General features: G+C 55.5%; 47 protein-coding genes (2 of these 47 cut by a window edge). 17 read left to right on the top strand and 30 right to left on the bottom strand.

Annotated elements, in window-relative coordinates:
* Positions 1-1139 carry the 5' portion of a DNA helicase IV gene (gene helD, locus QLG21_RS21555; protein ID WP_282485196.1) on the bottom strand. It extends 916 nt beyond the left edge of the window, so 1139 of the gene's 2055 nt are visible here — the first part of the coding sequence; its start codon is at positions 1137-1139; its stop codon lies off the left edge, out of view.
* A 121-nt stretch (positions 1140-1260) separates the two neighbouring features.
* On the opposite strand from helD, the gene QLG21_RS21550 reads away from it, so the two are divergent.
* On the top strand, positions 1261-1707 hold the full coding sequence (locus tag QLG21_RS21550; protein WP_006174548.1) for a YccF domain-containing protein: 447 nt from the start codon (positions 1261-1263) through the stop codon (positions 1705-1707).
* A gap of 19 nt (positions 1708-1726) precedes the next feature.
* Entirely contained in the window at positions 1727-3889 is a 2163-nt protein-coding gene (gene yccS / locus QLG21_RS21545; RefSeq protein WP_137271899.1) for a YccS family putative transporter, read from the top strand.
* On the opposite strand, the gene QLG21_RS21540 is transcribed toward yccS, so the two are convergent.
* A complete protein-coding gene (locus tag QLG21_RS21540) occupies positions 3846-4472 on the bottom strand; it encodes a TfoX/Sxy family DNA transformation protein (RefSeq protein ID WP_006174546.1) in 627 nt (208 codons plus the stop codon). The two genes, yccS and QLG21_RS21540, sit on opposite strands and share 44 nt — an antisense overlap.
* 217 nt (positions 4473-4689) lie before the next feature.
* On the opposite strand from QLG21_RS21540, the gene sulA reads away from it, so the two are divergent.
* Entirely contained in the window at positions 4690-5199 is a 510-nt protein-coding gene (gene sulA / locus QLG21_RS21535; protein WP_042319464.1) for an SOS-induced cell division inhibitor SulA, read from the top strand.
* A 355-nt stretch (positions 5200-5554) separates the two neighbouring features.
* Positions 5555-6607, top strand: a complete 1053-nt coding sequence (gene ompA, locus QLG21_RS21530; RefSeq protein ID WP_127463528.1) for a porin OmpA — start codon at positions 5555-5557, stop codon at positions 6605-6607.
* 64 nt (positions 6608-6671) lie between these two features.
* Here ompA and matP read toward each other — a convergent pair whose 3' ends face one another.
* Positions 6672-7124, bottom strand: a complete 453-nt coding sequence (matP, locus tag QLG21_RS21525; protein WP_006174540.1) for a macrodomain Ter protein MatP — start codon at positions 7122-7124, stop codon at positions 6672-6674.
* 186 nt (positions 7125-7310) lie between these two features.
* On the opposite strand from matP, the gene QLG21_RS21520 reads away from it, so the two are divergent.
* Together QLG21_RS21520 and fabA are read left to right on the top strand one after the other, a co-directional pair.
* Entirely contained in the window at positions 7311-9071 is a 1761-nt protein-coding gene (locus tag QLG21_RS21520; RefSeq protein ID WP_282485195.1) for a Lon protease family protein, read from the top strand.
* A gap of 68 nt (positions 9072-9139) precedes the next feature.
* A complete protein-coding gene (gene fabA, locus QLG21_RS21515) occupies positions 9140-9658 on the top strand; it encodes a 3-hydroxyacyl-[acyl-carrier-protein] dehydratase FabA (protein WP_006174537.1) in 519 nt (172 codons plus the stop codon).
* A 73-nt stretch (positions 9659-9731) separates the two neighbouring features.
* Here the strand turns inward: fabA and rmf are convergent, their stop codons facing one another.
* From rmf to rlmKL, 6 genes are all read right to left on the bottom strand, one after another.
* Positions 9732-9899: a ribosome modulation factor gene (gene rmf, locus QLG21_RS21510; RefSeq protein WP_010429337.1), complete on the bottom strand. Its 168-nt coding sequence runs from the start codon at positions 9897-9899 to the stop codon at positions 9732-9734.
* Positions 9900-10153: 254 nt separating this feature from the next.
* Complete coding sequence (gene pqiC, locus QLG21_RS21505) at positions 10154-10720, bottom strand: membrane integrity-associated transporter subunit PqiC (protein WP_282485194.1); 567 nt, start codon at positions 10718-10720, stop codon at positions 10154-10156.
* On the bottom strand, positions 10717-12357 hold the full coding sequence (gene pqiB, locus QLG21_RS21500) for an intermembrane transport protein PqiB (RefSeq protein WP_006174533.1): 1641 nt from the start codon (positions 12355-12357) through the stop codon (positions 10717-10719). The genes pqiC and pqiB overlap by 4 nt, the downstream gene beginning before the upstream one ends.
* Entirely contained in the window at positions 12347-13615 is a 1269-nt protein-coding gene (pqiA, locus tag QLG21_RS21495) for a membrane integrity-associated transporter subunit PqiA (RefSeq protein ID WP_282485193.1), read from the bottom strand. The genes pqiB and pqiA overlap by 11 nt, the downstream gene beginning before the upstream one ends.
* A gap of 12 nt (positions 13616-13627) precedes the next feature.
* Positions 13628-15535, bottom strand: coding sequence for an ABC transporter ATP-binding protein (locus QLG21_RS21490; protein ID WP_137848932.1), 1908 nt, complete (start codon positions 15533-15535; stop codon positions 13628-13630).
* A gap of 12 nt (positions 15536-15547) precedes the next feature.
* On the bottom strand, positions 15548-17656 hold the full coding sequence (rlmKL, locus tag QLG21_RS21485) for a bifunctional 23S rRNA (guanine(2069)-N(7))-methyltransferase RlmK/23S rRNA (guanine(2445)-N(2))-methyltransferase RlmL (RefSeq protein ID WP_006174528.1): 2109 nt from the start codon (positions 17654-17656) through the stop codon (positions 15548-15550).
* 98 nt (positions 17657-17754) lie between these two features.
* On the opposite strand from rlmKL, the gene QLG21_RS21480 reads away from it, so the two are divergent.
* Positions 17755-18864 carry a YcbX family protein gene (locus QLG21_RS21480; protein WP_282485192.1) on the top strand — a complete coding sequence of 370 codons (1110 nt, stop codon included), beginning with the start codon at positions 17755-17757 and terminating at the stop codon, positions 18862-18864.
* Here QLG21_RS21480 and zapC read toward each other — a convergent pair.
* Both zapC and pyrD read right to left on the bottom strand, forming a co-directional pair.
* Positions 18861-19403 (bottom strand): cell division protein ZapC, encoded by a 543-nt coding sequence (gene zapC / locus QLG21_RS21475; RefSeq protein WP_137848934.1) that lies wholly within the window; start codon positions 19401-19403, stop codon positions 18861-18863. The genes QLG21_RS21480 and zapC overlap by 4 nt on opposite strands.
* 166 nt (positions 19404-19569) lie before the next feature.
* A complete protein-coding gene (gene pyrD / locus QLG21_RS21470; RefSeq protein ID WP_282485191.1) occupies positions 19570-20580 on the bottom strand; it encodes a quinone-dependent dihydroorotate dehydrogenase in 1011 nt (336 codons plus the stop codon).
* 249 nt (positions 20581-20829) lie between these two features.
* Here pyrD and ssuE point away from each other — a divergent pair, with 249 nt between their 5' ends.
* The 5 genes from ssuE to ssuB are packed head-to-tail and all read left to right on the top strand — an operon-like array spanning position 20830 to position 25067.
* Complete coding sequence (gene ssuE, locus QLG21_RS21465; protein ID WP_137848935.1) at positions 20830-21402, top strand: NADPH-dependent FMN reductase; 573 nt, start codon at positions 20830-20832, stop codon at positions 21400-21402.
* Positions 21395-22357 (top strand): sulfonate ABC transporter substrate-binding protein, encoded by a 963-nt coding sequence (locus tag QLG21_RS21460; RefSeq protein ID WP_282485190.1) that lies wholly within the window; start codon positions 21395-21397, stop codon positions 22355-22357. Before ssuE ends, QLG21_RS21460 begins: the two co-directional genes overlap by 8 nt.
* A complete protein-coding gene (gene ssuD, locus QLG21_RS21455) occupies positions 22354-23499 on the top strand; it encodes an FMNH2-dependent alkanesulfonate monooxygenase (protein ID WP_282485189.1) in 1146 nt (381 codons plus the stop codon). Before QLG21_RS21460 ends, ssuD begins: the two co-directional genes overlap by 4 nt.
* Positions 23500-23508: 9 nt before the next feature.
* Positions 23509-24300: an aliphatic sulfonate ABC transporter permease SsuC gene (gene ssuC, locus QLG21_RS21450; RefSeq protein WP_282485188.1), complete on the top strand. Its 792-nt coding sequence runs from the start codon at positions 23509-23511 to the stop codon at positions 24298-24300.
* On the top strand, positions 24297-25067 hold the full coding sequence (gene ssuB, locus QLG21_RS21445) for an aliphatic sulfonates ABC transporter ATP-binding protein (RefSeq protein WP_006174513.1): 771 nt from the start codon (positions 24297-24299) through the stop codon (positions 25065-25067). Before ssuC ends, ssuB begins: the two co-directional genes overlap by 4 nt.
* Before the next feature lie 83 nt (positions 25068-25150).
* Here the strand turns inward: ssuB and pepN are convergent, their stop codons facing one another.
* On the bottom strand, positions 25151-27763 hold the full coding sequence (gene pepN, locus QLG21_RS21440) for an aminopeptidase N (protein WP_282485187.1): 2613 nt from the start codon (positions 27761-27763) through the stop codon (positions 25151-25153).
* 253 nt (positions 27764-28016) lie between these two features.
* Here pepN and pncB point away from each other — a divergent pair, with 253 nt between their 5' ends.
* The 4 genes from pncB to QLG21_RS21420 all read left to right on the top strand — a co-directional run bounded on the left by pncB (position 28017) and on the right by QLG21_RS21420 (position 33829).
* Complete coding sequence (gene pncB, locus QLG21_RS21435; RefSeq protein ID WP_282485186.1) at positions 28017-29219, top strand: nicotinate phosphoribosyltransferase; 1203 nt, start codon at positions 28017-28019, stop codon at positions 29217-29219.
* A gap of 168 nt (positions 29220-29387) precedes the next feature.
* The gene (gene asnS / locus QLG21_RS21430) at positions 29388-30788 is read left to right on the top strand and encodes an asparagine--tRNA ligase (RefSeq protein ID WP_282485185.1); all 1401 of its coding nucleotides are present in this window, start codon (positions 29388-29390) and stop codon (positions 30786-30788) included.
* Between the two features lie 607 nt (positions 30789-31395).
* Positions 31396-32454, top strand: coding sequence for a porin OmpF (gene ompF, locus QLG21_RS21425; RefSeq protein ID WP_282485184.1), 1059 nt, complete (start codon positions 31396-31398; stop codon positions 32452-32454).
* Between the two features lie 184 nt (positions 32455-32638).
* Complete coding sequence (locus QLG21_RS21420; RefSeq protein WP_006174501.1) at positions 32639-33829, top strand: amino acid aminotransferase; 1191 nt, start codon at positions 32639-32641, stop codon at positions 33827-33829.
* Between the two features lie 47 nt (positions 33830-33876).
* On the opposite strand, the gene QLG21_RS21415 is transcribed toward QLG21_RS21420, so the two are convergent.
* From QLG21_RS21415 to cmoM, 7 genes are all read right to left on the bottom strand, one after another.
* Positions 33877-34524 carry an MBL fold metallo-hydrolase gene (locus tag QLG21_RS21415; RefSeq protein ID WP_006174499.1) on the bottom strand — a complete coding sequence of 216 codons (648 nt, stop codon included), beginning with the start codon at positions 34522-34524 and terminating at the stop codon, positions 33877-33879.
* 20 nt (positions 34525-34544) lie between these two features.
* Positions 34545-35096 (bottom strand): YcbK family protein, encoded by a 552-nt coding sequence (locus QLG21_RS21410; RefSeq protein WP_006174497.1) that lies wholly within the window; start codon positions 35094-35096, stop codon positions 34545-34547.
* A gap of 175 nt (positions 35097-35271) precedes the next feature.
* The gene (gene ldtD, locus QLG21_RS21405) at positions 35272-37095 is read right to left on the bottom strand and encodes a L,D-transpeptidase (RefSeq protein WP_282485183.1); all 1824 of its coding nucleotides are present in this window, start codon (positions 37093-37095) and stop codon (positions 35272-35274) included.
* 183 nt (positions 37096-37278) lie between these two features.
* On the bottom strand, positions 37279-41727 hold the full coding sequence (mukB, locus tag QLG21_RS21400) for a chromosome partition protein MukB (RefSeq protein WP_282485182.1): 4449 nt from the start codon (positions 41725-41727) through the stop codon (positions 37279-37281).
* Complete coding sequence (gene mukE / locus QLG21_RS21395) at positions 41727-42431, bottom strand: chromosome partition protein MukE (protein WP_282485181.1); 705 nt, start codon at positions 42429-42431, stop codon at positions 41727-41729. Before mukE ends, mukB begins: the two co-directional genes overlap by 1 nt.
* Positions 42412-43734, bottom strand: a complete 1323-nt coding sequence (gene mukF, locus QLG21_RS21390; protein WP_088207562.1) for a chromosome partition protein MukF — start codon at positions 43732-43734, stop codon at positions 42412-42414. The genes mukE and mukF overlap by 20 nt, the downstream gene beginning before the upstream one ends.
* A gap of 3 nt (positions 43735-43737) precedes the next feature.
* Positions 43738-44517 (bottom strand): tRNA uridine 5-oxyacetic acid(34) methyltransferase CmoM, encoded by a 780-nt coding sequence (cmoM, locus tag QLG21_RS21385; RefSeq protein WP_006174481.1) that lies wholly within the window; start codon positions 44515-44517, stop codon positions 43738-43740.
* Between the two features lie 124 nt (positions 44518-44641).
* On the opposite strand from cmoM, the gene elyC reads away from it, so the two are divergent.
* Positions 44642-45421 carry an envelope biogenesis factor ElyC gene (gene elyC, locus QLG21_RS21380; protein ID WP_282485180.1) on the top strand — a complete coding sequence of 260 codons (780 nt, stop codon included), beginning with the start codon at positions 44642-44644 and terminating at the stop codon, positions 45419-45421.
* Here elyC and QLG21_RS21375 read toward each other — a convergent pair.
* The 11 genes from QLG21_RS21375 to aroA all read right to left on the bottom strand — a co-directional run.
* A complete protein-coding gene (locus tag QLG21_RS21375; protein WP_058609227.1) occupies positions 45398-46291 on the bottom strand; it encodes a YcbJ family phosphotransferase in 894 nt (297 codons plus the stop codon). The two genes, elyC and QLG21_RS21375, sit on opposite strands and share 24 nt — an antisense overlap.
* A 143-nt stretch (positions 46292-46434) precedes the next feature.
* Entirely contained in the window at positions 46435-47181 is a 747-nt protein-coding gene (gene kdsB / locus QLG21_RS21370; protein ID WP_282485179.1) for a 3-deoxy-manno-octulosonate cytidylyltransferase, read from the bottom strand.
* The gene (gene ycaR, locus QLG21_RS21365) at positions 47178-47360 is read right to left on the bottom strand and encodes a protein YcaR (protein ID WP_006174474.1); all 183 of its coding nucleotides are present in this window, start codon (positions 47358-47360) and stop codon (positions 47178-47180) included. Before ycaR ends, kdsB begins: the two co-directional genes overlap by 4 nt.
* Positions 47361-47405: 45 nt before the next feature.
* Positions 47406-48635, bottom strand: coding sequence for a winged helix-turn-helix domain-containing protein (locus tag QLG21_RS21360; RefSeq protein ID WP_282485178.1), 1230 nt, complete (start codon positions 48633-48635; stop codon positions 47406-47408).
* A gap of 44 nt (positions 48636-48679) precedes the next feature.
* Positions 48680-49657 carry a tetraacyldisaccharide 4'-kinase gene (gene lpxK / locus QLG21_RS21355; protein ID WP_282485177.1) on the bottom strand — a complete coding sequence of 326 codons (978 nt, stop codon included), beginning with the start codon at positions 49655-49657 and terminating at the stop codon, positions 48680-48682.
* Positions 49654-51402, bottom strand: coding sequence for a lipid A ABC transporter ATP-binding protein/permease MsbA (gene msbA, locus QLG21_RS21350; protein WP_282485176.1), 1749 nt, complete (start codon positions 51400-51402; stop codon positions 49654-49656). The genes lpxK and msbA overlap by 4 nt, the downstream gene beginning before the upstream one ends.
* A 36-nt stretch (positions 51403-51438) precedes the next feature.
* Positions 51439-53703 (bottom strand): ComEC family protein, encoded by a 2265-nt coding sequence (locus QLG21_RS21345; protein ID WP_282485175.1) that lies wholly within the window; start codon positions 53701-53703, stop codon positions 51439-51441.
* A gap of 211 nt (positions 53704-53914) precedes the next feature.
* Entirely contained in the window at positions 53915-54202 is a 288-nt protein-coding gene (gene ihfB, locus QLG21_RS21340) for an integration host factor subunit beta (RefSeq protein WP_003858233.1), read from the bottom strand.
* A gap of 170 nt (positions 54203-54372) precedes the next feature.
* A complete protein-coding gene (gene rpsA, locus QLG21_RS21335; protein ID WP_137848944.1) occupies positions 54373-56046 on the bottom strand; it encodes a 30S ribosomal protein S1 in 1674 nt (557 codons plus the stop codon).
* 112 nt (positions 56047-56158) lie between these two features.
* Complete coding sequence (gene cmk, locus QLG21_RS21330) at positions 56159-56842, bottom strand: (d)CMP kinase (protein ID WP_282485174.1); 684 nt, start codon at positions 56840-56842, stop codon at positions 56159-56161.
* A 185-nt stretch (positions 56843-57027) separates the two neighbouring features.
* A protein-coding gene (aroA, locus tag QLG21_RS21325) for a 3-phosphoshikimate 1-carboxyvinyltransferase (RefSeq protein WP_058609233.1) crosses the window boundary here: on the bottom strand, positions 57028-57671 show its 3' portion. It continues 640 nt past the right edge of the window; the window shows 644 of its 1284 coding nt (coding positions 641-1284); its start codon lies beyond the right edge, outside the window; the stop codon is at positions 57028-57030.

Raw genomic sequence — 57671 nt, 5'->3', positions numbered from 1 at the left:
GCCTCCGGTGCGTTTTCAATCATCTCAGCCTGAGAGCCACCGTGCATGCGCATCAGGCTCACCCAGCGATCGAGACGCGAGCCAAGACGGCGTGCCAGTTTGTCATCCTGCCAGAAATTGCCTTCCGGCACCTCCCAGTTCAGCTCGTCTTCCAGCCACTGACGCCACCCTTTTGCCTGAGCTTTTTTCTCGCTGCACTGCTGCTGCCACGTCTTCACAAACAGTGCCTGACGGGCCTGAGCGTCATTTTCCAGCTTGCTGACGACAGGCACTTTTTTACTGCCCTGCTGAATAATATGCAGCGCCAGCGAATGGAAGGTTCGCGCCGCGATATCCTGAGTATGCAAACGCGACTGAATGCGCTCATCCATCTCCTGCGCGGCCTTGCGGCCAAATGCCAGAAGTAAAATTTGGTCCGCTACCGCCTCGCCAGTTGTCAGCAGCCAGCCTGCCCGCGCCACCAGCACGGAAGTTTTACCGCTCCCGGCCCCCGCCAGTACCAGCAGCGACGATTCCCCGTTCACCACGGCGCGCGCCTGGGCAGGGTTAAGCGGCGATGATTCCACGGTGCTGAAGAAATCGGCATATTGCGTGAGCATGGCATCGGTCCAGGCCTGATTATGCGCCAGACGACGCTTATCGATATCATTCAGCCAGGCCTGACAGGTGCGCCATGCTTCACGGCAATTTTCAAACTCATCAAGGCGCGATGCGGGAAGCGGCAGCGCGGTTAGGGCGTGCTTTATCTTTTGCTGCAACCCGGCGGTTTGCTGGCGCGTTAGCCATTTTTGCTGCTCGTTGCTGTGGGCGATGTTATCCAGCACCTGCTGCAACACCTGGGCGGCAATGACGCTCATGTCCTCGCTCCACTGCTGCCAGAGCGTACTGAGATGGTGATGGAAGCGCTGCGTTTGCGTCCACTCCGTCCCGTGGAGGCGCACAACTTTATCGTCCGGCAGCACAAACTCCAGCTCCCCCCATACCAGCCCGCGCTTGCAATGGATTGCCAGAAGTTGGTTAAACGGAATGAGGTATTCATGGCGCTCCCCGGAGACCTTCACTCCCGCATTGAGGAGGACAACCTTGTCATAAGGGTGCTGCGCCAGGCGTTTGCCCATTGAAGTTGCTTTCAGTTCCATATCCAGCCGGATCCACGAGTGATATTTTGTCTGACAGTTTAACTGCCAGTTTTAAGGTGCTCCAGCCCAAAAAACGTTACAATCACTTCGCGTTAATCATATCGAAAGGAAATGCGGGTTTATGCGTACCGTTCTGAATGTTTTGAATTTTGTCCTTGGCGGTTTTGCCACCACCCTTTCATGGCTTTTTGCCACGCTGGTGAGCATCGTGCTCATCTTCACCCTGCCGCTGACGCGCTCATGCTGGGAAATCACCCGGCTTTCATTCATTCCTTTCGGGAATGAGGCGGTTCACGTTGACGAACTGAACCCCGACGGTAAAAACGCCCTGATGAACACCGGCGGCACCCTGCTGAATATTCTGTGGTTGATCTTCTTCGGCTGGTGGCTCTGCGTAATGCATATTATTGCCGGTATCGCCCAGTGCATCACGATCATCGGCATCCCGGTTGGGATTGCGAATTTCAAAATTGCCGCCATTGCCCTGTGGCCGGTTGGGCGTCGTGTCGTCCCGGTAGAAGTGGCGCGCGCCGCGCGTGAAGCCAATGCCCGTCGTCGTTTCCAGTAAATAAGGACAGGCCGAGCTCATGCTAAGCCCACTGATTCGCCGTTATACCTGGAACAGTACCTGGCTTTACAACGCCAGGATTTTTATCGCCCTGTGTGGCACGGTCGCCCTGCCGTGGTGGCTCGATGACGTAAAGCTTACCATTCCACTCACCCTCGGCGTGGTCGCCGGGGCGCTGGCCGACCTGGACGACCGGCTGACAGGACGTCTGCGCAATTTAGTCATCACCCTGATCTGTTTTTTCATTGCTTCAGCCTCGGTTGAGCTGCTGTTTCCCTGGCCGTGGCTGTTTGCCCTGGGGCTGACGCTCTCGACCAGCGGGTTTATCCTGCTGGGCGGGCTGGGACAACGCTATGCCACTATCGCCTTCGGCGCTCTGCTGATTGCGATCTACACCATGCTGGGCGTCTCTCTTTACGATCAGTGGTATCAGCAGCCCGTTCTGCTGTTACTTGGCGCAATCTGGTACAACCTGCTGACGTTAACCGGGCATCTGATTTTTCCCGTGCGGGCGTTGCAGGACAACCTGGCGCGGAGCTATGAACAGCTTGCCCAGTATCTCGAACTGAAATCCCGGCTTTTTGACCCGGATATCGACGAAGAGAGCCAGGCACCGCTTTACGATCTGGCGTTGGCGAATGGCCAACTGGTGGCGACGTTAAACCAGACTAAAGCCTCGCTGCTCACCCGTCTGCGCGGCGATCGCGGACAGCGCGGCACCCGCCGAACGTTGCACTATTACTTTGTCGCGCAGGATATCCACGAGCGCGCCAGCTCCTCGCACGTGCAGTATGCGGCTCTGCGCGAGAAGTTCCGCTACAGTGACGTGATGTTCCGTTTCCAGCGGCTGCTGTCGATGCAGTCCCAGGCCTGCCAGCAGCTGGCGCGCTCCATACTGCTGCGTACGCCCTACCAGCATGACCCGCGTTTTGAACATGCCTTTAGCCATCTTGATGCGGCGCTCGATCGCGTGCAGGCCAGTGGAACATCGCCGGAGCAGATCAAGGCGCTCGGTTTTCTGCTCAATAACCTGCGGGCGATTGATGCGCAGCTGGCGACCATTGAATCCGAGCAGGCGATGGCCCTGCCGGGTAACGATGCCGAAAACCAGCTGGCGGACGATAGTCTGCACGGATTTAGCGACATGTGGCTGCGCCTGAGCCGCAACTTCACGCCGGAATCCGCGCTGTTTCGCCACGCGGTGAGGATGTCGCTGGTGCTGTGTGTGGGTTATGCCTTCATTCAGATAACCGGGCTGCAACACGGTTACTGGATCCTGCTAACCAGCCTGTTTGTCTGCCAGCCTAACTATAACGCCACGCGACACCGCCTTGCGCTGCGTGTTATCGGTACGCTGGTGGGCGTTGCTATCGGGCTACCGGTGCTCTATTTCGTTCCGTCCGTTGAAGGGCAACTCATTCTTATCGTCATAACGGGGGTGTTGTTCTTTGCGTTTCGAAACGTCCAGTACGCACACGCCACCATGTTCATTACCCTGCTGGTGCTGCTCTGCTTCAACCTGCTGGGTGAAGGCTTCGAGGTAGCCCTGCCGCGCGTAATAGATACTTTAATCGGCTGCGCTATCGCCTGGGCGGCGGTGAGTTTTATCTGGCCCGACTGGCGTTTTCGCAATCTGCCGCGCGTGATAGACAGGGCGATGAACGCAAACTGTCGTTACCTTGACGCCATTCTTGAGCAATATCACCAGGGGCGTGATAACCGTCTGGCCTACCGTATAGCCCGCCGGGATGCGCACAACAGCGATGCCGAACTGGCTTCCGTGGTCTCGAATATGTCTACGGAACCCCGGGCCACACCGGACATCCGGGAAACCGCCTTTCGCCTGCTGTGCCTGAACCATACGTTTACCAGCTATATTTCCACGCTGGGTGCCCACCGCGAGAAGCTGAAAAACACCGCCATCCTGAACCTGCTGGATGATGCTGTGTGCTACGTCGACGATGCCCTTCACCATCAGCCAGCCGACGAGCCGAAAGTTCAGCAGGCGCTGGATGAACTGTCCCAGCGAATTGCGCATCTCGATCCGGGAACCGACAACAAAGCTCCGCTGGTTTTGCAGCAGATAGGCCTGCTTATTGCTTTGCTGCCGGAAATTTGCCGACTGCAACAGCAGATTGCTACCTGGCGGAACGACTCTCCTGCACCTCAGGCAGTGTATTAAACCACTCCGTAAGCTCCCGGCGAATGTTCGCCGGGAGTGCCGCCTCATGCATCCCCTCAATGGCCCCTTCAAGGGCAAAAAGCACTTTGATACTCAGCGCTCGGTTTTTCGACCTGATTTTTAGCCAGCTGGTCTTTGCGCCGAGCTCCCGCAACGTCTCTTCATTCGTAATGCCGGCTTCGTAGAGCAACACTTCAATCTGGAAAGTCAGGTTAGGCAGATCCTTGAGCCGGTTTCGTTGATAGCGCAGGCTACGCTCTTTTCGTGCCGCATCCAGAGCATAAGAGGAGAGCTGAAGCAGTTTTTGCCGATCCTGCCAAAGCCCTTCATCCACGCGATAGTAATTCAGCAGGACGGGGCGGCCTCGCTTAACAAGCGTTAAGAAGGAAGAAGGATGCTTGACGCAATAGGTCGCGCTCTCCTCGCAGGCACGCAGGTAAAGTTCACCGTCTGACACCATGGCAAACACCGCATCGTCTACCGCCAGGGTGTAGCCGCCGAACAGCGCCCGATGGTGAATTTCACCCAGAGGGGAGAGATATTCCTGCGATTTATAAATCCGTTCATATGATATCTTTTTCATGATATTTCCATTAAAAATCAACTATTAACGACAAAATTTATCACTAACGGATCCGTTAGCAGGAACATAGGCAACTTATGGCTCATGAGCAAGATCATTTTTTCGGACACGCCAGGAAAGGACCAAATTTGCGAGTTGCTTTCCGAAAATGAGGTTGATCTTTATGCACACAGGGGTTACTGTATATCCATACAGTAACTACAGGGCTGGAATGAATATGTACACTTCAGGCTATGCAAATCGCTCAACATCTCTCTCAACTTCTGCTGGCGATGTCGCGCAAAATTCCACCGGTCGCGTGTCGACAGGTCTTATCAGTGAAGTGGTTTATCGTGAAGACCAGCCCATGTTAACGCAGCTGTTGCTGTTGCCGCTGTTACAACAGCTCGGACAACAATCGCGCTGGCAGCTTTGGCTGACGCCACAGCAAAAATTGAGCCGGGAATGGGTTCAGTCTGCGGGCCTGCCGCTGACCAAGGTGATGCAGATCAACCAACTCTCCCCGTGTGATACGGTTGAGTCGATGATCCGCGCGTTACGCACCGGAAATTACAGCGTGGTGATCGGGTGGCTGTCGGAAGAACTGACGGAAGAAGAGCATCATCGTTTGACCGAAGCAGCAGAAGATGGTCATGCAATCGGGTTTATTATGCGTCCCGTGCGTGCCGATTCTTATCGCAGAGGACAACATTCAGGGCTAAAAATTCACTCGAATTTGTATCACTGAGTAAATTTAAGAGTTTTCCTGGAATTTTTTTCGACACTCAGTTGTGTAAATAGTTCAAAAAGCAAAACCTGCGGCAAGGCTTGTCTGGAGCGGTTCTCGTTAATTTTACTGTACAAAATTCGTTCGTAAAATGTTAAATATTCGCTATACGGAACTTTTTTTTTCATATGCCTGACAGAGTTCACACTTGTAAGTTTTCATCTACGTTGTAGACTTTACATCGCCAGGGGTGCTCGGCCTAAGCCGAAGATATCGGTAGACTTATATTTGACCACGCCCCCCGGTGAAGGATTTAACCGTGATTTCTCCGTGGAGATCTTCATGGCAAATTTTGGATGATAACGAGGCGCAAAAAATGAAAAAGACAGCTATCGCGATTGCAGTGGCACTGGCTGGCTTCGCTACCGTAGCGCAGGCCGCTCCGAAAGATAATACCTGGTATGCAGGTGGTAAACTGGGCTGGTCTCAGTTCCATGACACCGGCTGGTACAACAGCAGCCTGAACAACGATGGCCCAACTCACGAGAGCCAGCTGGGTGCAGGCGCGTTCGGTGGCTATCAGGTTAACCCGTATGTTGGTTTTGAAATGGGTTACGACTGGTTAGGTCGTATGCCATACAAAGGCGACAACGTAAATGGCGCTTTCAAAGCTCAAGGCGTTCAGCTGACCGCTAAACTGGGTTACCCAGTAACTGACGATCTGGACGTGTACACCCGTCTGGGCGGCATGGTATGGCGTGCAGACTCCAGCAACAGCATCGCTGGCGACGACCATGACACTGGCGTTTCCCCAGTATTCGCTGGTGGCGTTGAGTGGGCTATGACCCGTGACATCGCTACCCGTCTGGAATACCAGTGGGTTAACAACATCGGCGACGGTGCTACCGTTGGCGTTCGTCCAGACAACGGCATGCTGAGCGTTGGTGTTTCTTACCGTTTCGGTCAGCAGGAAGATGCGCCAGTCGTAGCTCCAGCACCGGCTCCAGCGCCAGAAGTACAGACCAAGCACTTCACTCTGAAGTCTGACGTTCTGTTCAACTTCAACAAAGCTACCCTGAAACCAGAAGGTCAGCAGGCACTGGATCAGCTGTACACCCAGCTGAGCAACCTGGATCCTAAAGACGGTTCTGTAGTGGTTCTGGGCTTCACCGACCGTATCGGTTCTGATGCCTACAACCAGGGTCTGTCCGAGAAACGTGCACAGTCTGTAGTTGATTACCTGGTATCTAAAGGTATCCCAGCTAACAAGATCTCCCCACGTGGTATGGGCGAATCTAACCCAGTTACTGGCAACACCTGTGACAACGTGAAACCTCGCGCTGCACTGATTGACTGCCTGGCTCCAGATCGTCGCGTAGAGATCGAAGTTAAAGGCATCAAAGACGTTGTAACTCAGCCAGCGGCATAAGTTAGCGTCTTATAAAAAAACCCCGCATTGCGGGGTTTTTTATTGCCTGAAGAAAGCCAAAAAACTATTTTTTGCCCAGCAGCGCCTGCAAATCGTTTTTCAACGTCGACATCTGACTGGCATACTTTTCTTTATGTTCCGCATCTTCAATCAGCTGAACCACCGTTTCCGACAGGGTTTTCCCGCGCCGCTGCGCAAGCCCCGCCAGCCGTTGCCAGACCATAAACTCCAGATCGATTGATTTTTTACGGGTGTGCTGATGCTCGGCATTAAAATGCCGCTTGCGACGCGCCCGAATCGTCTGTTTCATCCGGTTCAACAGTGCCGGGTTGATATGCTTTTCAATCCAGCCGTTAACCAATACCGGTTCGTTTTCGAGGGTCAGCAAAATATCTACGGCGTCTTGCGCCGCGCTGGCTTCGAGGTAGCAGGTGATCAACTCGCCCTCACGGTGCTTTTTGACCAGGTACTTCCATTTCCAGCCGCTTTCGAGGTTTTCCAGTTGTTGATATTTCATTGCGATCTCAGTGTTACCACGTAACTCTGTTCAGAATATCAGTTTTTTAGCAATCTGCTGAAAAGAAATCATAACCTGTGCAGCATTGCAGGAGAATCGCCTGCCGAAATCCCCATTCCCGCTTGGGAAGAGGCCTCCGCTTACGGTATACTCCACGGTTTTACATCTGACTAAAAAACATCAACTTTGACCATTACGAAACTTGCATGGCGTGACCTGGTTCCCGATACCGAGAGCTATCAGGAGCTGTTTGCACAGCCAGACCTCACAAAAGAAAACGAATTCATACTTAGCGATACACAACCGCGTTTGCATTATGCGCTGGAGCAGGTGTTAAGCCCGTGGGCGACATCTCCTTTCATGCTGCTCAAAGCCCCGGAAGAAGCCGAGTATTTGACGCTTCTGGGTGATGCCATGCGCCAGTTGCGGTCAGAAACGAACAACGTCTTTGGCGGCCACTATTGTATTGCAGGGCAACATATCACCTTCACTCCCGCTGACGAGGCGGATGGGCTTTTTGCATCGAAAGGGGATGTCATTACCGCCAACTGGGCAGAAGCAGAACAGCTCTTTGGCTGCCTCCGCCAGTTTAACGGCGAACTGACGCTTCAGCCGGGGCTGGTGCACCGCGCAAATGGCGGCGTGTTGATTATCTCGCTGCGCACCCTCCTCTCTCAGCCGCTGCTGTGGATGCGCCTGAAAACGATCGTGACCCAGCAGCGTTTCGACTGGGTGAGTTACGATGAATCACGCCCTCTTCCCGTCGCAGTACCGTCGATGCCGCTGTCCCTTACGGTGGTGCTGACCGGCGATCGTGAATCTCTGGCTGATTTCCAGGAAATGGAGCCAGAACTGGCCGAGCAGGCTATTTACAGCGAATTCGAAGATACGCTCCAGATAACCGATGCGGATGATATGGCGCAATGGTGCCAGTGGGTGATGGGCCTGGCGCAGCGTGCTTCGCTGCCAACGCCTGCTCCGGATGCCTGGCCCGGTCTCATCCGGGAAGCCGTACGCTACACCGGCGATCAGGAAACCCTGCCGCTCTCTCTGCTGTGGATCGCCAGACAGCTGCGCGAAGTGGGCGTGATAAGCGGTGACGCGGCCTTCAGCGGCGAGCAACTTTCCCAGATGCTTGCGCAGCGTGAATGGCGCGAAGGGTATCTGGCCGAGCGCATGCAGGATGAGATCCTGCTGGAACAGATCATTGTCGAAACCGAAGGCGAACGCATTGGGCAGATTAACGCCCTCTCCGTGATTGAGTTCCCGGGGCACCCGCGCGCGTTTGGCGAACCTTCCCGTATCAGCTGCGTTGTTCACATTGGTGACGGTGAGTTTATCGACATTGAGCGTAAAGCAGAGCTGGGCGGGAATATTCACGCCAAGGGCATGATGATCATGCAGGCGTTCCTGATGTCGGAACTGCAGCTTGAGCAGCAGATCCCCTTCTCGGCCTCACTGACCTTTGAGCAATCCTACAGTGAAGTGGACGGTGACAGCGCCTCAATGGCGGAGCTGTGTACGTTAATCAGCGCCCTGGCAGAAGTGCCCATTAATCAGAATATTGCGATTACGGGTTCAGTCGATCAGTTTGGTCGCGCTCAGCCGGTTGGCGGCCTGAACGAGAAAATCGAAGGCTTCTTCTCCATCTGCCAGCAGCGTGGCCTGAACGGCAAACAGGGTGTGATCATTCCTGCGCCGAACGCTCGCCATCTGAGCCTTAGCCAGGCATTGCTCGAGGCCGTAGAACAGGAGCAATTCGCCATCTGGGCCATCGAAGGCATCGAGGATGCGCTACCCTTACTGACAAACCTGAACTGGGATGGTGAAGGCCAGACAACCCTCATGCAGACTATTCAGGAACGCATCGCTCAGGCGACACAACAGGATGCACGCCATCGTTATCCATGGCCGTTACGCTGGTTAAGCTGGTTTAGTCCGAACTGATCGGACTTGTTCAGCGTACACGTGTTAGCTATCCTGCGTGCTTCACTAAAATAAGGCTTACTGAGAACATGGTAGATAAACGCGAATCCTATACAAAAGAAGACCTTCTTGCCTCTGGTCGTGGTGAACTGTTTGGCGCTAACGGCCCGCAGTTACCGGCCCCAAGCATGCTGATGATGGATCGTGTCGTGAAAATGACCGAAACCGGCGGCAACTTTGATAAAGGTTATGTTGAAGCGGAACTCGATATCAACCCGGACCTGTGGTTCTTCGGTTGCCACTTTATTGGCGATCCGGTAATGCCTGGCTGCCTGGGCCTGGACGCTATGTGGCAGCTGGTTGGCTTCTACCTGGGTTGGCTGGGTGGCGAAGGTAAAGGCCGCGCGCTGGGCGTGGGCGAAGTGAAATTCACCGGCCAGGTTCTGCCTACTGCGAAGAAGGTGACTTACCGTATTCACTTCAAACGTATTGTTAACCGTCGCCTGATCATGGGCCTGGCGGATGGCGAAGTGCTGGTAGACGGTCGTCTGATCTACTCCGCGAGCGATCTGAAAGTGGGTCTGTTCCAGGACACCTCCGCGTTCTGATTAACGCGTTGTAGCACTCCCCAGAAAGGCGAAACCTCCGCAGTGCGGAGGTTTCTTTTTTAAAGAGACGCTATCAAGCAAGTACTGCCCTGTCTCCGATGGCTTCTCGCCAGCCCCCTAACCATTGCGACCTCTGATTCAAGGTTTGATAGGGACACATTTCTTTTGAACGTCCGGCGATGCCAGCCTGATAACCACGTTGATGAGCCCTTTCCAGGCGATCTCGTTTCTGTCTCTTCATGCCTCGTTTCCCTCATTCTTTTGTCTGGTGGAAAGAAAACAGTGGTTGCAACGTATGCAAGCACAGTAAACGAATAACCCGAATCATCTTCTGCGTCAACGGTCAAAATTCATACGGATGTCATATTTGTGAACTATACGGAAGTTCATTTGTACAAAAAATGTGATGAAGGACAAGTAACAACCTGATGGTAAAACGAAAAAAAAACCGCCGTTAGCGGATGGCTGACGGCGGTTTTTGATTATGAATTTTACTTATGGAAGCCGGGCGATCTCGCGCGCGATAGCCGCCGATTCCTGTGCCCAGCCCTGGGCCAGCACTTTCACCATCTCATCATAACCATCTTTTTGCTGCTTCATTTCCAGATGGAACGGGCACTTAATCAGCTGTCCCTGGTGATTCAGAAGCCATTCGCCACTGATCACCACGGCACCGTCATAACGGCCATGGAAGCCCGTTACCGTGACGTTCAGCGTATCCTGATCGCTTCCCAGCGGCTGAGACGCGACAATCCACCCGGGAAGCTGGCTGCTCAGATTCGCCACCAGCGTGTTACGCAGCTGCTGATCCAGCGGGCTGGCCCACAGATTATTGTTGGCAATCACGTACTGGACATCGCTGGTCTGGTACACCACGCCATTACCCGCCAGATAATCCGGAACCGCTACCTGTTCTACCCACAGCAGACGGTTACCCTGTGAAGCGCTGCTTTGCGCGCCCGACTGGGCGTTCAACGGCAGCTGATAGTAACTTTTATTTTCACTCCCCGAGCTACAGGCCGTTAATACCAGCGCTCCGACAATTACCAGCCATTTTTTCATTGTTTCGCCCTCTTAGGCTCAGGATCCTTTTTATCTTTCGCTTCAAACACCAGCGCGTTGCTCTTCTCGTTGAGCGTTTTCAGAACCGGCTGGAGTTCACGCAACACCTGATCAAGACGCTGCATATCGGCCACCATCTTATTGTAGGCCGCCGATCCCGGCTGGAAGCCCTGCATGCTGCGATTCAATTCACGCAGCGTTTTCTGCATGTCCTGCGGCAGCTGCTGCATAGACTGGCTCGCAGTGATCTTGTTGATATTATCAAGCGTGGTCTGCAGACGGCGCATGGTCGCCTGGCTCTGACTCAGCGAGTTGGTCGCCGCTTCAATCATTGGGTTCAACGGCAGATTGTTAATCTTATCCAGCGTATCCATCAGACGCTGCTGGATCTGTGCAAGACCACTGCTGACCGTTGGAATGATTTTGTAGCCGCCAAATTCGCGTTGACCGGTGATGGCAGGCGCTTTTGGATAGAAATCCATATCGACATACAGCGCGCCCGTCACCAGGTTGCCGGTCTTCAGCGAGCCGCGCAGCCCGCGGTTCATCAGCTCGGTGATATGCGCGCCGATATCCTGATTTTCGCCAATCTGGTTGATCAGACGCTCTGGCTCAATGCGAATCAGCACCGGAATGCGGTAATCGTCGTCCAGCACCTGACGCAGGCCCGGAACGAAGAACGGTACCTGTCCGACCGTACCCAGGCGGATCCCACGGAACTCAACCGGCGCTCCCGGCTGCAGGCCACGAACGGAATCTTTAAAGAACATCAGGTAGTCAATGTGATCGGTATAGAGCGCATCCTGAATGCTTTTCTGATCATCAAAGAGCCTGAAGGCGGTTTTCTCGGCAACAGGCTGGCCGATGTCGATCCCCTCTGGCACATCGAAGCTCACACCGCCGCCAAAGAGCGTGGTCAGGGATCCCATTTCAACGCGCATTCCGGCAGAGGTCAGATCCACGGCGATCCCGCTGTCTTTCCAGAAACGAACGTTGCTGGTCACCAGACGATCGTTTGGCGCATTGATAAACAGCTGATAGCTGATGGTGCGTTTTTGCGGATCGAAGGTACTGGTTTCAACCGAGCCAACGCGATAGCCCCGGAACAATACCGGGTCGCCAGGCGAGAGCTGACCGGCTTTTTTGCTGTCGAGGATAACACGAATCCCTTTTGCATCCGGTGGCGCAAGCGGCGGTGAATCTAACAGCTGATACTGGGCAGGCTGGGTGCCTTTGCTCCCCGGCTGCAGCTCAATATAGGCGCCGGACAACAGCGTGCCTAAGCCGCTGATCCCTTCTCGCCCGACCTGGGGTTTAACCACCCAGAATACGGAATCATTATGAAGCAGCTTCTCCATCCCGGCATGTAAGCGCGCCTTGATTTCAACGTGCGTTAAATCATCCGTCAGCGTCGCGCTCTCTACCACACCGACGTCCACGCTGCGGCTTTTGATGGTGGTTTTCCCACCCTCAATGCCTTCCGCGTTAGTGGTGATAAGCGTGACTTCCGGTCCCTGATGGCTGTAATGATAAAACAGGATCCATGCACCGATCAGCGCGGTCACGATGGGGAAAATCCACACCGGCGACCAGTTCTTGACCTTGCGCACTTTCGCCTCTCCACTCTTATTTTCCATGCTCTAACTCTTCCTCATGGCTTGAATCTGGCTCACGATCCCACGATAAACGAGGGTCGAAGGTCATGGCCGCAAACATGGTCATAATCACGACCAACGCAAACATTAGCGCGCCCAGCGCGGGATAAATACTCATAAGTCCCCCCATACGCACCAGCGCAGAGAGCACCGCAATCACAAAGACATCGATCATTGACCAGCGCCCGACGAACTCCACCACTTCATAAATCAGGTGCATACGTTCGCTGTCGCGCTTGCCGTGCCCTTTTGCGTCCCAGCACAGCCAGGCGATGGCGATCATCTTTAAGGTGGGCACCATAATACTGGCAATGAATATCACGCCAGCAACGGGGTAGGACCCCTCCCCCCACAGCAAAATGACCCCGGCAAGGATTGTCGAGGGCATTTTGTCACCGAGCAGATCGGTAATCATGATCGGCAAAATATTGGCGGGCAGATAGAGCATGATCGACGTAACCAGCAGCGCCATGGTCCACTGCAGGCTATTTTTACGCCGCACGTGCCCCGTCGTTCCACAGCGCGGGCACACTTCCCGATCGGCCGGCAGCACGGCAGTACAGCAAGAGCAGGAGCGCAGCCCCTGGCGGATACCCGGCACGCCCACCTTAACCGTCTGGTTAAGGGTGGGAGCAGGCGCGATGTCGTCCCACGTCCAGCGTCGGTCCACGCACTGAAACGCACGCAGCTGCAACACACAGTAGAGACACCAGGGAATAAAGCTGCTGCCAATCCCGACATCGCCGTAGGCCATCAGCTTCACAAAGCTCACCAGGATCCCCGCCAGAAAAATCTCTGCCATTCCCCAGCTTTTCAGCAGGAACAGGGTTCGCGCGAGCCTGATTTTAACGGGCGTGGGCATCCGGACGCGGTTGACCAGAAGCAGGATGGCGATCAGGCAAAACGCCGGAACGATTTGGACGAATAACAGAAAGAAGGTACCGAGGCTGGCGTAATCTTCGGTGAACATCACCCCCGGTATTTCAAGTAATTTGACCTGGCTGGTCATCCCTCCCACCTTCATATAAATGAAGGGGAAGAGATTCGAGAGCACCAGCATGAACAGCGCGACAATAGCGTAGGCGGTAGGACGCTGCCTTGGCGCGTCCCACTCCGTCGTTAAGGTTGCTCCGCAGCGCGGGCACGTCGCCTTATGTCCGTGACCCAGCTCTGGTATCGCCACGAGCATATCGCATTGCGAACATAATATATGTCGGTCGGCATGGTGCTGGTCACACATTGTTGATCCCTGTTATGCGCCGTTTTTCAGTGATTCAAGGTATTCCCAGCGCTCAAACGCCTCTTCCAGCGCCTTCTCTGCCTGGGACAGGTCTGCCAGTACTTTCTGAGTATAGTCGTGAGGCTGCGTAAAGAAGGAGGCATCCGCCACCTGGGTTTGCAGCGCTTCAAGCGCCGCTTCCAGCTCTTCAAGACGCTGCGGCAATGCTTCCAGCTCGCGCTGCAGGTTATAGCTCATTTTAGCAGGTGATTTTTTTGCACTTTCTGCTTTCGCGACAGCAGGTTCTGGTACGTTTCTGGATTTCGCCTGTTTTAGCGCCAGGGACTGCGTCTGCTGTCCACGCGCATCGTGATACCCGCCCACGTACTGACCAATGCGGCCTTCGCCTTCGAAGATCCAGCATTCGGTAACGGTGTTATCAACGAACTGACGATCGTGGCTCACCAGCATGACGGTGCCCTGATAGCCGTCGATCAACTCTTCCAGCAGTTCCAGCGTTTCGACATCCAGATCGTTGGTCGGTTCATCGAGAATTAACAGATTGCTCGGTTTCAGGAACAAACGTGCAAGCAGGAGACGATTTCGTTCCCCACCGGATAGCGCGCGTACCGGCGTCATCGCCCGTTTAGGGTGGAACAGGAAGTCCTGCAGGTAGCCCAGCACGTGGCGCGGCTTGCCGTTAACCATCACTTCCTGCTTACCTTCGGCAAGGTTATCCATCACCGTTCTGTCCGGATCCAGCTCCGCGCGGTGCTGGTCGAAATAGGCCACTTCCAGCTTAGTACCGCAGTGCACGCGGCCGCTGTCAGCCTGTAGCTGGCCGAGCATCAGCTTCAGCAGCGTGGTTTTACCGCAACCGTTCGGGCCGATAAGCGCGATTTTGTCGCCACGTTGTACCTGCGCGGAGAAATCTTTCACCAGAACTTTGCCGTCGACCTGGTAATTGACATCTTCCATCTCGAACACAATCTTGCCTGAGCGGGAAGCTTCTTCTACCTGCATCTTCGCGCTGCCCATCACTTCACGGCGGGCGCTGCGCTCGTTGCGCATCGCTTTCAGCGCGCGCACGCGGCCTTCGTTACGGGTACGACGGGCTTTAATGCCCTGGCGGATCCAGACCTCTTCCTGCGCCAGCTTGCGGTCGAACTCGGCGTTTTGCAGCTCCTCAACGCGCAGGTTTTCTTCTTTTTCCAGCAGATAGGTATCGTAATCGCCAGGATAGGTCACCAGCTTTCCGCGATCGAGATCGACAATGCGGGTGGCCATATTGCGAATAAACGAACGGTCGTGCGAGATGAAGATGATCGTGCCGTTGAAGGTTTTCAGGAACCCTTCCAGCCAGTCGATGGCTTCGATATCCAGGTGGTTGGTCGGTTCGTCCAGCAGCAGTACTTTCGGGCCGCTGACCAGCGCGCGGCCGAGCGCCGCTTTACGCAGCCAGCCACCGGAGAGCGACGCCAGTTCCATGTCCGCATCCAGACCTAACTGATCCAGCACTTCGGTAATACGGCTTTCAAGCTGCCACAGCCCGTGGTGATCCAGCAGCTCCTGCAGGCGCGCCATCTCATTCAGGTTTTTCTCGCTCGGATCGGTCATCACCAGATGCGAAATTTCGTGATAGCCCTTCAGGTATTCAGCCTGTTCAGAGATCCCTTCCGCGACGAAGTCGTACACGGTCCCCGCCACGTTACGCGGTGGATCCTGCTGCAGGCGGGAAACAATCAGATCCTGCTCGTAAACGATGCGTCCGTCATCCAGACCCTGCTCACGGTTTAATATCTTCATCAGCGTGGATTTACCCGCGCCGTTACGGCCTACCAGACAAACGCGCTCGTTATCTTCGATATGCAGTTCAGTATCGTCGAGAAGAGGCGCATCGCTGAAGGACAGCCAGGCGCCATGCATACTAATTAGTGACATTTAATTTTCCTTTCAGACCGCGGAGATTAACCAGCAGTTATGGATCTGACGATTACGGGCGAAGTCCTGAGACAGCGTTTTTTGACTGATTTCTTGTGCTTTCAGTCCCAGAGCGGCCAGGCCGTCGTGATCCATGCGGAATCCGCGTTTGTTATTCGAGAACATAATGGTGCCGCCCTTGCGCAGGAGGCGTTTCAGGTCGGTCATCAGGCGCAGGTGATCGCGTTGAACATCAAAGCTATCTTCCATACGCTTGGAGTTAGAGAACGTTGGGGGATCGATAAAGATCAGATCGAACTGTTCATGGGTGTCGCGCAGCCAGCCCAGCACGTCGGCCTGCATCAGACGATGCTGACGCCCGGTCAAACCGTTCAGGCGTAAGTTTCGCTCCGCCCATTCCAGATAGGTGCGAGACATGTCGACGGTGGTCGTGCTGCGCGCCCCGCCCAGGCCAGCATGGACGCTGGCACTGCCGGTGTAGGAGAACAGGTTCAGGAAGTCCTTACCTTTGCTCATCTGGCCCAGCATACGACGGGCAATACGGTGATCGAGGAACAGCCCGGTATCAAGATAGTCGGTCAGGTTGACCCAAAGACGGGCGTTGTATTCACCCACTTCGATAAAATCACCCTTCTCATTCATCTTCTGGTACTGATTTTTACCCTTCTGGCGCTCGCGGGTTTTGAGGACCAGCTTGTTAGGGGCAATACCCAGCACGCTGATGGTCGCCGCGATCACGTCCAGCATACGCTGACGCGCTTTCTGTGCATCAACAGTTTTAGGCGGGGCATATTCCTGAACGACTACCCAGTCCGCATAGCGGTCTACCGCGACGTTATATTCCGGCAGATCGGCATCGTACAGGCGATAACATTCAATGCCTTCCTGTTTCGCCCACTTTTCAAACTTCTTCAGGTTTTTACGCAGACGGTTGGCGTAATCTTCCGCCACGCCGGAAGGCTTGCTGTCCGCCGTTTTCTCTGCCAGATGGTAGTTTTTCTGCACACAATCCAGCGGACCGTTTTTGGCCTTAAACTGGCGATCGGCACGCAGCTGCAGGCAGCTTAACAGCTCAGGCGAGGCGCTAAACAGCGACAGGTTCCAGCCGCCGAAGTGGTCTTTCATGTTGCGACCGAGCAGGCTGTGCAGGGCAATCAGCGCCGGTTCGCTGTCAAGGCGCTCACCGTATGGCGGGTTGCTGATAACGGTGCCGTACGGGCCTTTTGGCAGCGGATTGGTCAGGTTGGCAACGTCTTTTACCTCGAAGGTCACCAGCTCGCCGATACCTGCACGGCGGGCGTTGCTGCGCGCGCGTTCAATAACGCGTGCGTCGCTGTCAGAGCCGTAGAAATGGGAGGTGTATTCTGCCAGGCCTTTACGCGCACGGGTCTGCGCATCGGCTTTCACCTCTTTCCAGATCGCCTCGTCGTGCTGTGCCCACCCTTTGAAGCCCCAGTGGCCGCGGTGCAGCCCTGGCGCACGGTCGGTTGCCAGCATGGCCGCTTCAATCAGCAGCGTACCGGAACCGCACATCGGATCGAGCAGCGGGGTACCCGGTTGCCACCCAGAGCGCATAACAATGGCGGCGGCGAGGGTTTCTTTAATGGGTGCCATACCGGTGCTGTCGCGGTAGCCGCGCAGGTGTAAGCCCGCTCCGCTCAGATCGAGAGAGATGCTGGCGGTGTCGCCATTGAGCCAGACGTTGATCCGCAAATCGGGATTTTCACGATCGACGTTCGGACGTTCCTTATTTTTACGGGTGAAACAGTCCACGATGGCGTCTTTCACGCGCAGGGCACCGTACTGGCTGTTGCGGATCTCATCGTTGACGCCGTTAAAGTGCACCGCAAAGGTTGCGTCAGGGGAGAAGATCTCTGTCCAGTCGATCATCTGAACGCCGGTATAGAGGTCGAGATCGCTGTAGACCTTGCACTCTTTCATCGGCAGCATGATGCGCGACGCCAGACGGCTCCACATCAGGCTCTGGTAAATAAGCCGCGTGTCGCCCTCGAAATGGACACCACCCTGAACCACCTGACACGCTTGCGCGCCTAAGGCTTCCAGTTCAGTTTTTAACAGCTCTTCCAGCCCACGGGCCGTACTGGCAAACAGAGAATTCATATCGTCACTTTTACTCTTAGAAAATTGTCGCGCATTATAGCTAATATGGCGTGTATGTCATAAAGTTGAAGGCTTATTTTCATTTGCAGGAGTGTGCGGTGGCAACGTTATCCAGGCTTTTTATTCATCCGGTGAAATCCATGCGCGGGATTGGCGTGTCTCACGCGCTCGCTGACATGAGCGGTTTTGCCTTCGATCGTATTTTTATGGTCACCGAGCCTGACGGTACGTTCATCACCGCGCGCCAGTTCCCGCAAATGGTTCGCTTTACCCCTTCGCCGCTGCATGACGGCCTGCACCTGACCGCACCGGACGGTGCCAGCGCGGTGATCCGCTTTGCCGATTTTGCGCCAGTCGACGCGCCAACGGAAGTGTGGGGGAATCATTTTACAGCACGCATTGCTCCGGACGAGATTAACCGCTGGCTAACCGGGTACTTCTCTCGCGACGTCCAGTTGCGCTGGGTGGGCCCGGCGCTAACGCGCCGCGTTAAGCGCCACGATGCGGTTCCCCTCTCCTTTGCCGACGGTTTTCCTTACCTGCTGACAAACGAAGCCTCGCTGCGCGATCTGCAGAGCCGCTGTCGCGCCAGCGTCCAGATGGAGCAGTTCCGCCCCAATCTGGTCGTAACCGGAGCAGATGCCTGGGAAGAAGACACCTGGAAAACGATCCGTATCGGCAGCGTCATTTTTGACGTGGTGAAGCCGTGCAGCCGCTGTATCTTCACCACCGTCAGCCCGGAGAAAGGCCAGAAGCATCCTTCCGGCGAACCGCTGAAAACACTGCAGTCGTTCCGTACCGCCCAGGATAACGGCGATGTTGATTTCGGCCAGAACCTGATCCCCCGCGCCAGCGGTGTGATCCGCGTGGGTGACGAGGTGGAGATCCTCGCCCGTGGGCCTGCCAGAGTGTACGGTGCGAGCCAGGAAGACGCGTTCGTGGACGTCATCACAGAGGCAAGCTCGCCTGTCGATATTCACTGGGAAGGCAACGCGATCCGTGGCAATAATCAACAGGTGTTACTGGAGCAGCTGGAACAGGCGGGCATTCGCGTGCCGTATTCCTGTCGGGCGGGCATCTGCGGATGTTGTCGAATCAAGCTGGTGAGTGGCGAAGTTCAGGGTCTGAAGAAATCCGCGATTGGGGATGATGGTACGATCCTTTGCTGCAGCTGTATTCCAAAAACGTCGGTACAGTTAGAGGCTTAAACGGCCTGCTCAAGGCTGAAGGCATCCACGCGAAGCTGGGGCTTCAGCCTGTCATTCATCACCTTGATCGCATCGCCAAGCTGCATCACTCGACCGGCAATGGTCACACCGGGCTGGGCCAGCAGACAAAGCGCGGCGTTTTCACCCGGCTCAACCACCAGCAGGCTCACCTCTTCCGCGGTATCGCTTAAGTTTACGCTGGCGGCATCACCCACGGCTGGCGTCCAGCTCATGCCGTGCGCCTGAAAATGCCAGCTCTTGGGCATTTGCGGTTTCAGGAAACGGATCGCGACCAGCGCATTTAGCACCAGCTCAGCGCGTTGTTCTTTAGAGAGTTCCAGATCGCGGCATTTCTCTTCGAAAGAGAAATACAGCGCGGCATCATCAACGCAAAATCCTGACGGATCAAAGGCATCCGGGGTTAACATTCGGCGCGCAAAACGTGAGCGAAATAACATGCCATTGGCTAAATCGAGCATCATTCGATCGTGCTCGTCACAATAATACCAGCGCCAGTTATCGTCAGGTTTAATTCGCATGTGACTATCCCCCTTCCCGAACGTCCTGTTCTAAAAATGTCTCGTTTGCCGTCTCGCTTTTATCAACATTAATAAAAGACCATAACGTCTAAATAAGCAACAACGAGGGAATATAAAACAACCAGGGCTGGAAATAAAGCCCTGGTTGTCTGATAAAGGGAAAAGATTAGATATGCGTGACGATTTCTTTAATCAGTTGCGGGCCTTTAAAAATAAAGCCGGAATAAATCTGGACCAGCGAAGCGCCAGCCGCCATCTTCTCGCGCGCCGCAATAACCGAGTCGATACCGCCCACGCCAATAATCGGCAGCTGACCTTTTAATTCAGCAGACAATGCCCGAATAATTTCAGTGCTTTTTAATTGTACCGGACGCCCGCTTAAGCCACCCGCTTCGTTACAATTTTTCATTCCCTGAACCAGAGAACGATCGAGGGTAGTATTGGTCGCAATGACGCCATCAATATTATGGCGCAGTAAACTGTCGGCAACCTGGATCAATTCTTCAACTGAAAGATCGGGCGCGATCTTCACCGCCACCGGTACATATTTATGGTGGATCGCCTGGAGTGCATTTTGTTTATTTTTTATCGCACTAAGCAGATCGTCCAGCGCTTCACCATATTGCAGTGAACGCAGGCCCGGCGTATTGGGTGATGAAATATTCACCGCAATATATCCGGCATAGGCATAGACTTTTTCCATACAAATCAGATAGTCATCTTTCCCCTGCTCGACCGGCGTGTCTTTATTTTTGCCAATATTGATGCCTAATACGCCGTCGAAATGGGCTTTTTTCACGTTCTCAACCAGATGATCGACGCCGTGGTTATTAAAGCCCATACGGTTGATCAGCCCTTCGGCCTCAACCAGACGGAACAGGCGCGGCTTATCGTTACCCGGCTGCGGGCGCGGGGTCACCGTACCGATTTCAATGGCGCCAAAGCCCATCGCGCCCAGGGCATCGATGCACTCGCCATTTTTATCCAGACCAGCAGCCAGGCCCAGCGGGTTCTTAAAGGTCAGCCCCATGCATTGCACAGGTTTTTCCGGCACGTTTTGACGCACCAGAGCGGCCAGCGGCGTTCCGGTAATACGGCGTAACTGCTGGAATGTAAATTCATGAGCGCGCTCAGGATCGAGCTGGAAAAGGGCTTTACGAACGAAGGGGTAGTACATGAACTCTCCTGGATTCCCGGTGTGCAAACCGGGAGGGGATTATCAGCGATCCGGCCCGGAAAGGGAATTGACCTGTGGCAAAAAAAGCGGGTTAAAACGCAATCGTTTACTTCGCCGTTCGTTTCTTATGCAGTTTCCGGCAGTTTAATTGCGGATAAATCATTTAGTGGAATAAGCCTGCGATGTCACACTCCTGAAAATTGTTATGAATGTTAGATAAAAGCAAACAATTAGTTATAAGGAGCAAGCATGCGCGTCATCACCCTGGCCGGAAGTCCACGATTCCCTTCTCGTTCCAGCGCCCTGCTGGAGTACGCCCGCGACAGGCTCAGCGCCCTGGACGTGGAGGTGTGCCACTGGAACCTGCATAACTTTGAACCTGAAGATCTGCTTTATGCCCGTTTCGACAGCCCGGCGCTGATTGCTCTAACCGAGCAGCTCAAGGGCGCAGACGGATTGATCGTCGCGACGCCGATATATAAAGCCTCTTTTGCCGGTGGACTGAAAACCCTGCTCGACCTGCTGCCCGAACGTGCGCTGGACGGCAAAGTGGTGCTGCCGCTGGCGACAGGGGGAACGGTCGCCCATCTGCTGGCGGTGGATTATGCCCTGAAGCCGGTGCTGAACGCCCTGAAGGCCCAGGAGATCCTGCACGGCGTGTTCGCAGACGATTCTCAGGTCATTGATTATCAGCATAAACCGCAGTTCACGCCGAACCTGCAGACCCGCCTCGATAGCGCCCTCGAAACCTTCTGGCAGGCCCTGCACCGCCGCGATGTGCAGGTACCCGCGTGGACATCTCAAGGAGTGGCCCATGCATAAAATGTTGACCCGCCTCGCCCTGGCAGGCGTACTGGCCCTATCCTCTCTGAGCCACGCGGCTGAGACGGCGCCGGAAAGCCTGCGTATCGGCTATCAGAAAGGCAGCGTCAGCATGGTGCTGGCAAAAAGTCATAAGCTGCTGGAAAAACGCTACCCGGATACGCACTTTTCGTGGGTGGAGTTTCCGGCCGGTCCGCAGATGCTGGAGGCGCTTAACGTCGGCAGTATCGATCTTGGCAGCACCGGCGATATCCCCCCGATCTTTGCTCAGGCGGCTGGGGCCGATCTGGTGTACGTGGGCGTTGAACCCGCCAAGCCTAAAGCCGAAGTGATCCTGGTGCCGGAAAATAGCGACATAAAACGCGTCGCCGACCTCAAAGGACATAAAGTCGCTTTCCAGAAAGGTTCCAGCTCGCACAACCTGCTGTTGCGTGCGTTGCAGGAGGCTGGACTTACGTTCGCCGATATCCAGCCAGTGTACCTGACGCCAGCCGACGCCCGCGCGGCGTTCCAGCAGAAAAACGTGGATGCCTGGGCAATCTGGGACCCGTACTACTCCGCCGCGCTCCTGCAGGGTGGCGTGCGCGTCCTGAAAGACGGTACCACGCTGAAACAGACCGGCTCGTTTTACCTGGCGGCACGCCCGTATGCCGAAAAGAACGGAACCTTTATACAGGGCGTGCTGGAGACCTTTACCCAGGCGGATGCGCTGACGCAAAGCCAGCGCCAGGAGAGCATCACCCTGCTGGCGAAATCGATGGGCTTGCCCGAGCCGGTGATCGCCAGCTATCTCGACCATCGGCCGCCCACCACCATCGCCCCGGTGGACGCCCACGTCGCCGCTCTCCAGCAGCAGACCGCTGACCTCTTCTATCAAAACCGCCTGGTCCCCAAACAGGTGGATATCCGCGACCGTATCTGGCAACCCGCAGGCAAAGAAGGAGCAAAATCATGAGCCTTAACCTTTTCTGGTTTTTACCGACCCACGGCGATGGGCACTATCTTGGCACCGAGGCGGGTTCTCGCCCGGTTGACCATGGTTACCTGCAACAGATTGCGCAGGCCGCGGACAGAATCGGTTTTACCGGCGTGCTGATCCCGACGGGGCGCTCGTGCGAAGATGCCTGGCTGGTGGCCGCGTCGATGATCCCGGTGACGCAGCGCCTGAAATTCCTGGTCGCCCTGCGTCCGAGCGTGGTTTCCCCCACCGTGGCGGCACGACAGGCAGCGACGCTGGACAGGCTTTCTAACGGGCGCGCCCTGTTTAACCTGGTGACCGGCAGCGACCCGCAGGAGCTGGCGGGCGATGGCGTGTTTCTCGATCATACCGAGCGTTACGAAGCCTCCGCAGAGTTTACCTGCGTCTGGCGACGCCTGCTCGAAGGTGAAACCGTCACCTTCGAGGGCAAACATATTCATGTTCGCGACGCGAAGCTCTATTTCCCGCCGATCCAGCAGCCGCGCCCTCCCCTCTATTTCGGCGGCTCGTCTGATGTCGCGCAGGATCTGGCAGCCGAGCAGGTCGATCTCTATCTGACGTGGGGCGAGCCGCCCGAGCTGGTAAAAGAAAAGATTGCGCAGGTGCGCGCCAAAGCCGCAGCGCATGGCCGTCAGGTGCGCTTCGGTATTCGCCTGCACGTGATTGTGCGCGAAACCAACGAAGAGGCGTGGCAGGCGGCAGACAAACTGATATCCCACCTTGACGATGCCACCATCGCAAAAGCACAGGCGGCGTTTGCGAAAACCGATTCAGTCGGGCAGCACCGCATGGCCTCGCTGCATAACGGCAAGCGCGAGAACCTGGAGATCAGTCCAAACCTGTGGGCGGGCGTTGGCCTGGTTCGCGGCGGAGCGGGCACTGCGCTGGTGGGGGATGGCCCGACCGTGGCGGCGCGCATCAACGAATATGCGGATCTCGGTATCGACAGCTTTATTCTCTCGGGCTATCCGCATCTGGAAGAGGCATACAAGGTCGGCGAGCTGTTATTCCCGCATCTGGATGTCGCCATTCCGGCGATCCCGCAGCCTCAGCAACATCAGCCGCAGGGCGAAGCGATAGCGAATGAATTTATTCCGCGCCGCGTCGCACAGAGCTAAGGAGCCGCTATGTCTGCCACCCCGCAAAAATGGCTGTTACGCGCTGCTCCCTGGTTTTTACCCGTCGGTATTGTCCTCGTCTGGCAGCTGGCGTCGTCTGCTGGCTGGTTATCCAGCCGCATTCTGCCCTCTCCGGAGGGCGTGGTTGAAGCCTTCTGGTCGCTGAGCGTGAGCGGTGAGCTGTGGCAGCACCTGGCAATCAGCTCATGGCGCGCGGCGATCGGCTTCTCAATCGGTGGAAGCATCGGCCTGACGCTTGGGCTGATTAGCGGTTTGTCCCGCTGGGGTGAGCGCTTGCTGGATACGTCGATACAGATGCTGCGCAACGTGCCGCATCTGGCGCTGATCCCGCTGGTAATTCTGTGGTTTGGCATTGATGAAAGCGCCAAAATTTTCCTCGTGGCGCTCGGGACGTTGTTCCCGATTTACATCAACACCTGGCATGGCATACGCAATATCGATCGTGGCCTGGTGGAGATGGCGCGCAGCTATGGGCTATCCGGCTTTGCGCTGTTTACTCATGTGATCCTGCCGGGTGCCCTGCCCTCAATCATGGTTGGCGTGCGCTTCGCGCTCGGGCTGATGTGGCTGACGCTGATTGTGGCAGAAACCATTTCGGCCAACTCCGGCATCGGCTATCTGGCGATGAATGCCCGCGAGTTTTTGCAAACGGACGTGGTGGTGGTCGCCATCGTTCTTTACGCCCTGCTCGGCAAACTCGCCGACGTCAGCGCCCAGTGGCTGGAACGCAGCTGGCTTCGCTGGAACCCGGCCTATTCCCCTCAGGAGGCTAAAGCATGAACACTGCCCGACTTAACCAGGGAACGCCGCTGTTGCTCAGCGGCGTCACGAAACGCTACGGCGATAACACCATTCTGAACGCGCTGGATTTACATATTCCCGCCGGACAGTTTGTGGCGGTAGTGGGTCGCAGCGGCGGCGGAAAGAGTACCTTGCTGCGGCTTTTGGCCGGGCTGGAGGCGCCAAACGGCGGCGATATTCTTGCTGGTACCACGCCGCTGGCAAATATTCAGGACGATACCCGCATGATGTTTCAGGACGCGCGCCTGCTGCCGTGGAAAACGGTTATCGATAACGTTGGGCTGGGCCTGAAAGGTGACTGGCGGGAGGCGGCAAGGCAGGCGCTGGCCGCCGTGGGCCTGGCGGATCGCGCCGGTGAATGGCCTGCGGCGTTATCCGGTGGGCAGAAGCAGCGCGTGGCGCTAGCGCGCGCGCTGATCCACCGTCCGGGGCTGTTGCTGCTGGATGAGCCGCTCGGCGCGCTCGATGCCCTGACGCGGATTGAGATGCAGGCCTTGATTGAGTCCCTGTGGCAGGAACATGGGTTTACGGTATTGTTGGTAACGCATGATGTTAGCGAAGCCGTTGCGATGGCCGATCGCGTGTTGCTTATAGAAGAAGGGAAAATTGGCCTGGATTTGAGCGTGGATATCCCGCGCCCGCGCCGCGTGGGGTCAGCAAGGCTGGCGGAACTGGAGGCGGAAGTGTTGGATCGGGTGATGAAGCGCGGGGTGAATGAGCGGGCGTTGATTACGGCTAATGCCTGATGCCCTCACCCCGGCCCTCTCCCACAGGGAGAGGGAAAAACCCTATGTAGGCCCGGTAAGCGCAGCGCCACCGGGCAATTTTTTTACGCTAGCGCTTTAGCGATCTTCTCGTACAGATCGCCAGAGAGGTTTTCCAGCCCTTTCAGCTGCTCCAGCGCGGCGCGCATTTTCGCCTGACGCTCGGCATCATAACGCTTCAGGCGGATCAGCGGCTCAATCAGACGTGACGCCACCTGCGGGTTACGGCTGTTCAGCTCGGTCAACATTTCAACCATAAACTGATAACCGCTGCCGTCTTCGGCGTGGAACGCTGCCGGGTTAGCGCTGGCAAATGCGCCAATCAGAGAACGTACGCGGTTCGGGTTGCTCATGGTGAAGGAGCGGTGCTTCAGCAGGCTGCGCACGGTGCTCAGCACATCCGCCGACGGGCTGGTGGCCTGCAGAACAAACCACTTGTCCATCACCAGGCCGTCCTGATGCCATTTGTCATCGTACTCCTGCATTAGCGCATCGCGACACGGCAGTTCGGCAGCAACGCTTGCCGCCAGCGCCGCCAGCGCATCGGTCATGTTGTCCGCCTCGTGGTACTGTTTGCTCACCAGCGTATTCGCCAGCTCGACGTCACCGAAGGCCAGGTAGCGCAGGCAGGTGTTACGCAGGGAGCGCTTACCGATGTCCTCATGCTCTACGCGATAGGCATCCAGCTTGTTGAGGTTGTAAATCGCCAGGAATTCGTCCGCCAGCTCGGTCGCCAGGGTGCGGGTCAGCGCTTCGCGAACGGTCACGATCGCAATCGGGTCGATGATGTCGAACAGCTCAGCGATTTCACTGGCAGAAGGCAGCGTCAGAATTTCCGCCGCCAGGGCCGGATCGATCTGCTCATCGAGCAGGATGGCACGGAACGCGTCAGCCACATGCACCGGCAGCGTCAGCGGCTGGCCCTGCTGGTAACGGTTGACGTTGAGCTTAATGTAGGTTGCCAGCAGGCTTTGCGCCGCATCCCAGCGAGAGAAGTCATTGCGCGCGTGACGCATCAGGAACGTCAGCTGCTGATCGCTCCACTTGTACTCCAGCTTCACCGGGGCAGAGAATTCGCACAGCAGCGCCGGGACCGGCTGGAAGTAAACGTTATCGAAGATAAAGGTCTGCTCTGCCTGGGTAACGTTCAGCACGTGGTGCACCGGATGGCCGCCCTTCTGCAGCGGGATGACGTTTCCTTCGTTATCGTACAGCTCAATGCTGAACGGAATGTGCAGCGGGTGTTTCTCTTCCTGCTCAGCCGTTGGCGGCGTGCGCTGGCTGATGGTCAGAGAATACTGCTCGGTTTCCGGGTTGTAGTCGTCTTTTACGCTCACAATCGGCGTACCGGCCTGGCTGTACCAGCGGCGGAAATGAGACAGATCGACGTTTGAGGCATCTTCCATCGCCTGCACGAAGTCGTCGCAGGTGGCGGCACTGCCGTCGTGACGTTCGAAGTAGAGCTGCATCCCTTTCTGGAAATTCTCTTCGCCCAGCAGAGTGTGGATCATGCGGATGATTTCAGCGCCCTTCTCATACACCGTCAGGGTGTAGAAGTTGTTCATTTCAATCACTTTGTCCGGACGAATCGGGTGCGCCATCGGACTGGCATCTTCGGCAAATTGCAGGCCGCGCATGGTGCGCACGTTGTTGATGCGGTTAACCGCACGCGAACCCAGATCGGAGCTGAACTCCTGATCGCGGAACACGGTTAAGCCCTCTTTCAGGCTCAGCTGGAACCAGTCGCGGCAGGTCACACGGTTACCGGTCCAGTTGTGGAAATATTCGTGGCCAATGACGCGTTCGATATCCAGGTAATCTTTATCGGTCGCGGTATCGGTACGCGCCAGGACATATTTCGAGTTAAAGACGTTAAGGCCTTTGTTCTCCATCGCCCCCATGTTGAAGAAGTCGACGGCGACGATCATGTAGATGTCGAGGTCATATTCGAGGCCAAAGCGCTCCTCGTCCCACTTCATGGAGTTGATAAGCGAGGTCATCGCCCACGGCGCGCGATCGAGGTTGCCACGGTCAACGAACAGTTCCAGCGCCACGTCGCGCCCGGAGCGGGTTTTAAAGGTGTCGCGCAGCACGTCGAAATCGCCCGCCACCAGCGCAAACAGGTAGCATGGTTTCGGGAACGGATCCTGCCACTGTACCCAGTGACGTCCGTTTTCCAGCTCGCCCTCACCCACACGGTTACCGTTGGAGAGCAGGAACGGATAGAGAGTTTTATTGGCGATAATTTTGGTGGTGAAGCGCGCCAGAACGTCCGGGCGATCCAGATACCAGGTAATGTGGCGGAAACCTTCCGCTTCACACTGGGTGCACAGCGCCACGCCTGACTGGTAAAGCCCTTCCAGCGCGGTGTTGGCGGCAGGGCTAATTTCATTCACGATGCGCAGGGTAAAGCGTTCAGGCAGGTTGTTAATGACCAGCTGATTGTCTTCTTCTTTATAGTCAGTCCAGGCGGCGTCATTAATATGCAGGGAAACCAGCGTCAGGTCTTCACCATCAAGACGCAGCGGGACGGCCGTCGCGCTCTGACGCGTCACCTGGCTTACCGCCGTTACAACGGTTTTAGTGGCATCCAGGTCAAAAGTCAGATCGATATCGCTAATCAGGTATTCCGGCGCACGGTAGTCGTGGCGGTATTTGGCTTGAGGCTGTTGTGTCATAGAAAACCTTATGCATCGTTTGTCGAGTAACGTTTCAATATATTCCTGTTGCGTAAAACGCGCTACGCAGAATGTTCATCTTTTCAGTTACAAACCGCTTTTTCGCTACATTTATTTAACAGGGGCACGAAATGCGCTCGACCCTAAAGTCAGCTTATGTTGTGATCGGGGTTCAATAAATCACTAAACAAGGTATACTCCGGAGTTGTTTAATGTACTAAACGCTCCTGTGAGAGGATGCTACTGCGCACCTATGACTCGATTCGCTTCTCCTGTTCTGCATACGTTGCTGGATACCGACGCGTATAAACTGCATATGCAGCAAGCCGTTTTTCACCATTACCATGACGTTCAGGTTGCGGCTGAGTTTCGCTGCCGGGGCGACGACTTGCTGGGTATCTACGCAGATTCCATTCGTGAACAGGTCGATGCCATGCGGCATCTGGCGCTGCAGGACGACGAATATCACTGGCTTTCGGGCCTGCCTTTCTTCCACGCCGACTATCTGAACTGGCTGCGCGAGTTCCGCTATAACCCCGATCAGGTCACCGTGACCAATGACAATGGCAAGCTGGACATTCGCCTTGAAGGCCCGTGGCGTGAAGTCATTATGTGGGAAGTGCCGCTGCTGGCCGTCATCAGTGAGCTGGCCCACCGCTACCGCTCGCCCGACACCGGCGTTGAGCAGGCGGTTGCTTCGCTTGAACATAAGCTTGTCGAATTCTCACATCTGACCGAAGGGCTGGATATGTCCCGCTTCCGTCTGATGGACTTCGGCACGCGCCGCCGTTTCTCCCGCGAGGTACAGCAGGCCATTGTTGAGCGTCTGAAGCAGGAACCGTGGTTTGTAGGCACCAGCAATTATGACTTGGCCCGTCGTCTGGATTTGACCCCCATGGGCACCCAGGCACACGAATGGTTCCAGGCACACCAGCAGATCAGCCCCGATCTTGCCAACAGCCAGCGCGCTGCGCTTGCCGCCTGGCTGGACGAGTACCCTGACCAGCTGGGTATCGCCCTCACCGACTGCATTACCATGGACGCGTTCCTGCGTGACTTTGGTCCTGAGTTTGCACAACGCTATCAGGGCTTGCGCCATGACTCCGGCGACCCGGTTGAATGGGGCGAGAAGGCCATTGCCCATTATCAAACATTGGGCATCGACCCAATGAGCAAGGTGCTGGTCTTCTCCGATAACCTCGATCTGGCGAAAGCCGTCGACCTTTATCGCCACTTCTCTTCCCGAGTGAACCTGAGTTTCGGTATCGGGACCCGTTTGACCTGTGATATCCCACAGGTCAAACCGCTGAACATCGTCATAAAGCTGGTGGAATGTAACGGTAAGCCGGTGGCAAAACTCTCTGACAGCCCGGGCAAAACCATCTGTCACGACAAAGCATTTGTCCGCGCCCTGCGCGAAGCCTTCGATCTGCCGCAGGTTAAAAAAGCAAGCTGACCGCCTCAGGGAGCCTTTCAGGCTCCCTCTCACCTTATTTATTTCTGATTTCTTCTCTTTTGACTGCGAAATCTGCTTGTCTGATGGCGGATGCCAGGTAACATAGATATCCCCCCTATAAGGGCGGACAAGTGTTTATTTTTTCCGACTATTAACAGAGAGAATATTATGAGCGTTGTGCCTGTAGCCGACGTACTCCAGGGCCGTGTCGCCGTTGACCAAGAAGTCACCGTGCGCGGATGGGTGCGTACTCGCCGAGATTCTAAAGCTGGCATCTCCTTCCTCGCCGTCTATGACGGTTCCTGCTTTGATCCTGTACAGGCCGTCATCAATAATTCTCTGCCCAATTACAATGATGACGTTCTGCACCTGACAACGGGTTGTTCCGTTATTGTCACCGGCGTGGTTGTGGCATCGCCTGGTCAGGGTCAGAGTTTCGAAATTCAGGCTTCCGCTATCGAAGTCACGGGCTGGGTTGAAGATCCTGATACCTACCCGATGGCGGCAAAACGCCACAGCATTGAGTATCTGCGTGAAGTGGCGCACCTGCGTCCGCGCACCAACCTGATTGGGGCGGTTGCCCGCGTGCGTCACACGCTGGCGCAGGCGCTGCATCGCTTCTTCGACGAGCAGGGTTATTTCTGGGTCTCTACCCCGCTTATCACCGCGTCTGACACCGAAGGTGCCGGCGAAATGTTCCGCGTTTCAACGCTGGATATGGAAAACCTGCCGCGCACGCCGGAAGGCAAAGTGGATTACGACAAAGACTTCTTCGGTAAAGAAGCCTTCCTGACGGTGTCCGGCCAGCTCAACGGCGAAACCTACGCCTGTGCACTGTCTAAAATCTACACCTTCGGCCCAACCTTCCGTGCCGAAAACTCCAACACCAGCCGCCACCTGGCGGAGTTCTGGATGCTGGAGCCAGAAGTGGCTTTCGCGGATCTGTATGACGTAGCAGGTCTGGCAGAAGCCATGCTGAAGTACGTGTTCAAAGCGGTTCTTGAAGAACGTGCTGATGACATGAAATTCTTCGCTGAACGCGTGGATAACGACGCGATTGCTCGTCTTGAGCGTTTCGTTTCCGCTGACTTTGCGCAGGTGGATTACACCGATGCGGTTGCTATCCTCGAAACATGCGGCGAGAAGTTTGAGAACCCGGTTTACTGGGGTGTTGACCTCTCCTCCGAACACGAGCGTTATCTGGCAGAGAAACACTTCAAAGCGCCAGTGGTTGTGAAAAACTATCCGAAAGACATTAAGGCCTTCTACATGCGCCTTAACGAAGACGGTAAAACCGTGGCAGCGATGGACGTGCTTGCGCCGGGCATCGGCGAAATCATCGGCGGTTCTCAGCGTGAAGAGCGTCTGGACGTGCTGGACGCCCGTATGGAAGAGATGGGTCTTAACCCTGCTGACTACGGCTGGTATCGCGATCTGCGTCGTTACGGCACCGTTCCGCACTCCGGTTTTGGCCTTGGCTTTGAACGTCTTATTGCCTACGTCACCGGTGTACAGAACGTTCGTGATGTGATTCCTTTCCCACGCACGCCGCGTAACGCCAGTTTCTAATCGCGTTATCAATGATAATGGCCAGCACATGCTGGCCATTATTTTCTTCTGCAATGTCAATTTTCGTCAGTTCAAAGTCAGCTTGCTTAAGCTGCAACCCCGTCAAATCCCCTGCTTGTTACGTTTTATTTCCACGAAATATCTGTGAACAAAAAATAAACCACAGTCTTATTGTGTTTATTGAATTCTTAAGCAATAGCACAAAATTAACGCCATTATCCGGCCTTCCGGAAGGCTATTCGTGGTCATAAGAAAAGATGCATCGTTTAACTTCTGTTTATATGAAATCCTTTTATCCAAAATAAACATAAGCAATTCATATATATAGGAATGAAAACGCTGCTTATTTAGACAATCAGTTCTGAAGTTTGAGGTGGTTCACAAAGTTCCCGAAAATACACATATTCTTACACATTATTTCTTTTTGTTACTGAATCTTTAGGATTGTAGCACTTTCAGGCTAGCGAAACGGTTCTATGAATGGAAAGATGCCTGTCAGACACATAAAGACACCTAACTCTCATCAATAGTTCCGGAAATATTTATTGACAGAATTTATTGGCGGCAGTGGCGAGTGTCATAAAAAAACCAATGAGGGTAATAAATAATGATGAAGCGCAATATCCTGGCAGTGGTTATCCCTGCCCTGCTGGTAGCCGGTGCAGCTAACGCTGCAGAAATCTATAACAAAGACGGCAACAAATTAGATCTTTACGGGAAAGCTGTTGGCCTGCATTACTTCTCTGACAATGATGGCAACGATGGCGACATGACTTACGCGCGTCTGGGCTTCAAAGGCGAAACCCAGATCAACGACCAGCTGACCGGTTACGGCCAGTGGGAATACAACTTCCAGGGTAACAACTCTGAAGGCAGCGACGCACAGACCGGTAACAAAACCCGTCTGGCATTCGCAGGTCTGAAATTCGGTGACGCAGGCTCCTTCGACTACGGTCGTAACTATGGCCTGGTGTATGACGTTATCGGTATCACCGATATGCTGCCTGAGTTCGGCGGCGACACTGGCGCAAGCGATGACTTCTTCGCGGGCCGTACCGGTGGTCTGGCAACTTACCGTAACAACAACTTCTTCGGTCTGGTTGACGGCCTGAACTTCGGCGTTCAGTACCTGGGTAAAAACGAGCGTACCGACGCTACCCGTTCTAACGGCGACGGCTGGGCAACCTCTCTGAGCTACGAGTTTGATGGCTTCGCAGTGTTGGGTGCTTACGGCGCCGCTGACCGTACCAACAACCAGCAGACTCTGGAATGGGGTAACGGTGATAAAGCTGAGCAGTGGGCAACTGGTCTGAAATACGACGCGAACAACATCTACCTGGCAGCACTGTACGGCGAAATGCAGAACGCAGCGCGTCTGGGCAGCCGTGGCTTCGCTAACAAGTCTCAGGACTTCTCTGTTGTTGCACAGTACCAGTTCGATTTCGGCCTGCGTCCGTCCATCTCCTACTACAAATCTAAAGCGAAAGACGTAGAAGGTATCGGTGACGAAGACTTCATCAACTACATCGAAGTGGGTGCGACTTACTACTTCAACAAAAACATGTCCACCTATGTTGACTACCAGATCAACCAGCTGAAAGACGACAACAAGCTCGGTATCAACAATGATGACACCGTTGCTCTGGGTATCGTTTACCAGTTCTAATCAGCACGCCACAATGTTATATGCTTAATGAACAGGGCTTCGGCCCTGTTTTTTTTTGCCTGAAAGCAAAAAATGGCGACTTTTGAGAAGCTGCACGCTTTTCGTCGCAAACGGTTGGCATTTTGTAAATCTACCGTTAACCTGATAGCGGATTTCACTTCTGTAATCACAATGGAACTTCGTCATGTTTGAGAACATTACCGCCGCTCCTGCCGACCCAATTCTGGGCCTGGCCGATTTGTTTCGTGCCGATGACCGCCCTGGCAAAATCAACCTGGGTATTGGTGTATATAAAGATGAAACCGGCAAAACACCGGTACTGACCAGCGTTAAAAAAGCGGAACAGTACCTGCTGGAAAACGAAACCACCAAGAACTACCTCGGTATTGATGGTATCCCTGAATTTGGTCGCTGCACGCAGGAACTGCTGTTCGGTAAAGGCAGTGAGATTGTGAGCAGCAAACGCGCTCGTACAGCACAAACGCCAGGCGGCACCGGTGCCCTGCGCGTTGCGGCGGATTTCCTGGCGAAAAACACCTCCGTTAAGCGCGTCTGGGTCAGCAACCCAAGCTGGCCAAACCATAAAAGCGTCTTTAACTCTGCGGGTCTGGAAGTGCGTGAATACGCTTACTACGATGCAGCAAACCACGCGCTGGACTTTGACGGTCTGCTGACCAGCCTGAACGACGCGCAGGCGGGTGACGTTGTTCTGTTCCATGGCTGCTGCCATAACCCAACCGGTATCGATCCGACGCTGGAACAGTGGGAACAGCTGGCAAAACTGTCCGTTGAAAAAGGCTGGCTGCCGCTGTTCGACTTCGCCTACCAGGGCTTTGCTCGCGGGCTGGAAGAAGATGCCGAAGGCCTGCGCGCGTTCGCGGCTGTTCATCAGGAGCTGATTGTCGCAAGCTCATACTCCAAGAACTTCGGTCTGTACAATGAGCGCGTGGGTGCCTGTACGCTGGTCGCCGCCGACGATCAGACCGTCGACCGCGCGTTCAGCCAGATGAAATCCGTAATCCGTGCAAACTACTCTAACCCACCGGCACACGGTGCCTCTGTGGTGGCGACCATCCTGAGCAACGACGCGCTGCGCGCGATCTGGGAGCAGGAGCTGAACGATATGCGCCAGCGTATCCAGCGCATGCGTCTGCTGTTTGTGAGCACGCTGGCGGAGAAAGGGGCTGACCGTGATTTCAGCTTCATCATCAAGCAAAACGGCATGTTCTCGTTCAGCGGCCTGACCAAAGAACAGGTTCTGCGTCTGCGTGAAGAGTTCGGCGTCTACGCCGTTGCCTCTGGCCGCGTAAACGTGGCGGGCATGACGCCAGATAATATGGCACCGCTGTGCGAGGCGATTGTCGCCGTTCTGTAACTCGCGCCCACAAAAAAGCCTGCATATGCAGGCTTTTTTCATTCTGGTTACCAGACAGGCATTTCATCCTGAAGGAACGGATTGTGTAGCCGTTCATAGCCCAGCGTCGACATTGGGCCGTGTCCGGGGATAAACGTCACGTCATCGCCTAACGGCAATAACTTCTGCTTAATCGACTGGATCAGCTGTCCGTGATCGCCGCGCGGAAAATCACTGCGTCCTACCCCACCTTTGAAAATCACATCGCCGGAAATCAGCAGACGCGACTGGTCATCAAAGAAGACGATATGGCCCGGCGTGTGCCCGGGACAATGCAACACCTGTAACGTCACATTCCCTACGCTTACACGATCTCCTTCGTTCAGCCAGCGATCGGGCGTCAACGGCTGACACTCATCAAGGCCAAACATGCGACTTTGGGCAGGTAACCCCTCAAGCCAGAACTCATCTTCCTTTTCCGGACCGATAACCGGCACACCGTAGTGCTGCGCCAGTTCAGCTGCTGCCCCCACGTGGTCAAGGTGACCGTGAGTGAGCAGGATCTGCATCAGCGTGACGCCGCTTGCAGCGACTTCCTGCTTGATTTTCTCAGCGTCGCCGCCGGGATCAACAAGCGCGGCCAGTTTGGTTTGCTCACACCAGATTAATGAACAGTTCTGGGAGAACGCGGTAACCGGAATAATACGATAGTTCATACTGCTCCTGTGTTTCGTTATTACCAGTGCCTGACCGGCCCGGTATCAATATGCACAAAGTTGCTACGTGGGTAATATCCTACACCACCTGCGCGCATAGATAACGCAGCTTTGCGAATATTGGCTAACGAAACGCCTTCAATGTGGAAATCCATTGCCTGCCCTTTGGTGTGGTAGCTTTTTTTCGCTACCCCACGGCTGTGGGCACGCAGTTCGTTATTGGTATCGAGCGAGCGATAGCCAGAAATGAGCTGCACAGGTCTGCTGGTCCCCAACAGGCCCTGAAGGCGAAACAACTGATCAAACAGTCCTGGATCGATGGCTTTTATTTTATTCGCGCGGAAATCACGGAAAAAATGGTTTAGTTTTGCTAATTCATCCTGAATATAGCCTCTGCCATCGAAAAACTCCGCTTTAAGCGACTCACCGGTGTGAAGATTGTTGAGCGTTAAAATACGCGGACGTGGGGTCGAGAGGGTGGCAAATGCTGGCGTCGGCAAGATGGCCGCTGCGCCCAGCGCAACACCACCTAACGCCAGCAGTTTGCGGCGATTAGCGTCAAATTTGTCCATGATAATCAGGTCTACAGGTCAATGAAATCGTCAATATGCTTAGCGCACGAAGGGCACCTTAACTGGCAAAGCCGACAACGTCAAGGCGCCCAACCCCAGTAAATACGCGGCCTACAGCCATATTGCCCCGTATTCACCATAACTTACGACAATCATTTTTCCCGAACTACTTCATTTACCTGATTAATTGTTCCGCTTTTGGCAAAATTTGTGCGCCGGATCGCGCGGTGAGATCATAATTGTAAATATCTGTACGATACTGGGTACGCCCGTCGGCCCCGACAAACGCCGTCAGGTAGTAAAGATTGACGGGAATATTGTGGCGGATATTCACATACCGGGTATCACCTTGTTTCAGCGCATCAGAGATCCGCGTATCGTTCCAGCCAGCATCCTGCAACAGCATGTTCGCCAGTTCAGACGCTTTGTTTACACGAACGCAGCCGGAGCTGAGCGCGCGGGTGTCTTTCTGGAACAGGGTGTGGTTTGGCGTATCGTGCAAATAAATAGCATCGGAACTCGGCATATTGAACTTGTAACGTCCCAGCGAGTTATGCGCGCCCGGTGCCTGCTGGAAACGGAACGGCAGGTTCGAGGCCGTAATCGTAGACCAGTCGACCATATACGGGTCAATCGCTTCTTTACTGTTCCAGCCGCGCATCACCGTATAACCGTGGCGTTCCAGATAGCCCGGATCGTTCCACACCTTAGGCAGGATGTCTTTGCGCGCAAGCGTCGGCGGAACGTTCCACGGCGGGTTCACCACGACATTGTTCAGCGCGCTGCTCATCATCGGCGTTTTACGATCTGGCCGCCCGACAATGACGCGGGACGCCAGCACTTCGTTTCCGTCCTGATAATAAACCAGAGAGTAAGCAGGAATATTGACCATGATGCCGGTCGAAAGCGTACCCGGCAGCAAACGCAAACGCTGGATATTCAGCGCCAGCACCCCTGCCCGCTGCGCAGGAGAGACGTTCAGCCAGTCACGCGTGGACTGACCAATGACGCCATCAGCCCCCAGCCCTTGCGCGGCCTGGAATTGCTTCACGGCTGCCACCAGTTCACGATCGTACGCCGCGGGCTTGTTGTTTAGCCCTACAGCTTTTTTCTCTTTGACCGGGGCTGACGGGCTGACCACCACGTTTTGCGAATCGTCGCCAGGAAGAGCAATGTTAGGCCCGCCATCGAGGATGCCGGAACGGCTGAGGATTTCACGCAGGGCGGGAACATCGCTGCTCCACTGGCCAGGGCGAAGCGTCGCGGTGGCGCGCAGTTGCGGCCACGGCCGCGAGTCCGCCACCAGCGCCAGTAAGGATTGATGCATCGTGGCGTATTGCGGATGCGCAGGCGCAAGGCTTGCGATAAAGCGCGGCAGTTCACCATTATCCAGCGACAACTGCCACTGGTTAATCACTGACAGCGCCGGGGTCGCCAGCTTGTAAGGCTTTTGACTATACAGCCAGCGGTTGCCATTAACCGGAATGCCCGCCACAAACTGCAGGTAGCCCATCATCGCATCAGACAACACCACATCCCGCGCCTGGCCGGTAACGGAAGGGTCAGTCAGCAGCTCTACCCAGGTGGTAAATTGCGGCTGGAAACCCGCAATCGCGACTTCCGCCAGTTGTTGCTGAAACGCGCGCACCGCGTCGCGGTTTTCCCACATAGGTTTCATATCACGCGCGGCATACAGCAGCGTGAGCTGGTTGACATAGGCTGGCGTGTAGCCTGACGGCAAACCCGTCATCAGCTGCTGGCGAAGTGAACCGGTGTCGATCCCTTCGGGTAGCGGCCGGATTCCCGCCATGATCGCCGTCGCCGGAGATTGATCCAGCGGCAGAGACAGCGACATCGGTTGTGTACCCGTCGTTGCAGAGCTGTCCGAAGGTACAACTTCAGGCTCATCCGCCTGTGCGGTAAACAGTGGAGCAAACATCACTGTCAGGCACAAACCCAGCGCTGACAGCTGACGACCACGATTTTTCTTTAGCAACATCCCTTGCCCCCTGTTTTTCACGACATGCCCATCATTCTGGGGCTTATGTTTAGTTAGTATAGGAAGGCATAACCGCAGTTGCCTTGCCTTATGTAAAGAAGTTTAAAGATAACCCCGCTATCAGCACAAGTTAAGTGAATAAAAAAAGCGGCGCTACTGCGCCGCTCTTTGTAACAAAACGCCTCAGGAAGCGTCAGCCGTACCGGGTAACGACTCCGGTGGCTGCGGTGCAAAGCCTCGCAGACCCACGACGTGTACGTGCTCGCTGTTCTGGAAGACTTTACGCACCAGCTTATAGGTAGTGCCTTTTTCCGGGCTGATGTTCTCTGGTGCCGCGATGATAAGCTGCATATCAAGACGGTCGCACAGCTCAAACAGCGTGGCGATAGAGCGGGCATCAAGACGCGCCGCTTCATCAAGGAACAGCAGGCGGCATGGGGAGATATCTTTGCCGCGCAGACGACGCGCTTCATCTTCCCAGCTCTGCACCACCATCACCAGAATAGACATCCCGGTACCGATAGCCTCACCTGTAGAGAGCGCACCGGACTCGGCGCGCAGCCAGCCGTCTGAACCACGGTTGACCTCCACTTCCATCTCAAGATAGTTACGGTAATCCAGCAGCTCTTCGCCGATGGTTTGCGGCGTGCGCTGCCCCATATCAATCTGCGGGTTCAGGCGCTGGTACAGCTTCGCCAGTGCTTCCGAGAAGGTCAGGCGGTTGCTGTTAAATAGATCCTGATGCTGTTCGTGCTGCTCGGACAACACATCAAGCAGCGTCGAGTGGGCCTCACGCACGTTCACGTTCAGACGCACGCTGTTAACCTGACCAAACGACACGCTCTGCAGTCCCTGGTTCAGCTGACGAATACGGTTCTGCTCGCGCTGAATGGTTTTGCGGATGATATTTGCCACGCTGCGGGAGCTGATTGCCAGCTTCTGCTCGCGGGAGGTTAACTCTTCCGTCAGGCGACCCAGCTCGATTTCCATCTGCTCGATGGCTTCGACCGGATCGTCGGTGCGGATGATATCCTGGCGAATACGCTCGCGCAGGTGCTGGTAAACCGCCACGAAGAACTGGATTTTACGCTCTGGACGTTTTGGATCTTCGGACATGCGCAGCACGTCGCGCAGATGTTCGTTATCCGCCACCGCCAGACGCAGCGCACCCAATGCCTTATCCGACATGGAGCGCAGTTCATCCCCGGAAAGGTACGCCAGTTCGCGACGGTGCAGACGACGCTCAACGTTATTGTCTTTCACCATGCGCATCACCGCGCACCAGCCCGCCTTGGCGGTCACAACCTGCTCGCGCATTTCGTGATAGTCGCGTTCCAGCTTGCGCAGGCGACGCGTCAAGTTGTCCATCTCCGCTTCACAGAAGGTCAGTGCTTTTTCCAGCTGATTACGGCGCGCGCGGTTGTTGCTTAACTGGGCATGCAGTTCGTCGCGGCGAATACGCGCCCGCTCTTCCGAGCCGCTGTCGGCGCGAACCCCGATATCCTGCAGCTCTTTGTGTAAATCGTTAAGCAGCTCTTTCTTGGTGTCATAGGAGCTTTTCAGCGAGGCCATGACCTGGCTGTACTGACTCAGCTGCGCAGCGTGCGTACGCATGGCTTCACGGGCGCGAGTACGTTCCGCTTCCGCCTGCTCAAGACGCTGGCGAAGTTTCTCGTTAAGATCGCTGTTACCGCTGAGCATTTCAGCGGAATCAGAGTAGCCAAAGTGGGCGCGACGCTGCACCACTTCCGTCAGGGCAAATGCCTGCTGGCGGGCTTCGCGTTGTACCTGCTGAGACCAGGCGTAATCTTCTTTCAGCTGCTCATACTGTTCCGGATCGCTCTGGAGCACCGAGAGCACCGGTTCCAGTTTCGCCAGCTGATTACCATGCTGCTGAATGAAACGTGCCGCTTCCTGCGCTTCATCCAGACGTTCCTGAATTTCACCGACGCGATCGGCCAGCGTCTCGTCCGCCAGAAGGTTAAGACGCGGCAGAATGCGGTTGAGCGCGGCTACGCCCTCTTTCGCCTGTTCGAACTGTACACGGCTCTGCTGGTTATCATTTTCATGATTCGCCAGCGCGCGTTCCAGTTCACCCCGGCGGGTGTTGAGCTTGCGAATTTCGGCTTCCGGGTCGGCGTCAAACGCCACCGCCAGATGGCTACCGATAAAGCGGCTGAAGGCCTGATGCAGACGCTGGGTTTTCTGAACGTCGAACGACAGGGTGGCAAAACGTTCAGACAGTGTTTCACGCTCGGCGTGCAGAGTTTCGATACGGTTTTCACGCGCGGCACGGCCAAACAGCGGCAGTTCCGGGAAGCGAGAATAGCGCCACTGGCGGTCGGCAATTTTCACCACCACCGCTTTTTCAAGCTCGTCCACGCTGAACACGCTGTCATCGAATGACTGCGGATCCCCTTCGATTAAATAGAGATCTTCCGGGCAATCTTCCAGACCGGCCAGCTGCTCAGAAATCTGCGACAGATCGGGCACGACGATCGCATTACGCGACGGGCCGTACAGCGCCGAGAAGTACGGCGCGTCATCCAAACCCACGTCGTCATAAATTTCCGACAGCAGTACGCCGCCAAAACGTTCCGCCAGCGCATTCAGGCGCGCATCTTCTGCACCGCCCGGCTGGCTTAAGCGTTCAATCTCTTCGTCAACTTCACGTTTACGGTTACCGACTTCATCACGCTCAACGATCGCTTCACGCTCACGCTCCAGCAGCTGTTGCAGGTATTCCGTGACGTCCTGGCCGGATTCAAACGTTTCCCCGCACTGCTCGCTGAGCTGGCTCAGGCTGCTCTGCGCTGCAAGCCAGATCGGCGCGCGTTGCAGGAGCTTTTGCGAACGAGACTGGAGCTGATCCATTTCCTGACGCAGGTTCATGCGCTGTTCGCTGGCGCTGGAAACGCTGTCAGAAAGCGAAGCAATTCGCGCTTCCAGCTCCTGATGCAGGGCTTCAAGATCGTCGAAATCGTAATTTTTGCCCTGACGTTTGCAGAAATCGGCCAGCAGACGCTCGGCTTCCTGCTGCTCACGCAGACGCTGTTCCAGTTCGTTCAGACGCATACGCAGCGGCTGAACCTGTTCGGCCAGATGGCGCTGGTTCATACCGTCACGCAGCAGTTCGCGGGCAACGCTCCAGGCGTCGCTACGCGCAACCGGGCCATTGATCGCCACGACCAGCTGGTATGCCTGCTCAAACTGGCTGTGCGCCGTTTGCGCCACGCTCATTTTCTGATCGAGCGACAGCAGTTTCTCGGTGGCTTCCTGCTCTTTCGCCTGGAAGGTGTCCAGCCAGTCTTCCGCGCTCTCCGGCGTTAAGTCCGGCAGGTGACACAGCTCTTTCGCACGCTGCAGGGCTTGCAGCGCCTGGGTGTACTGAATCGCACGGGTCTGCTGCACGTCCAGCGCCTGCTGGTAATCGGCGAGCTGGCTTTTCAGCTCATCCACTTCCAGCTCAGCCGCTTCGGCGCGCGCTTCGTTCTCTTCCTGCAGATCGGCGGCTTCGGCCACCACTTCGTTTTGCTCTTCAAGACGAATTTGCAGCTCATCGAGATCCGCTTCGTAGCGCTCGATTTTTTCCTGCTGACGCAGTGCGGTCTGCACCAGGTTCAGGTGATCGCTGGCGGCCTGGTAATCGGCTTCCAGATCCCCTTCCGCACCGTTGTGCTCACCCAGTTCGCGCGCCATTTCGACGTGCTTATACTGCTCAGCCACAAGTTGCTTACGGGATGTGAACAGCTCGCGGCGGTACTCCAGGGCCTGATCGAGGTGTATGCGGCGTTCGTTGGCGTGACGCATATAGTCTGCCGCCACATAGTTAGTGGCTTCGCTGATCAGATGTTTAAACAGATCGCGGTCAGACTGGGTCACGCGGATCGCTTCCAGCGTCATGCGGTTTTCACGCAGTGCGGCTTCCATGTCCTGGAAGGCTTTACGCACGCCGCTGTTTTCTGGCAACAGGTAGTCGCGCAACGAGCGGGTAATGGCGCTGGAGATACCGCCGTACAGGGACGCTTCGATCAGACGGTAATATTTGCTACGGTCGGATGCAGTCCGCAGACGTCGGGCAACCACGCCCAGATCGAACATCAGGGAGTGGTATTCGGTAATGGAGTTGAACTGCTTAAACTGCACGCCTTCGATAGCTTCAAGCTTGTCTTTCAGCTCCTGAAGCGTCAGCACGCGCGCCTGACGTTCGTTTAAGGTCTCCGTTAGCAGCGCGGTCGGCTGCACGGAAGTCGGCAGGCCCTGAATGGCGAAAGGTTTGATATCAACCTTACGGTCACGGCCTGCCACCTGCTGCAGACGCACGCCAACCACCACGCGCTGATGACGGGAGTTGATCACGTCCAGCACCGAATAACAGACGCCCGCTTTCAGCTTACCGTGCAGGCCTTTGTCACGGGAGCCGCTTGTCGCGCCCGCTTCGGTGGTGTTTCGGAAGTGCAGCAGGGTCAAATCGGGGATCAGCGCCGTGACGAACGCCGCCATGGTGGTGGATTTACCCGCCCCGTTACCGCCGGAGAGCGTGGTGACCAGCTCATCCAGATCGAAGGTTCGGGCAAAGAAGCCGTTCCAGTTAATCAGCGTCAGTGAGCGAAATTTACCGCGTTCAATCATTACTCTTCCTCCCCGCTTTCCGGCTGATTCTCTTCATGCTCATCATTGAGCTGCAAATGGTTTTCCACCGGCATCGCTTCACCGTCACGGATCATGCGTAGCTGCGCCTCACGCGCATCGTCGCCCGCGCGCACGTCGGCACTAAAGCGGAAGACCGATTCCGTAATGCGGAACTTGCTGCTGTCATGGCCCATAAACCAGACCATACCCAGTCGGCGCAGACGGTTCAGAGAAGAGCGAACTTTTTCCTGCAATTTCTGACGATCAAGGTCTGACCCCGTCGAACGGTTGTTCACCAGCTTGAGCAGCTTGCTTTCATCCGCCAGCGCCAGCAGCTCATCGTAAAGCTCCTGTTGCGTGAAGATACCTTCGTTCGCCAGACGTTCCGGGCTGAGATAGAGATAGCAGAGAATTTTCCCGACCATCATGTCCAGCTCGGAAAGCACGGAGCGCGGAATGAGCGTCGTGGAGCGCGGGCGCAGATAGAAAAAACCTTCCGGCGCACGAATAAGCTCAACGTTGTAACGCGCGTAAAACTCTTCCAGATACTCCTGGAAGTCCATCAAAAAGGCGTGATTATCCAGCTCGTCAAGGCCAATGTGACGACCGGCACGTAGCTGGCTGTCCAGCGCCGGAAACAACGGATTCGCCAGCGCCTGTGCCAGCTTAACTGGCATCACGTTTTCAATATTTGTCAATGACATGCGCCTGTACCTTGGCTCCGTAATCGTTAATCGGCTGCCACTTCGGCGGCAGCCCGGTGAAATCTGCTTGCGCGACGCCCAGGCGTACGGCCTGGTCGACGACAATGCGGGCGATATCGAAATGGCGCGCCCGAGGATATTGCGCCAGATAGTCGCGCACCACGAGACCAAGATCCAGCGGCACTTGTCTGGTTTTGTAGACCGCGAGCTGTTCTTCGATCATCGCCGCAAGCTGCTCGCGAATTTCGTTGAATTCTTCGAATTCCAGATCCGGTGGCAGTTCACCGGTCACTTCTTCATCACGCAACGCCATCTCTTCATCGCGCATATCCAGCAGGCGGTCGGCACTGGCGTAGGTCAGCGCCCACGGCGCATCGAAATAGGTCTGTACCGACTGGCGCAAACGCTGAGCAAAGACGCGGTTTTTATCCATATCAATCGCGGTACGGATAAATTTATGCACGTGGCGGTCGTAGCCAATCCACAGGTCAATCGACTGCTGACCCCAGCTAATAATGCGGTCAAGCTTGCTTTGTAAATCAAACACCAGACGGTCGACAAAGTGCAGATCGTCGTGGGCAAGCGTGGCATCCTGAATACGCAGCAGGTTAGCCTGCAGCTTATCCCCTGCCGCCTCGAGGGTGTCCTGCAGCTCGCGCAGCGTACCAGAGGTTTCTGACAGTAAGAGTTCGCAACTGGAGATGGCCGCCCGCCAGTCTTTATTCAGCAGCTGTGCGATATCGTCTTTCACCTGCTGCTGCTGTTCGTCCATCAGACGCTGGGTCAGATCGATACTGTCAAAGATCTCGGCCACCGAATATTTCAGCGGCGCGTAGACGTTGCGGTGCCAGTGGAATTCATCGCCATTCTCATCTGCCGCATCGGCGGCACGCTTCAGCTCGCCCGCGACAATCGAGAGCTGCATAGAGAGGCGCAGCGTCGAAAACTCACGCTGGCGGATGTAATAGTCGGTAATGCCGATACCCAGTGGCGTCAGACGATAAATGGCGTTTCCTTCCGCCTGCTCGCTGGTAAAGCGGTTCAGCAGACGTTGACGCACCATGTCGTTGATCGCGTTGTTGGCACGCACGCTAATGGTTTCGCTGGTTTGCTCAAACGCATCACTGACATGGCGGAAGGCATCCACCAGTTCACCCTCGCTCATTTCACCATCAAGCCGCTCGCCGTTCAGCGTAGCCACCGCCAGCAGGAAAGAGAGTCTGTCTACCGGCAGCGAGATGGAGAAATCATTTTTTCTGGCCCAGGCAACCAGTTCGGGGACTGTCTGGGAAAATTCACTCATAGATTATCCTTGCATCTGCGGCTTGCGCGCGGTGACGTGGATATAGCGGCCAAGGCTTAAATAAGGCTCCTGGCGACAGTACCGCGTTTCAATTTCTGTTAAGGCGTCTAAGCAGTCATGCTGTTTTTGTTTATCACGCAGATAGTCATGAAACACCCTCACGCCCGTTTTACCGGTGATCTCCCAGCCGATCTCCTCCAGCCAGCCATAGACCTGCTGCGGTTCACGCGGGAAATCCGGCGACAGCGTGCGCCGTTTCTTTTTATACATGCCCTGCTGAACGTAGCCGAAATTGCCCACCAGCACGTTTCGCATTAACAAGCCGTTTGCGTTGTAGAACATCAGCGATAACGCCCCGCCCGGGCGCAACATCGACCACAGCGTTTTTAGCACCGCCTGCGGATCGGCCACCCATTCCAGCACAGCATGAAACAATATCAGATCAACCTGCGTTTCCAAATGCTGCGCAATGTCCTGAGCGGCGCAATGTATAAAATGCATGTTGTCGCTCACACCTTTCTCGTCTGCCGCCTGCCGGGCACGCGCTACCATTTCAGCAGAGAGATCGCACAAGGTGACGTGATGACCCCGCTGTGCCATCAGGATGGCAGTCTGGCCTTCGCCACCGCCCGCATCAAGCACACGCAACCTCTGGCCCGGATAGTCGGCAAGAAGCTTGTCGAGATCCTGCCAGAGGATCGTCTGACGCAGCTGGCCTTTAGTCGTGCCATAAATGTTGCGCGAAAACTTTTCCGCGATGTCATCAAAATTGCGATCCCGCATTGGGAGAGTTCCACTCGCTAACTGCAAAACCGCTATTTTGTCACACCCGAGCGGAGAATGAACCTCTCTGGTGTAATATCACTGGCATTCACCTGCTATATGGTTAAAAAAGGAACCAAAAAGGATGCTTTTTACCCTAAAAAAATACATCGGCGGCATGATGCTTCCCCTTCCCCTGCTGCTGCTTGTCATCGCGCTTGGTCTGGCGCTGGTGTGGTTTAGCCGTTTCCAGAAAAGTGGAAAATCGCTTATTACCCTGGGCTGGCTGGCGCTGCTGCTGTTAAGCCTGCAGCCGGTGGCGGATGGGCTGTTGCGGCCCATTGAGAATAAATATCCAACCTGGCAGGGCAATCAGAAAGTGGGGTATATCGTCGTGCTCGGCGGAGGGTATACCTGGGACCCGGACTGGGCGCCCAGTTCAAATCTGATCAACAACAGCCTGCCGCGGCTTAATGAAGGCATTCGCCTGTGGCTGGCTAATCCGGGTGCCAAACTGATTTTCACCGGTGCCGCCGCGAAAACGAACCCGGTCAGCACGGCGGAAGCCGGGGCTAGAGTGGCGGAATCACTGGGCGTACCGCGCTCGTCAATCATCACGCTGGACACCCCCAAAGACACTGAAGAAGAGGCCGCCGCGGTGAAAAAAGCCATCGGCGACGTTCCGTTCCTGCTGGTAACCTCTGCTTCCCATCTGCCGAGAGCGATGATTTTCTTTGAGAGCCAGGGGCTACACCCGCTGCCAGCACCGGCTAACCAGTTGGCCATCACCGCACCGCTGAATCCATGGGAGCGGGCGATCCCGTCCCCGGTGTGGTTAATGCACAGCGATCGCGTGGGCTATGAGACGCTTGGGCGGATCTGGCAGTGGCTCAAAGGTGTGTCAGGCGAGCCACGGCAGGAGTGATTTCGCCGCAAGATCGAAGTTGGCGCGACTGAAACGCCCGGTATTGACCAGTTGCGCGACTTCATCCCAGAGCAAGTAAAGCCAGCGCCGCCACAGGAAGGCCTCCGCCACCGGCGCGCGCTGCAAGTAATGCCAGAGCAAACCTTCTGCCGCGCCGCTGTCGCTTAGCCTGAACAACTCGTACTCACGCGGTGCCCAAAGCATGATGCCCGGCCCGACCATTGCCAGCAGTTGATCGCTGCGCGGATCTTTAAGCATGCTGCGCAGGGTAAAATTACCGTGTACCAGCACACAGTTGTCGTTAAAACCTTCGAACAGGGCCGGCAGGCATTCCCGGGTGCGGAATAGAATGCGTTTGTCCTGCATGGTTAAACCGGTGTTGTTGAACTGGTTTAAGGTTCCCCACAGCACCTCAATGCGCTGGCGATACCAGAGCGGCCACAGGTTCTCCTGCGTGCTGTCGACCGGGCCAACGAGACCACGGCTGTCCTGCCGGTGCCAGGCGAGCAGCGCTTCCACAATCTGGTCTTTTAACTGCTCCCAGCGCTCTGGCGTGCGCGCCGGGGCTTCCACCGGGACACCGCGTAACCGCTCAATCAACAACACGTCCGGGCCGGGATGCTCTTCATGGGTCATCACACCGTAGACTGTCGGCATACGGACCGTCCCTTCGCGCGCCAGCATCGACATTTTCCAGGCCAGCTGTCGGGCAACGCCCGGCGAGGAAAAACTCCTCGCCATTAGCGGCATCGGGTTTCCCTGACTGTCATACAACGCCCAAAGCGCGGTATCGGCCTTTTCATTCACGCACTCCACCCGGCTTAATGTCTCCCCGAGCAGATGGCTGAGTTCGGCACGCAGTTGTTCCATATGAGATTACCCCCATTAAGACTACTGCTTTTATAATGAGCGCGTCAGGGGAAGATGTCACCCGACAGAGATCAATTAAGGCACTGAAAAGGGAAATAACCTGGCGGGAAACTGTCCCCCCAGGCGGGGGGACGACGGAAAAATTAACGCATTTCGGCGCGAACGCGCTCAAGATCGTCAGGGGTATCTACGCCAGTACCCGGCACTTCCTGGGCAACCGCAACGTGGATCTTCTCCCCGTACCACAGGACGCGAAGCTGCTCCAGCATCTCGATATGTTCCAGCGGGCTTGGTGCCCAGGTGACATAACGGCGAATGAAACCGGCGCGATAGCCGTAGATGCCCAGATGGCGCAGGAAGGTATCGCCAATAGCCTCTTTTGAGACGGCAAAACGATCGCGATCCCAGGGAATGGTGGCGCGTGAAAAATAGAGGGCATACCCTTCGGCATCCATCACCACTTTCACCGCATTCGGATTGAAGGCTTCTTCTACGTGGTGAATCGGCACGGCGAGCGTCGCCATCCCCACCTCACGCTGCGCCAGGTTTTCCGCCACCTGACGAATGATAACCGCCGGGATCATCGGCTCGTCGCCCTGGACATTTACGATAACCGTGTCGTCACTGAAGCCGCATTTTTCAACCACTTCCGCCAGACGTTCGGTACCGGACTGATGATCGGCACGGGTCATGCAAACTTCTCCACCTGCCGCTTCCACCGCACGCGCCACGTCCGGATGATCGGTGGCAACAATCACGCGCTCAGCGCCCGATTCACGGGCACGCTCAAGAACGTGCATAATCATCGGCTTGCCGTTGATGTCCACCAGCGGTTTACCCGGCAGGCGCGTTGAGGCGTAGCGGGCAGGAATGATGACAACAAAATTCATGGTTTGCTCTCTTCTGCGACCAGGGAACGGGCTTCGTTTTCCAGCAGGACCGGAATACCGTCACGCAGCGGGAACGCCAGGCTATCCAGTTTGCAAATCAGCTCTTGTTTGTCCTGGCTGTAGTACAGCTTGCCGTTGCATACCGGGCAGGCAATGATTTCAAGTAAACGGTGATCCATAGTTCCTCCGTAGGGGTAATCGCTAAATCTTAACACATTCCTTTTTCAGGGAGTGCCTGTTTCCCAGCCATGTCGACAGGCGTTAAACAGCCCGTCGGGCAGACGCCCCAGCGTCACGCGGTGGGCGTCCTGCCAGCGCGCAAACTCGCTAATCGCGGACGTTAATCCTTTTTCTAAGGTCGCCGTGACTTTCACGCCGTCCTCAAGGTAAAGCGCAATGATTTCAAGCGTGCCGGTTTTGCGGTGCATTTTGGCATCCATCCGCCCGACAAGCTGCCCTTTGTGCAGTAACGGTAACACGAAGTAACCGAACTGGCGTTTCGGTGCCGGGGTATAGCACTCCAGCCGGTAGCTGAAATTAAAGAGCTGCTCAGCCCGTTTTCTGTCCCAGACTACCGGATCGAATGGCGAGAGTACCGCGCTGTGGGTTGCCTGCAGTTTGCCATCAAGCGCCTGGGGCAGCAGCGGGAGGAGATCCGCATGCAGCCACATTTCGCCCAGCGTGTCCACCGAAACGGGGACGACGCGCTGCTCCTGCTGCCACCTCTCCAGCAGCGGTTTCAGCGCTGGCTGGCGAAGACGATAGTAATCCGCCAGCCATTGCGGGCGGAAAATCCCCAGGCTGCGGGCGCTGTTCTCAAGCATGACGGCTTCAGCCGCCTCCTGAGTGAGGAGATCGCGCTGGTCGTCCCAGTGCGGCATCACGCGGTGCGTCAGGTCATATACACGCTGAAAGTTACGCCGCTCAATCACCATGACTTTGCCGGAAGTAAATAGCCCTTCCAGATGTCGTTTGTGCGGCTTCCATTCCCACCAGCCGCTGGCCCCTTTACGGGGATGTTCAAAATCAGCGGACCGTACCGGACCCTTCTCCTGAATATGCGCGATCAGCTGCTCAATTTCAGCGGCGTGCTCCAGCATCCACGCCTGGCGGTATTTCCAGCCCATCTTATCCGGGGAGAGCATCCGATGGCGGACCAGCGCGAAGTCGCTGCGCGGAAGGAAACAGGCCTCGTGCGCCCAATATTCCATCAGCTCGCCCTGCCTGAGGGCGTTGTCGAGCCACTGAGGCTGATAGTTCCCCAGACGGCTAAACAGCACCAGATAAGGGCTGCGCGCCACGATATTGATGGTGTCGATTTGCAGTAAGGACATGCGCTGCACGGTAGAGAGAATATCGGTGGGCTGAGCGCGGCGACGCGGCTTTTTTAAAAGCCCCTGCGCGGCAAGGTGAAGATGACGTGCGGCTGAAAGCGAGAGTTGCGGTAAAGACATGCGTTTTCCTGTCCGTAAAAGCGCCACCAGAACCGCAGTTGCTGTTAATGCACTAACGCAATCAGTTCTTTAAGCAGTTGCTCCGGTTGCTCGCCGCTAAGTTCAGCGTCAACCGGCAGATACCACCAGTTTTCTTTCGCGAAGGCACGGCATTTCACCGCGTCTTTTTCGGTCATGATCAGCGTCTGCTCAGGCGACGCCAGGGCGTTAACCTGCTCCGATACCAGCGCCTGATGGTCGGCCAGCGGAACACGCTTTTCAAGTTTTGCGCCGCACTGTTCAAGCGTCGCGAAGAAACGCGGAGGATGGCCAATGCCCGCCATCGCCACCAGTGACGTCAGTTGGGAGACCGCTTTCCTTTCACCGGTAAGCAGATTTACCGCCAGCCCCGGATGAAGGTGCATCGGGATCTCCCCCGCTCTGGCTTCACCGCCGTTGGCGATAACCGCATCAACGCTTTTAAGACGAGAGGCTCGCTCACGCATTGGCCCGGCCGGTAACCACCAGCCGTTCCCGAAACGGCGAACACCGTCAATGACAACAATCTCTTTGTCACGCGCGAGGGCATAATGCTGCAGGCCATCGTCAGTGATGACAATCTGAACCGAGTGTTCTGCCAGCAGGGCCCGCACGGCCTCGCTGCGCACCGGCGAGACTGCTACCGGCGCGTGGGTTCGCTGAAAAATCAGCACCGGCTCATCACCCGCTTCGGCGGTAGTGGTGTCTGGGGTCAGCAGCAACGGATACTGCACCGCATTTCCGCCATACCCCCGCGACACAACCCCGGCGCGGATACCGCGTTTTTGCAATTGCTCCACCAGCCAGATCACCACCGGCGTTTTACCGTTTCCGCCTGCGGTTAAATTCCCCACAACAACAACCGGCACCGGCGCTCGCCATGCACGTTTCAGCCCAAGCCGGTACAGCAAGCGAATAGCACCGCTCACCAGGCCATACAGCCAGGAGAGCGGCAGCAGCAGTCGCCAGAGAGGAGATTCACCTGACCAGATGCGTGCAATCATTGACCAAACTGCATCTTATGAAGCTGGGCATACACGCCGCGGTGAGCCAGCAGATCCGCATGGCTGCCGCGTTCAACGAGAACGCCATCTTCAACGACAATAATTTCGTCAGCCTTTTCAATGGTCGACAGACGGTGCGCAATGACCAGCGACGTACGGTTCTTTTGCAACTCATCCAGCGCGGACTGGATGGCACGCTCAGACTCGGTATCCAGCGCAGAGGTGGCTTCATCAAGGATCAGGATTGGGCTGTCGCGCAGCAGGGCACGCGCAATGGCAATACGCTGGCGCTGACCACCAGAGAGCAGAACGCCGTTCTCGCCGATGATCGTATCCAGGCCGTTATCCATCTTGTTGATAAAGTCCATGGCATAGGCCATGCGAGCGGCGTTTTCGATCTGCTCGCGGCTGTACTCTTCCGTGCGCGCATACGCAATGTTGTTGGCAACCGTGTCGTTAAACAGGTGTACGTTCTGGGAAACCAGCGCAACCTGGTTACGCAGCGACTGCAGGGTATATTCCCGCAGATCGTGACCGTCCAGCAGGATTTCACCTTTGTCGATGTCGTAGAAGCGGGTGATCAGACTGGCAATCGTTGATTTACCGGAGCCAGAACGCCCAACCAGCGCAACGGTTTTACCCGCCGGGAGGTTAAGGCTGATATCACGCAGCGCAGGCGTTTCGCGGCCAGGATAGGTGAAAGTGACGTTGCGGAACTCAAGGTCTCCTTTGGCGCGGACAATTTCGCGCGTACCTTCGTCTTTTTCCTGCTCAGAATCAAGGATGCTGAACAAGGTCTGGCACGCCGCCATCCCGCGCTGGAACTGCGCGTTGACGTTAGTTAGCGATTTCAGCGGACGCATCAGCGCAATCATAGACGAGAAGACAACGGTAATCGTACCTGCCGTCAGGGTATCCATCACGCTCGGGAAGCTCGCCGCATACAGAACAAAGGCCAGCGCCAGAGAAGCAATCAGCTGAATAATCGGATCGGAAATGGAAGAGGCCGACACCATCTTCATCCCCTGCAGACGCATTTTATTGCTGACCTTATCAAAACGTTTGGTTTCGACTTCCTGGCCACCAAAGATCAACACTTCTTTATGACCTTTGAGCATCTGCTCTGCGCTGGTAGTCACCTGCCCCATCGTATTCTGCATGTTTTTACTGATATTGCGGAAACGCTTAGAAACAAGGCGGATAGCGAACGAAACAATCGGCGCTAAGACGATAAGAATGATCGACAGCTGCCAGCTGTAGTAGAACATCATGATAAACAGGCCGATGATCGAAGCACCTTCACGCACCACGGTGATCAACGCGCTGGACGAGGAAGAGGCAACCTGCTCTGAATCATAGGTGATACGCGACAACAATGTGCCGGTAGACTGCTTGTCAAAGAATGCGACCGGCATGCCCATCATGTGGCTGAACAGTCGACGACGCATGGTCATTACCACTTTTCCCGATACCCAGGAGATGCAGTAGCTGGAGACGTAGCTGGTAATACCGCGCAGGATCATCAGGCCAATAACCACCAGCGGCATCCATAGCAGCACCGATCGATCTGTTTTACCAAAACCGTCATCCAGTAACGGTTTAAGAAGCGATAGCATAAAGGTATCGCTGGCTGCGTTGAGGATTAACGCTACGCCCGCCACGATCAAGCCTGATTTAAAAGGTGCAATCATCGGCCAGAGTCGGCGGAACGTTTGCCACGTGGAGAGATCTTTGTCGTTATGCATTCAAAAAACCAGCATTTGTTGAAATAGCCGCATATTCTACCCGTTATCTACGCGCACGCCAAACCACTGATGATACCAACGAGGTAAACAGCCATCCCGTAATCGTCGGATTTGCGTGCCATGTAGCGAAAATGTTACCGAAATTTGCCCGGAATGCGGCGTGTCAAACCAGGCATATCCCTCTTTCCTGTAGCGCCTGACCACTTTCGCTGAAGGAAAATGCCAGGCGTTATAACGCGCCGCGGACGCTAACGCTATTTTGCCTTCAACACGCTGCACCATGGGGGCAAATGACGATGTATTACTGCCATGGTGAGGTACCTGAATCAGTGTAGACGTAAGATCGCGCCAGCGATGGCTCAGCATCGCCTGTTCAGACGCTGCCTCAATATCCCCTGTCAGAAGCACGCTTTGCTCACCATCATCAATTTTAACAACGCAGGAGCGATTATTGCCCTTCCCCACAAAGCCCGCCGGAGGCCAGTGCACGGTAAAGATTAACCCCTGCCACTGCCACCGCTGCCCACGAAAGCACGGAAGATGTCCGGCCCACCCCAACGGGCTTCTGACCCACAGCTGTGGCCACGTTTTCTGCAAAGATGCTAACCCTCCAGCGTGATCGAGGTGCTCGTGGCTGAGGACGATCCCTTCTGGTTTCAGGTTATGCCAGCGTAGCCAGGGAATGATGAGCTGCTGGGCGCTGTCTCCCCCGGGCCAGGCGAGACCTGTATCGTACAGGATCGCTTTGCCGTGGCGTTCCACCACCATCGCCAGCCCCTGTCCGACATCCAACATATGCAGGGTCCAGCCCGCGTTTTTATCCGTGCGCCAGAGTGGAAACGCCAGCATCACGCTTGTGGCCAGACACACCGCAGGAACAACACGCCATGCACGGAAACGCCACCCTATCAGGGCAAACCAGGGGAATAAGGTGAGATATTGCCAGCGCTGATCGACCCCCTGCCAGCCAACCGGCAAGCGCATTAACAGCCAGAAGAGCACACCGAGAGATTTATCTGCGGTAAACCAGATTATGGATTCCAGCGAGGTCAGCGGAAGTAAATGCAGTGCCATGCCGAGCAGAATCAACGGGACCGAAACAAACGTCACCAGCGGCACGGCAAAAAGGTTTGCCACCAGCGAGGAGAGACTCACGCCGTGAAATATTAATACCTGCAGCGGCAGAAGCAGCACCAGCATTCCCGCCTGCAGATGAACCAGATTCACGATTGGGCGTAACCGACGGCTCCAGCGCCAGTCTGGCAACGGCAGCCACAGGAACCAGAAAATTAACGCGGCTACGGCAAAAGCCGACAGCGCAAAGCTTTGTGACAGCACGGCCAGCGGGTCGAGGATCAAAATCATCGCGACACAGCTCAGCCAGACCTGCCAGGAGGACCACTGGCGGCCACTCATTCGCAGCGCGGCGAGCACGGCAAGCGAAACAGCCGTTCGCAATGCGGGCGGCTGCATGCCGGTAAGCCACGAATAAAACACAGCGAAGAGCAGCCCCGCCAGCACCGGTCCCTGCCAGTGGATCAGATGCACCGGTAATAAAAACTGAAGTCCCCGGGCGAGCAACCAGAAGAGGGATGCCGCCAGCGCAATGTGCAATCCTGATATCGCCATCAGATGCAGCGTCCCTGTCTCACGCATCAGGTCCTTTATTTCGCGCGTGACGTTAAGCCGCTCTCCCATACCCAACCCCAACATTACCGGCCCCCATACATAGGATGTGAGCCTGTTTTGCAGTGATGTGAGATAGGTTGCGCGTAAACTGCAATGCGCGTCGACGATTGTGGCCTGAGTAAACCGCCCGCTCAGCGTTTGATGGCGGGCAATGGCGTTTTGCTGCGTGTCATACCCGCCATCGTTCAGCTCACCATGCACCGCCCGCAGACGAAGCGTCATGGCCCAGCGCTGTCCAACGCACACAGGCTGCGGCAGATAGTTTCCATAAAGCGTGATACCCGTTGAGGCCCACCAGCGTTTTCCGTTCAGGGTAACGATCTTTCCCTGATGCATCGTTGCCCCATCGGTGGCAGTGATCATCACCTCGGCCTGCTGTGGCCCCGTGGTTAAATGTGCCATAGGCCAGACGCTTTCTTGCGCGGCGAGGATGCCCCAGCAAAAAAAGAGTAAACCTGCCCCCGTTAGTTTCAGTGCATTTTTTTTCTGAACGCCAAGTGCTGCCCCGGCCGCAATCAGCACCCAGACGCTATGAAGCCCTGGCAGTACGGGTAACCAATACAACGGAATAATGGCCAGAATGGCGCAGACGCTGATGACGGATATTCCCACATGTCCCTCCCTGTTTTAGGAAGTATGCGGGCAGTTCAGGGCGTGGTCAGACAGAAAAAATGCACGTTACAGCCCTCGCTGTAAACTTTTTCACGCGATTGCAGGAAGGACAGAAAGCGTTGCGAGGCGCCTTCAGGATCTAAGACGAGAAAAACAAAAAAAGCACCCGCAGGTGCTTTCTTTTAAACCCAGTTTAACCCGATGGCTAAACTCAGTTACCGTAAATATTGGCGCGATCGCGCAGCTCTTTACCCGGCTTAAAGTGCGGAACGTACTTACCTTCCAGCTCAACTTTATCGCCCGTCTTCGGGTTACGCCCGGTACGTGGTGCACGATAGTGCAGAGAGAAACTACCGAAACCGCGGATTTCAATGCGCTCGCCCTGGGCAAGAGTGGTGGCCATATGCTCCAGCATCTCTTTTACGGCATCTTCCACTGCCTTGGCAGGGATATGCGGTTGCTGACTGGCAAGTCTTTCAATCAATTCTGACTTGGTCATGATTCCTCCGGTTCCTTTCAAACCAATTAGCTTAACAGCTCATTAAACAAGGGCGGCCGTAGCCGCCCTTTGTTATTGATTACAGGATGAATCCTGCAATCTGTCAAGTCCGCCTCACATCCTTTGCGCTGTAAATGCTTTACAGGTCAAGAGAAGGAGAGAACCTGATATTACTCGCCTTTAGCTGCTTTGAAAGCTTCAGCCATTGCGTTGTTAGAGAAGTTTGCATCTTCCTGTTTGTTAACAGTTGCGATTGCATCTTTCTCATCAGCTTCGTCTTTCGCACGAACAGACAGGCTGATTGCACGGTTCTTACGGTCAACACCGGTGAACTTAGCTTCAACGTCATCACCAACGCTCAGAACCAGAGTTGCATCTTCAACGCGGTCACGTGAAGCTTCGGAAGCGCGCAGGTAACCTTCAACGCCGTCAGCCAGTTCTACGGTTGCGCCTTTAGCGTCAACTGCAGTCACTTTACCGTTTACGATTGCGCCTTTCTTGTTCAGTGCAACCCAGTTGTTGAACGGATCTTCTGCGAGCTGTTTAACGCCCAGGGAGATACGCTCACGTTCTGCGTCAACCTGCAGAACAACTGCAGCGATTTCGTCGCCTTTCTTGAATTCACGTACTGCTTCTTCGCCTGCAACGTTCCAGGAGATGTCAGACAGGTGAACCAGGCCATCGATGCCGCCGTCCAGGCCGATGAAGATACCGAAGTCAGTGATAGACTTGATTTTACCTTCAACACGGTCGCCCTTGTTGTGGGTTTCCGCGAACTGCTGCCATGGGTTGTTTTTGCACTGTTTCAGGCCCAGGGAGATACGACGACGTTCTTCGTCGATATCCAGAACCATCACTTCCACTACATCACCAACGTTAACAACTTTGGATGGGTGGATGTTTTTGTTGGTCCAGTCCATTTCGGAAACGTGCACCAGACCTTCAACGCCTTCTTCGATTTCAACGAAGCAGCCGTAGTCAGTCAGGTTGGTAACGCGACCAGTCAGTTTAGTACCTTCTGGGTAACGCTTAGCGATAGCTACCCATGGATCTTCGCCCAGCTGTTTCAGGCCGAGGGATACACGAGTACGCTCGCGGTCGAACTTCAGCACTTTAACAGTGATTTCGTCGCCCACGTTCACGATTTCGCTTGGGTGCTTAACGCGTTTCCACGCCATGTCGGTGATGTGCAGCAGGCCATCAACGCCGCCCAGGTCAACGAATGCGCCGTAGTCAGTGAGGTTCTTAACGATACCTTTGACTTCCATGCCTTCCTGCAGGTTTTCCAGCAGCTGATCGCGTTCTGCGCTGTTTTCGGATTCGATAACGGCACGACGGGATACAACAACGTTGTTACGCTTCTGGTCCAGCTTGATTACTTTGAACTCAAGCTCTTTGCCTTCCAGGTGCAGGGTGTCACGGACTGGACGAACGTCTACCAGTGAACCTGGCAGGAACGCACGAATACCGTTCAGCTCAACAGTGAAGCCACCTTTAACTTTGCCGTTGATAACACCAACCACAGTTTCAGCTTCTTCGTAAGCTTTTTCCAGCGTGATCCAAGCTTCGTGACGCTTAGCTTTTTCACGGGACAGCAGGGTTTCGCCGAAGCCGTCTTCTACTGCGTCCAGCGCAACGTCAACTTCGTCACCGACCTGAATTTCCAGCTCGCCGGCTGCGTTTTTGAACTGCTCTGCAGGAATTGCAGATTCAGATTTCAGACCCGCATCAACCAGAACTACGTCTTTGTCGATAGAGACAACAACGCCACGAACGATGGAACCCGGACGGGTTTCGATTGTTTTTAAAGATTCTTCAAATAGTTGAGCAAAAGATTCAGTCATGTTTAATCTTCAGAGTTAGATTTAACGTCCACCTGGCTTCATGCCGGATGGGGTTGTTTCACATACCCGCTCACAATCCATTGCAGCGGGGGTACTACAAATTCTGTCGCGATTACGCGAGTGCCAATTTCTGGCGCGCATATTGTAGCGCTTTTTCAATCACTTGCTCAATAGTTAAACTGGTGGAATCCAGAACTAATGCATCTTCTGCGGGAACAAGTGGGGCGACGGCGCGGTTACGATCGCGGTCATCGCGCTCTTTTATCTCGGATAAAAGGCGTTCAAAGTTAACACTAAACCCCTTTTCCTGCAACTGAAGCATGCGGCGTTGAGCACGTTCTTCCGAAGAGGCATCAAGGAAAATCTTCACTGGTGCATCAGGGAAAACCACCGTTCCCATGTCACGTCCGTCAGCAATCAGCCCAGGGGTTTCACGGAAACCTCGCTGGCGACGCAGCAGTGCTTCGCGTACGCGTGGGAACGCGGCGACCTGAGAGGCCGCATTCGCGACGTCCTGGGTACGGATTTCACCGCTGACGTCTTCCCCTTCAAGGATCACTTCAAGGTTGCCGTTGGTTGAGACAAAACGGACATCCAGATGCGCGGCCAGGGGAACCAGGGCCTCTTCTGAGGCAACATCCACATGGTGATGCAGTGCAGCCAGAGCCAGCACGCGATAGATTGCTCCCGAATCTAAAAGATGCCATTGCAAGGCTTCTGCCATCGCTTTGCACAAGGTCCCTTTCCCTGCGCCACTTGGCCCATCAATGGTGATTACCGGGGCAACTGCCGTCATCGTTTTCTCCTTAATAAAGGCATACCGTTTACATAAACGCCGCGCATTATACGCGCCAATGTACGCAACTGTTAACTTTGCGTGCAAATTACGGAATTAATGAAGCAGAGTGTAGAAGAAATGGACGGGAATGCGTGTCAGAAAGCGTAAGGAAATGCCGCATCGGGAGATGCGGCAGAAGGTTATCAGGCCAGCGTACTAATGCGGGCCAGCTGTTCGAAATAGTCCGGGAAGGTTTTTGCCGTGCATTTCGGATCGAGGATGGTGACCGGCGTATCGGACAGCGCCACCAGCGAGAAGCACATCGCCATGCGGTGATCGTTGTAAGTCCCAATCTCGGCGAATTGCAGCGTTGCCGGCGGTGTGACGCGAATGTAATCTTCCCCCTCTTCAACCGTTGCGCCCACTTTACGCAGCTCGGTCGCCATCGCGAACAGGCGGTCGGTCTCTTTCACGCGCCAGTTGTAGATGTTACGTAACGTCGTGGTGCCTTTGGCAAACAGTGCCGCCGTCGCAATGGTCATCGCCGCATCCGGAATGTGGTTCATGTCCATATCAATGGCGTTCAGTTCACCGTGGGTGCAGGCGATAAAATCCTCTCCCCAGGTCACAACCGCGCCCATTTTCTCCAGCACGTCAGCAAAACGAATATCGCCCTGCACGCTGTTGCGGCCAATACCGGTGACTTTTACGGTGCCGCCTTTAATCGCGCCCGCCGCCAGGAAATAGGAGGCTGACGAGGCATCCCCTTCAACGAGATAGTGGCCCGGCGACTGATACTGCTGCGCACCGCGCACCACGAAACGCTGATACGACTGGTTGTCGACCT

The organism is Enterobacter sp. V87_3, from assembly GCF_029967835.1.
Classification (GTDB): domain Bacteria; phylum Pseudomonadota; class Gammaproteobacteria; order Enterobacterales; family Enterobacteriaceae; genus Enterobacter; species Enterobacter cancerogenus.
Note: the sequence above shows the minus strand (reverse complement) of the source record. Positions and strands in the feature narration are given on the sequence as shown.

Coding starts and splice junctions, on each gene's coding strand:
- lpxK (WP_282485177.1), bottom strand. CDS start 49,657: ATGATTGCACGCATCTGGTCAGGTGAATCTCCTCTCTGGCGACTGCTG.
- kdsB (WP_282485179.1), bottom strand. CDS start 47,181: ATGAATTTTGTTGTCATCATTCCTGCCCGCTACGCCTCAACGCGCCTG.
- QLG21_RS21460 (WP_282485190.1), top strand. CDS start 21,395: ATGCATAAAATGTTGACCCGCCTCGCCCTGGCAGGCGTACTGGCCCTA.
- QLG21_RS21360 (WP_282485178.1), bottom strand. CDS start 48,635: ATGTCTTTACCGCAACTCTCGCTTTCAGCCGCACGTCATCTTCACCTT.
- sulA (WP_042319464.1), top strand. CDS start 4,690: ATGTACACTTCAGGCTATGCAAATCGCTCAACATCTCTCTCAACTTCT.
- QLG21_RS21415 (WP_006174499.1), bottom strand. CDS start 34,524: ATGAACTATCGTATTATTCCGGTTACCGCGTTCTCCCAGAACTGTTCA.
- pepN (WP_282485187.1), bottom strand. CDS start 27,763: ATGACACAACAGCCTCAAGCCAAATACCGCCACGACTACCGTGCGCCG.
- cmoM (WP_006174481.1), bottom strand. CDS start 44,517: ATGCGGGATCGCAATTTTGATGACATCGCGGAAAAGTTTTCGCGCAAC.
- QLG21_RS21490 (WP_137848932.1), bottom strand. CDS start 15,535: ATGTCACTAATTAGTATGCATGGCGCCTGGCTGTCCTTCAGCGATGCG.
- ompF (WP_282485184.1), top strand. CDS start 31,396: ATGATGAAGCGCAATATCCTGGCAGTGGTTATCCCTGCCCTGCTGGTA.
- asnS (WP_282485185.1), top strand. CDS start 29,388: ATGAGCGTTGTGCCTGTAGCCGACGTACTCCAGGGCCGTGTCGCCGTT.
- ldtD (WP_282485183.1), bottom strand. CDS start 37,095: ATGTTGCTAAAGAAAAATCGTGGTCGTCAGCTGTCAGCGCTGGGTTTG.
- cmk (WP_282485174.1), bottom strand. CDS start 56,842: ATGACGGCAGTTGCCCCGGTAATCACCATTGATGGGCCAAGTGGCGCA.
- pqiC (WP_282485194.1), bottom strand. CDS start 10,720: ATGAAAAAATGGCTGGTAATTGTCGGAGCGCTGGTATTAACGGCCTGT.
- QLG21_RS21420 (WP_006174501.1), top strand. CDS start 32,639: ATGTTTGAGAACATTACCGCCGCTCCTGCCGACCCAATTCTGGGCCTG.
- pqiA (WP_282485193.1), bottom strand. CDS start 13,615: ATGTGTGACCAGCACCATGCCGACCGACATATATTATGTTCGCAATGC.
- pyrD (WP_282485191.1), bottom strand. CDS start 20,580: ATGTACTACCCCTTCGTTCGTAAAGCCCTTTTCCAGCTCGATCCTGAG.
- matP (WP_006174540.1), bottom strand. CDS start 7,124: ATGAAATATCAACAACTGGAAAACCTCGAAAGCGGCTGGAAATGGAAG.
- ycaR (WP_006174474.1), bottom strand. CDS start 47,360: ATGGATCACCGTTTACTTGAAATCATTGCCTGCCCGGTATGCAACGGC.
- pncB (WP_282485186.1), top strand. CDS start 28,017: ATGACTCGATTCGCTTCTCCTGTTCTGCATACGTTGCTGGATACCGAC.
- msbA (WP_282485176.1), bottom strand. CDS start 51,402: ATGCATAACGACAAAGATCTCTCCACGTGGCAAACGTTCCGCCGACTC.
- QLG21_RS21410 (WP_006174497.1), bottom strand. CDS start 35,096: ATGGACAAATTTGACGCTAATCGCCGCAAACTGCTGGCGTTAGGTGGT.
- elyC (WP_282485180.1), top strand. CDS start 44,642: ATGCTTTTTACCCTAAAAAAATACATCGGCGGCATGATGCTTCCCCTT.
- fabA (WP_006174537.1), top strand. CDS start 9,140: ATGGTAGATAAACGCGAATCCTATACAAAAGAAGACCTTCTTGCCTCT.
- ssuC (WP_282485188.1), top strand. CDS start 23,509: ATGTCTGCCACCCCGCAAAAATGGCTGTTACGCGCTGCTCCCTGGTTT.
- ssuB (WP_006174513.1), top strand. CDS start 24,297: ATGAACACTGCCCGACTTAACCAGGGAACGCCGCTGTTGCTCAGCGGC.
- QLG21_RS21550 (WP_006174548.1), top strand. CDS start 1,261: ATGCGTACCGTTCTGAATGTTTTGAATTTTGTCCTTGGCGGTTTTGCC.
- zapC (WP_137848934.1), bottom strand. CDS start 19,403: ATGCGAATTAAACCTGACGATAACTGGCGCTGGTATTATTGTGACGAG.
- mukE (WP_282485181.1), bottom strand. CDS start 42,431: ATGTCATTGACAAATATTGAAAACGTGATGCCAGTTAAGCTGGCACAG.
- rpsA (WP_137848944.1), bottom strand. CDS start 56,046: ATGACTGAATCTTTTGCTCAACTATTTGAAGAATCTTTAAAAACAATC.
- QLG21_RS21540 (WP_006174546.1), bottom strand. CDS start 4,472: ATGAAAAAGATATCATATGAACGGATTTATAAATCGCAGGAATATCTC.
- ssuD (WP_282485189.1), top strand. CDS start 22,354: ATGAGCCTTAACCTTTTCTGGTTTTTACCGACCCACGGCGATGGGCAC.
- QLG21_RS21375 (WP_058609227.1), bottom strand. CDS start 46,291: ATGGAACAACTGCGTGCCGAACTCAGCCATCTGCTCGGGGAGACATTA.
- ompA (WP_127463528.1), top strand. CDS start 5,555: ATGAAAAAGACAGCTATCGCGATTGCAGTGGCACTGGCTGGCTTCGCT.
- mukF (WP_088207562.1), bottom strand. CDS start 43,734: ATGAGTGAATTTTCCCAGACAGTCCCCGAACTGGTTGCCTGGGCCAGA.
- rlmKL (WP_006174528.1), bottom strand. CDS start 17,656: ATGAATTCTCTGTTTGCCAGTACGGCCCGTGGGCTGGAAGAGCTGTTA.
- pqiB (WP_006174533.1), bottom strand. CDS start 12,357: ATGGAAAATAAGAGTGGAGAGGCGAAAGTGCGCAAGGTCAAGAACTGG.
- rmf (WP_010429337.1), bottom strand. CDS start 9,899: ATGAAGAGACAGAAACGAGATCGCCTGGAAAGGGCTCATCAACGTGGT.
- ihfB (WP_003858233.1), bottom strand. CDS start 54,202: ATGACCAAGTCAGAATTGATTGAAAGACTTGCCAGTCAGCAACCGCAT.
- mukB (WP_282485182.1), bottom strand. CDS start 41,727: ATGATTGAACGCGGTAAATTTCGCTCACTGACGCTGATTAACTGGAAC.
- ssuE (WP_137848935.1), top strand. CDS start 20,830: ATGCGCGTCATCACCCTGGCCGGAAGTCCACGATTCCCTTCTCGTTCC.
- yccS (WP_137271899.1), top strand. CDS start 1,727: ATGCTAAGCCCACTGATTCGCCGTTATACCTGGAACAGTACCTGGCTT.